Source organism: Streptomyces sp. YGL11-2 (assembly GCF_050054615.1).
Classification (GTDB): domain Bacteria; phylum Actinomycetota; class Actinomycetes; order Streptomycetales; family Streptomycetaceae; genus Streptomyces.
On sequence record NZ_JBNHIN010000022.1, the window covers coordinates 55517 to 112451 of the forward strand.

Sequence of the window (56935 nt, forward strand, 5' to 3'; positions counted from 1 at the left end):
AGTCGCGAGGCCGGCGTCGTTGCCCTCGGTGCAAGCCATCGATAGCTGCCGGGTTGGGGCTTCGGCGCCGCCTTGGCCCGGCCGGCAGCCCCGGGGCGCCCGCACTGGCCGGGCGTACATGCTGACCGCGTTCACGGGCGTCCACCACACCCGTGCTCCGGCTCCCAGACTGCCTGGGACCGCCCCGGCACACCGGTGACACGACTGTCCGTCGAGGTCCGCGTCGCCCTGGACCCGCCCCCTCGCGGGCCTGCCCGCTTACAAGAACCGCTCCGTTATGACCTCCACCCCGGCATCCGTTCCCGTCCGTAAGACGCTGACCGCCCTGGATCACCGCATCGAGGCCGCGGTGGGCCGCACCATCGATCAGCTGTGGCAGCACCGCGACCGTGGTCTGCTGGATGGCCCGCATGGCGCTCTGGTCGATGCTCACTGCGACCTCGTCAAGGCCGAGACCGCAGTGACCTTCTACCGCGTCCTGCTCGCCCGTCTGGTCTCCGGTGAATTCCCGGTCGACCTTGCCCTGCTCGCGTGGATCGACCGCACCGTCGATCAGTTGGCGGAAGCCGTCGGCGAGCGCGACGCCCAGCAGGCCATGGTCCAGGCCGCGCTGGAACCGATCGAGACTGCTGCCCCTCCCCGTCCGCCAAAGCAGGTATCTGCGTCGGACTTCGCGGCGCTGCTCGCCGTCACCCAAGGCGCCAAATTGCATGAGCACCTTGTGACCCAGCGCCTGGCCGTGGCGACGCCGTCGCGCACGCGCATCTCGTACCACCAGCTGCAGCGCCTGGAGAAGGCCGGCCTCGTCCACCGCGACACCTCCCACCCGGTGCACGCCGGTCAACCCATCACCCTCACCGACGCCGGCCGGGCCGTCCTAGCCGCTCCACGCCCCGCCGGCCCACCGGGCACCACGCCCCCGCCCTTCCTCGGGGCGTCCACCCTCCTCGCGCGGACTCGTCGCTGAGTGACCAACGCGCCGTGCACAGATCCCAACGGCGTCGTCGAACCGAAAGCACCGATGCCCCACCACGAACCCGATTTCCGCCTCGACGGCTACGCGGCCGTCAATGACCACGTCGCCGAACAGTTCTCGCACCACATCGCAATCGAGCAGGACATGCTCACCGTGCTCGCCGAGCACCACACCGAGGGCGACGAGCACAGCTACTACGTGATGCACGACAGGGCTGTGACCTGGGGAATCCCCGGAGAACCCCAGATCGTGGCCCTGCATCTCAAGCGCGATGCGCAGGCGCACACCTTCCGCTTCACGCACGAGATGCTCCCGCTGCCGTCCATGGCCCAGTCCTGGCTGATCGCCCGTGGCTGCCCCGAGGAGAAGATCCTCCTGCCCGACGGCATGGGCACAACGCCCGCGGACCAGGCCACTCGCGCCCTGGAGGCGCGTCTGCGCCGCGATGGCGACCACTTCGCTCTGCTCACCAGCTACACCCACGACATCGCGCCGATGCAGACCACCGTGATGCTGCGTGCGCTGGATGAGCGGGCACCGCTGCCGTTCCGGGTGTTGTTGGAAGAGGTCGACACCGAGGCGTGGACGCACACGCTGCGCGAGGGTGCCTTCGCCTCCTTCGAGGCCACCACGCAGTGGTGGGAAGCGCACTGGCGCGGTGAAGGGCTGCCATTGCCCACCGCCGCGCCAGCGGCCCGCCACACCACAGCACCGGCTATCCCTGCGTCTGGCGCACGTCCTGCTCCACCCCGCGGACCGAGTCGCTGACTTCGCGGCTCCCTTCGCTCCGCATTCCCTCGTCCGGAGAAATGCCGTCCACGCCACGCAAGGCGGCGCGGAACGTAGCACGCAATCCCCGGTTACCGAAACCGGGGATTCTCCGGATTCTTGTTCTCGGCCCGCACGGCATCTGCCGGGGTCTCTTTCCGCATTCCCTCACCCTTGGCATGGAGGCCAATTCCCTATGCGCTCTACCCGTTTCGTTGTCTCCGCCGCTGTCCTGGGCGCGCTGGCGCTCCCGCTCGTCTCTGCCTCGACCGCGAGTGCCGCACCGTCCCACGCCCCGGCCACTGCTCTGTCCAGCCAGTGTGACCGGCTCGGCCCGTGGGTGATCGGCACGAAGGCCGTGACGATCCGCTCGAAGGCGAGCACCAAGTCCACCGCTGTCGGCGTGCTCTACAAGGGCCAGAAGTTCACCGTCCACAAGTCGAGCGGCAACTGGCACTACATCACCGACAAGAACACCGGCGTGACGGGCTGGGTTTCCGGCACCTACGTCTACCGCACCGTCTACACGTGCATCGACATCTAGCCCTCTCCCGCCACTGCGCCTTCCGGTGCTGAATTCAGTAGGCCGGCGGCCTTATTGAGCGGCTACTGAGCGGCAATCCCATTACGCATCCGAACGAGAGATCTGCTGTGCCCGACGACACCGACGACGTGATGGGCCTCATCGCCCAGAGAATCGAGGACCGCTTCCAGATGCCGCTCGCCGACCTGCGTCGGGCGGTTGGCGCGGCACCGCGGGCCAACCCCGAGGCAACCAGCGTCGTGCACTGGCACGGCCTGCTCACCGAAGCCCAAGGCGCGCTGGAGAAGGCGGAAGACGCACTCGTGGGCGTCCTGAGCACCACACCTGGCGAACTTGACGACCCGGCCATGAAGTTGGCCCATCAGGTCAACGCTGCCGTCGCCGTGCGCGACGGCCGGGCGATGGTCGTCAACTACCTCCTGGACCCCAACGCTCCCGGCAAACAAGGCCCCGGCGCCTGGCGCGGCGCGGAGCCGGCCCTTCGCCGGAGACCGGCACTGCCCACCACGCCTCCCGTCCTGCCCAGCGCCCAGGGCGTCCGGTGCGGGGGGCGACGCGATGAGCGTGACCAACAAGCCCACCAGCCAAGATGAGGCGCTGGAGAAAGCATTCGGCGCCTGCCTGGACGCGCTGTATGCCGCTGCGGAAGCCGACACCGCTTCACCGGCCCTGCAACGCGCGCTGCAACTGCGCTCCTTCCTGGCCGTGGCCGAGGAACAGGTCTTCGTCGTACGCGAAACCATCCACCGGGCCACTTCTGGCGACCGTGACCCGCTCGAACTCTGCGCGGAGGCCATGTATTTCGACGCCCAGTGGCTGGAGGCGGCGCTCGACGCTCGCGACAGCTAGATCGCGGCGCTGGACGAACTGATGCGCGTCATGCCTGCTCCGGCCCCGGCGACCCACCCCGGAAAGCTCGCCCCGTCGAAGATCACCACCACGGTTCCCTCCGTCCCGGCATCCGCGCGTGCCGGGGCGGTGCGGACCCGAAGTCTGTGAAAGCCCGCCGATTGCCCCAATCTGACGCCACCGCTCACTCCGCCGCCCAGATCATCGCCCAGCGCATCGAGCAGCTGTACGGGCAGCCGCTCGCCGTCCTCGAAGCCCTCGTCGATCACAACCCCGGCGACAGGATGCTCGCCGCCCTGACCGGCAGCCACACCGAGCTGGCGCTCGCCGAACGCAACATTGCCTTCCAGGCGGACCGCCTGCGCGAACTCGTCGCCCCCGAGAGGGAGATCGGCCGTTTCGAAGCCGGTCACATCCTCGACTGCGCCCGCCGTCTGGCCGACTCCGTCGCCGCCCGCGACGCCTACGCCACGAGCGTCGGCGCGGTTCTGGGAGGACTGCGCCGCGTATCCGGCCCGGACACACGCCCCCCGGCTCCGCCCGTACCCGCCGCCCCGGCGCCGGCTGCCTCCCGTACCCGCTGACCTGTCCGCACCGCTTGAGGAGTCCCTCCCCCTTGGCCACCACCGGTCTGCCCCGCACCACCTTGAATGATCTCTCGCGCGTCACCGAGACCGTGGAGATGCTCGCCCCGCGCTGGAGCGCGTGGGCGCTGATGACCATCTCCTCCCAGCCGCTGCGCTATGCGGAGATCAAGTCCCGGCTGCCGTGGCTTCGCGACGGCCAGCTCCACCCCAGGCTGCGAAGCCTCACCGACGCCGGCGTGGTCGAACGCACCGAGTACACCCCGCGTCACGTCACCTACGGCCTCACCGCGCGTGGCGCCGAGTTGACGCCCGTCCTCACAGTGATCGCCACCTGGGGCGACGCTCACCTGGAGAAGGACCTCGTCCGCAACAAGACCACCGGCGAGATGGAGCCCGAGCGCATCCCCGCGGCCCAGAACGTCGAAGACGCCCTGACGCTGATCAGCTCCCGGAATGCCACCCCGATCCTGTGGACGCTGAAGGCCCGTGGCGCCGCGACCGCCAAGACGCTGGCGGACGAGGCCATGCCCGGCTACGGACTGACTGCCGTCTACAAGCCACTGGACCGGCTGGTCGCCGACGGGCTGGTCGCGGCCACCGGCAACGGCGACTTCCGCCTGTCCGTCAATGGCCAAGCCCTCGCCCCCGTCTTCCAGGCGGTCTCGGCCTGGGCGGGCGGACGACCGCTCGCCCAGGCCGGCACTCACCCGCTGTGGGGACAGAGCCCCGCCCCGTCCCAGGCCCGCTCCGCCCCCTGGGCTACCACCCAGTCCCGTCTCCCGGCGCCCGCAGCCCCTGCCGCGCCGGCCACCACTCCGGCACTGGCGACCACGCACCCGGCGAGTGCCGCGTGGAAGTCCAGCGACCTGTTCTCCCACCAGATACCCGCCCGACCCATCTCTCCGGCCGGAGGTCCGCGCCGATGACCACCCCGGAGATCCTCCACCACCCGCACGCGCGCCGAACGATCAGCGCCATGTCATTGCCGGGTCTGATCCGACTCATCAGCGAGATCGACGACAACGGCCCGGTCAGCCGCGGCAGCCTCGGCGTCACCTTCGACGACCTCACCCGCCACCAGCTGCGCCACGCCCTCGATTCCGCCCGCGACTTCGGCGTGGTCTACGCCGACGAAGAAGCCCAGCCGGCCCGCTACCGGCTCACCCGCAGCGGCGAGGACCTCGCCGAGGTCTACGACACGGCCGCCCGCTGGGCCCGCACCCACCAATACCCCAGCCCCAGCAGCGACTTCGTCACCAGAGTCCAGAGCACACTGCAGCTCCTGGCCCGCGTGCCGGACACACACCAGGACCCAAGGGACGACGACGCACGGGACCGACTGGAGGCCCTGAACGCGGTGTTGGGTCCGGACGCGGCGCGTGCGCTCGAAGTCTCCCGGGCCGCACTTGCTACGTGGTTCCAGGAGCACCCGCAAGCCCTACGCACGGCGGAGACCTGCTCCCCCCACGTGGCGGACAAGTCGGAGCACGCTGCGTGAGATCCCGCGTCGGACCCCGGCATGCCCGCCGGCCGGTCCCCACCATGCTGCGCGGCATCTACCTGCCGCGCAGCATGGACGCCGCCGCGTTCGCCATGACGACGTACGGCATCCCGCTGCTGGTGCTGGCTACCACCAACTCTGCAGCCCTGACCGGCGCAGCGTTCGCGCTGGAGTGGATTCCGCGCCTGGGCGCGTTCGCCTTCGCCGGGGCCCTGGTCGACCGCCACGGCACCACCACCGTGCTCCGCCTGGCCTCGGCGGCGCGGGCCGTGGTCGTCCTAGCCGCAGTGCTCCTCCTGCCGGCTCTACCTCAGGGGTTGGCTACGACGGTCATCGTCATGCTGCTCGCTGCGTCCACCGGTGTGCTCACCGAGTTCTCCTACATCGCGGCCGAGACTGCGGGCGGGGTGGCCAGCCGTGAGGCCGGCGATCGCGCGCACCGTGTGCAGTCCGTGCTGCTCGGCATCGACCAGGTCGCCACCCTGGCCGGACCCGCGCTTGCCGCACTGCTGCTCCGGTGGGCCGGGGCTGCCGGGATGCTCACCGCGATCGCTGGTTTCTCGCTGCTGACCACCGCGCTCGCCCCGCGCCAGTTCCACCGCGAGCAGGCGGCGGCGCAGCCCGTGTTCCAAGGACTGCGCACCGGCTGGCAGACCCTGCGATCGCTTCCGACCCTTGGCTGGCTGGTGACCGGATTGACCGTGTCGAACCTCGCGGTGGGCCTGTTGCAAGCCGCGGCCCCGGTGATCGTGGTCAAGCAGCTCGGGCACTCCACCGCCGACGTCGGCCTGGTCTGGTCGGCCGCCGCCGTCACCTCCCTCGGGGCGGTCGCCGTGTGCCGCCGGGCCATCGACCGCTGGGGCTTGTGGCCGGTCGGTGCCCTGTCCGCCACGCTCGCCGCCTCCGCGTGCCTGGCCGTCTCGCTCACCCACACCTACAGCGTCTATCTCGCGCTGATCGCCGTCCTGATGGCCGGCGAGGGCGGCCTGACCGTGGTGCTGCGCACCCTGCGCTCCCACCTCATCCCCGCCCAGGTGTTCGGCGCCACCTTGTCGCTGACGATCCTGCTGCTCCTTCTGCCCTTCCCCGTCGCCGGCGTCCTCGTCGCCGCCGTGCCGCCCGCCCTGCTCGGCCACGTGATCACCGGTTGTGCCGTCCTGCAGGCCCTGGGCCTGAGCACCGCCTTCGCCCGCCTGCGCACTGCTCCTGGCCTGCGCACCTCCTTCGCCTGACTCCCGGCCGCGTTCCCGCGCACCGCCCGCTCGCCCCCCATGGAGACCCCGCGATGTCCACGTCCCACGCCCTTGCCCACCCCAGTGCTCTGCCGGTGGCCCGGCCTTCGCTTCGTGCGGGAGCGCGGCCGACACTCACCGACCGGTTCCTCGCCTTCGACGCCGAACACCCCTACATCTATCGGGCCTTGGAGCGCCTGACGGCCGAGCGGCTGGCGGCCGGGGCAACCCGCGTGGGATTGAAGGCGTTGTTCGAGGACCTGCGCTGGCAGCTGCCCGCGGGCGTGCGCGGCTTGAACAACGACTTCACCGCCCTGTACGCGCGCAAGCTGATCGCCGACCACCCCCACTGGGCCTCCGCCTTCGAGCTGCGCCGACGCCGCACCCCCTGACCCGGCCGCCTCCGCACCCCAACTTCCCTTGCTATCGACCCCCTTATGGAGCGTTCTGTTGCCCTCTCGTCCCGTTGTCCTGGTCGTCGCTGCCGCCGATATGGAGGCCCAGGCGTATCGCGGGTACTGCCTTGAGAATGTCGCTGCCCACTACGACGTCGTCTTGATCAGCGGTGCCGAGCCGACCTGGGAGCGCGAGTTCCTCCTCGACTGGGCGGTTGCCGATCCCACCGACCAGGCGGCGCTGTCCGCGGCCGGACACGCTCTGGCCGAGCGGCACCCGCTGGCCGGGGTCATGACGCCGTGTGGGGCGCACGCCTGCCCGCAGTCCAGCAGACTGCCCAACTCAGCACCGCCGGGCTCTCCGTCGTCCTGCTGGCCTCTGCCCTCGGGATGGTCGCCGGCCTGCAGATCGGTGGCCGACTCGCACGCCCCGAACAGCTTCCCCGCCTGCTCATCTGGGGCGCCGTCGCCCTGGCCTTCTGTCTCGCCCTCCTGGGCCAGTGCCGCACACTCCTCTCACTGCTCGTGGGGGCACTGGCCTTCGGGGTCGCGCACGGCGTCCTTGACGTCGCAGCCAACTCCTCGGCGGTGCGCTGCCAGCATGCCTACGGCCGCCCCATCATGGCCTCCTTCCACGCCGCGTACTCGATCGGCGCCCTCGGCGGAGCCACGCTGACCGCCACCACCGCCCGCGCTCCCCACAGCGTCCTGTTCCTTACGACCGGCGCGGTCCTGGCCGCCGTCGTACTCGCCGCAGCCCCGCGAACGCGAGCCTTGACCGGAGCCGATCAACCGCGGTTGGCCGGTCACGTTCGCTCTTGCCAGAGCCGGTCGATGGTGGCGTCGGGGAAGCTGTGGCTGCTGGGCGGCCTGGCTGCGGCAACGCTGCTGGGGGAGGGGGCGGCAGCCGACTGGGCCGCCGTGCACGTCCACTCCCTCCATGGCACCACCGCCCTCAGCGCTACCGCCTTCGCCCTCTACAGCGCGGCCATGGCGCTCGGTCGGCTGACCGGAGACCGGCTCACCGCAGCTTTCGGCGCTCCCGCTGTGGTCCGGGCCGGCGCGGTGCTCGCCGCGGCCGGGCTGGCCACCGGCGTCCTGGCCGCCAGCGTGCCGCTGGCCCTGATCGGCTGGGCGGTTTTCGGACTCGGCCTGTCCAGCACCGTGCCCTGCCTGATCACAGCCGCCGGTCCCGGCGGCCCCACGGCCGTAGCCAGAGTTTCTGTCACCGGATACCTCGGCCTGATGGCCGGCCCCGCTCTCATCGGCGCCCTCGCCAGCGCCACCACCCTGCCCACGGCCCTGCTCCTGCCTGTCCTCCTCGCAGCCGCGCTCGCAGCCCTCGCTCCCCGTGCCCTGGAGAACACCACCACTTGACCCCCACCACGACCATCGGCCTGGACGCCGTGATCCTCGACTACAACGGCGTCATCGGCCTACAGCCCACCCGCAGCCAGTGGCTCCGCCTCGCCCGCACCGCCTCCTGGTACGAGGACGACCTCACCGGATTCCAACGCGCCTTCTGGAGCGCCCGCGAGCCCTACGACGCCGGTCAGCTCAGCGACTTGGCGTACTGGGCAGAGGTGCTCGGCTACCACCCCGGCCCCCGGCTGCTGCGCGAGCTGCTTGCCGTCGATACCGCGATGTGGACGACCACCGATGACCGCGTCCTTGCTGTCCTTGAGCGCCTCCACCTAAGCGGGCTGCCGTTGTTCTTGCTGTCGAACGCGCCGCTCCATCTCAGCGACCGCCTCGACGCCAGCACGTGGTGCCGCCAGCTCATGACTCGAGCCCTCTACTCAGCCCGGCTCCAACGGTGCAAGCCCGACCCAGCCGTATACCTCGACGCGCTGGAGGCAACCGGAGTCCGTGACCCGAGCAGGGTGCTGTTCGTCGACGACCGAGCCGACAACTGCCAGGCAGCCCGCCGGCTGGGCCTGCGGACCCTGCACTACACCGGCCACAGCGCCGATCTCGAAGCAGCCCTTGTGGCCGCCGCCGGCCGAACCGGGCCGTATCCCGCAGCCGCTTACCCATCATGACCAGGAGCCGCGTGCCACCCCACGACGACACGATCGACGGAGACGTCTACGTCACCCCTCGCTACCTCGCCGGTAGCATCACCATCGGCGACCCGGCCCTTGAACCGCTGCGCGCGCTCGGCTGGGAGCTGCACCACGATGACCTCGCCAACGCCTATCTGACTGCCCCCGACCGCAAGGTCCGCCTCGGGTTCCTGCCCGAAGGAGACGACGACGGGCTCTGGCGGATCAACGCCTACCACGACCGCTTCGGCCCGCCCGTCTGGGGCGTGAGCTTCAACGACGAGTGCCCCACCGAGTTCGTCACCGCATTCACCACGGCCCTGGCCCGGGCGTACAAGGACGGCCCCGACCACTACCTCGCTCCGCCCGACTCCACGGATCCCGAACGTGCCGCCTTCGCCGCCGTGGCGCCGCTGATCAACCGTGGCTGGAAGACGCAGCACCCGCGATGGGACGTCCTGGAACTGCAGACCCCGGACGGGATGGCCGGCCTGGAATACACCACCGGGCGCCTCGATCCGGAAAAGGAACTCACCACGCTTCAGGCCCGCTGGTACATGTGGGGCGGCCCGAAGAACAGCTACTCCCGCTGGTACGCCACCGCCTCCACCAACACCCCGGTCCCCCTGGTGAAAGCCATCACACTGAGCGTGTCCGACCCCGCCCCGCTGCCACGGTGGAAGGACTACATGCCCCGCTCCCTGCGCGAGCACGCCCAGCTCACGCCCGTCACGCCCCCGCCGCCTCCGGTCCCGACGCCACTGGACGTCCATCGCGCCGCTGCCCGACGACCGCCCGCGCTCACCACGCGCAACATCCCCCGGTGGAGCACCACCACGCTCCCCTCAGCCCTCCCCGCCGGGCGTAGCGGCCCACGGCGCTGACTTCCTGCCCCACGAGAAGGCCACATGTCCTTGCAGATAGAGCAGTTCTTCGACGATGTCCTCGCGTTGCCCTTCGATGACCACACCGTCGTCGGTAACTCCTACTACGCCACTCCCCAGCCGGGTTCGCCGCTGCGGCTGCGGATCGATTTCGCCCCCACCATCCGACACGGCGAGTACGACGGGCTGCGCCTGCGCGTCATCCACCCCGACCAAGGCGTCATCGACACCGCGATCCTCCCCTTCGCCGACCACGGCACCTTCGCCCGACGGGACGCCGCCCGCGACCTTACGGCCGGCAGGGACGGCCACGGCGTCCTCCGCGACTGGCACAGCACCCGCAGTGGCGAACCCCCGTGGAAGGGCGCGGAGGGCACCGGACTGCGCAGGGCGATCACGCAGTACGCCCGCATCTGGTTCCCTGACACGCCCGCCCCCGCCCCGGCTCGCCCGGCAACGGCCCGTGCCGCTCTGCCGAAGCCAGCCACCGCCGCCGGCGGCGCCGTGCGCACCCGCTGACCACCCTTCCGTACACGGAGTGCCATGCCCCCGCCCCGCTGGCTGCCCTCACGCCGGCGCCCTCCCCACCCTCACATTCCCGCGGCTGGTGAGCCTGAGCCGCCGCCGGGTCCGAACGGCTTCTGGTTCACCGACCCCGCCTTCCGCGCACGGCTGCACAGCGCCACCCACACGGTGCTCGATCTGGTCGAGAACGTCATGTACGACGGCATGACCTTGACCGAGGCCCTCAGTGGCGTACGGGAAGAGGTCCCTTTCATGCTCGGCGTCCCTGCCCACAGCCTCCTCGTCGAAGTCGAAGCCGCCGCACAGATCGTCCAAGCCGCCGGGCTCACCGCTGGATCCCCCTTCGGGGCCACCATCGGCGAGGGGCTGGCCCGTATCGAGCAGCGGCCAGTCGAAGAACAGCAGCGCCTCGTACGCGCCGCCGCCCGCCGTTACGCGATCACAGCTTCACCTCGACCCCGCACAACACCGGCGGCGCCGCCCCCCCACAGACCGTCGTCCGGCCGCTCCCGCTGACCGGCCTCATTCCCTTTGTACTGATGGGCAGTTGTGCCCATCCCACCCAGGAGAGTCTCTTCTTGCGCATCCGTTCTGTCCGCCGTCTGCCTGCCGCCGTCGCTGTCGCCGCTACGGTGACCGGCACTCTGTCCTGGGCCCCGGCTGCCTGGGCCCAGAGCCCCGGCCCCACGCCCTCCACGTCCACCGCCCCGGCACCGCGTATCGCGGCGGAGACCGGAGGCGTTGCCATCCTGACGAAGGACCCCGCGGGCGACGTTCTGGCCGGAGCCACGTTCACCCTGCTCGACTCCGCAGGAAATCAGGCCGGGAGTGGCAAGACCAACGCCGACGGACAGCTGACCTTCCAGGACCTGACCCCGGGCGTCTTCCGCCTCAAGGAGGTCTCCAGCGGCAGCAAGCTGCTCGACACGGTCGATGACCAGGACGTCATTGTCACGCCCGGCGCCGCCGCACCGCTGACGATCAACGACCCCTTCAAGCCCGCCTCGGTCCGGCTGACGGCCAAGGACGACACGAGCGGAAGGCTGCTGGCCGGCTCCACAGTCGACATCGGCAGCGGCGACAAGACCGTCCTCACTTTGACCACCGGTGTCAACGGGGCAGCCACCGCGCAGTTGCCGGTCAACTCCCTTAGCGGCACCGACTTCTGGGTCAAGCAGGTGAAGGCGCCCGATGGCTACGACCTCTACAAGCCCTCGAAGACCTTCACGGCCAAGCCGGGCGTCCCCGTCACCGTGACCGTCACCAACGCCAAGACCTCCAGCACCACACCGTCCTCCACCCCCACCGCGAATCCGGCCGAAAAGCCGACGGACAAGCCGGTCTCGGACAAGCCGCGCAACGACGAGAGCACCTCGTCCCCGTCCACCTCGCCCTCCGACACCCCGGCCACAGACCAGACCACATCGGCTACCGCAGCTCCCGCACCCCAGGGTGCGCTCGCGCACACCGGCGCCGACGCCACACCGTGGCTGCTCGGCGGCGCCGGGGTGCTCCTGGCCACCGGTGCCGGCGCCGTTATCGCCGCCCGTCGACGCCACACCGACGACGGCCCCACCGAGAACTGACGCAGCCTGCCCCACCGAACGCGGCCCCCGGAATTCGCCCTCGCGATCCGGGGGCTTTTGGCATGCCCGGCAGGTCAGCGGCGGGTGACGGTGAAACCGGCGTCGTTGACGGCGGCCGTCCACACGTCGCGGTCGAACCACTTGGTGATGTTCGGCTGCATCTCGTTGATGGAGCGCATCCGGGCTTCCCAGTCGTGCCCGGCCGGGCCGCGGTCGCCGCACCCGGTGCAGCCGTCCTCGCCGTGGATGTGGCCAGCCATCCATGCGTTGACCTCCACGTTGACAATGACCGCGTACAGGTCGCCTCTGATCTGGGCATACGCGTCCGCGGCATTCGGCAGCCGGCGGCACGCCATTCGGCCGCCCCGGGTTTGCCGCCCCTTCGCTTCGGTCGTGGACTGGTCTCGGGACAACTGGCATCCAGCGGGAAGCGGGCACGAGTGATCATGAACGCCAGTGAGCATGCACCCCATACGGTCGGCGAACTTCGCCGACTGCTGGCCGAAATGGGCGACCCATGGACAGTAGATCCTGCGCTGGCCGACGACGATCCGCTGCCAGATCCGCCGCGCGGCGCCCTCCTGGAGAAGGACGCGCCTGAGGAGCTACGCCTCACGGAGTTGTCGCCTGAGTTGGACCTGCACGACCTGCTCAGCACGCAACCACCCGCCAACCCTGACCTGCGTGCACGCTGGCGCGAGGTGGGCTTGTTGCCGCCGGACGGAGGCGAGGCGTGATGGGTACCGTCGATTGGCGCAACCGCTTCGGCCGGGGATGGATCACCAGCGTCCGCGACCAGGGCGGCTCGGAGAACTGCTGGGCCTTTGCCACGACCGCTCTGTACGAGGCGATGATCCGCATCGAGCACGTGCTGTGGACCCGCCGCTCGGAGGGCGACCTCGCCCGTGGCACAGGAAAGCAGTCGTGGGACTCCGGCAACATCGGCGAGGGAACCATCTTTGCCGAGCGCTACGGGCTCGCCGACCCCGACTGTTTTCCATGGGGCGAAGCCGCCTCGCTGTATACCGCCAAACCGCACGGCGCGAACCTACGGGCCACTCCTCTCTCCCCCACACCTGACCGCGCAGGGCGCACCATGCGGATCGCGCCGGAGGCCACCGTCTCATTCACCGACGGCGCATGGAAGCGTCTGTGGATCGACCTGGTCGGGCCGATGGCTACCGTCGTCATCCCGCCGTTGGACTTCGGCAGCCTGCGAGACGGCGTATACCGCCCAACCACCAACGTCCTCGGCGGCGCGCATGCCCTACTGGTGGTCGGCTTCAACGACGACGAGCGGTACTGGATCGTCAAGAACTCCTGGGGCCCTGGCTGGGGGGTCGGCGGCTTTGGCCGGGTGAGCTATGACGCCGGACTGCTTGAGCCCGCGAGCTTTACCGGCCTTCGCGGCACCAATCCCGACCCATGGGCCAGGCGGAGATTGAGGAACGGTGTCCTCATTCAGGGCAGCAACGGCGTCCTCAGAAACAACTTCGAGCTGTTCGTCAAGGCAGGCGCGAACATCGACCACTGGTATCGCGAAAACGCCGATGCCAAGATGCTTTGGTTCCGCGTCGGTCAAGTCCGGTCCACCGACATCTACCGGGACACCTTCCACGACGACGCGCTCGACTTCCCCGCTGCGCTCCAAAGCACCTTCAACCGCGACTTCGAACTCGTCTACCGATCTGACTATGGCCGCCTCCGGCACGTCTATTATGATCAGTCCGGCGGCCTGTGGAACGACGCCACCCTCTTCGGCCCCGCCGACCCCATCGGCATCCCGGGATTCGTACAGAGCAACCGAGGCGCCCCTGGCGACTTCGAGGTCATCGCGGTCACCGCGGATGGCCAGGCCCACCACTGGACGAAGCACAACAGCTTCCCCTGGACCCGCACGCCCGGCGAGTGGTACGAACGCGAGACCTTCGGCGCCGACATTGCCTTCAGCGGCCCGTCTCTCGTGCAGAGCAAGCTCGGCGTCACCGGATCACCAGAGAACGGCCAGGGCGAACTCCACTACGTAGCCACACTGGCCGACGGCCGCTTGGCCCACTTCCGTAGCCCCTCCACCACCGCCGGCTGGGCCGGGATCGACGCCTTCGGCGCCAATGCGACCGAGGCGCCCTGCCTCATCGAGGGCACCTACGGCGCCGGGAACGAGGCGGGCGTCGGCAATTTTGAGCTGTGCGTGCCGGTCGCCGGCGGCCAGGTGGAACACTGGTGGCGCTCTAACGCCACGCTGGGCGCATGGACTCGCTCGGCGGCCTTCGGAGCCAACGTCCGCCGGGTCCTCGGGCTCCTACAGAGCACCTACGGTTCCAACCTGGAGCTGATCGTGGAAAGCAACGACGGCCGCTGCCAGCACTACTGGCGGGATGGCGGTGGCTGGCACCCGGGACCGGTGATCATCTGACGGCCGATAGTGAAAGCGTGGCCACCCGGCCAGGGGATCTTGACCTCACGCGGTAGCCATTGCGCGTCTTCTCATCAGAGTTCTCGCGGATGGGCGAGGGGCTGGTTTGGTGACAGCGATGACGTACGAGGAACCGCCGATGAGGGTTCCAGTTTGGGTCAGGCGTTGGAGGACGTCGAGGGCATAGCGGTCGCCTGGCCGGGAGGAGGGTGGTGCCTGCACAGTGATGGCCACGGTTATCGTGCCGCCGGCCGGGATCCGGAGACCGGTGACGTACGGTGTCGACGCTGATGCATCGGCAAGGTAGATACGGCTGGTGTCGAGAGCGACGAGTTTGCTGAGCCGGCGTCGGCGATGCGTTTCGTATCGATTGATCTGGGCCAGCGGATCGGCGGATTTCTCGAAGTACTGGCCGAACTCCTCGATGAGGTCCCCGACCTGTGTCAGCAGCTTCCCGAAGAGCCTGCGGGCAAGGCCGTCAGATCGGTTGTGCTCTTCCACTGCAAAGCCCCGGCATGCCGCTTCCGGGCTCACCAAGGAGAGCTTGGGCAACATCAGCGACACGGTACCCGGGAAGTGCGTCTTGTCCACGACGAGATCGACGGTTGTGTCTCGCTGTTGCGCATTGTGCAGGTCGGCCAGGAAGGTCACGGGGTCCTGTTCGTAGTTCTCGCCGCCCAAGAGGGGCTGTGCGCCCGCTGTGACGAGGTGGAGATTGCGCCAACAGATGTGCTTGTCCTGCAGCACCGCAGTGCCCATGTCCGGGGCGGTGGCGGTGATCTGGTCGGTCGAACCTGCTGTGACGAATGCCGCCGTGCAGACGTGGTCATGACCGGTGGGCAGGCCCAGGGTGCTGAGGTCGATGTCAAACTCGGTGACCTGGGGTGTGCGCACGTCGAGGATCCCGGTCGCCGTGTGGTAGGGCGTCGTCGGGTCGGCGAAGTGCCAGGCGGTTCCGGCCAGCCAGTTCGAGGTGTCGCCACTGTTGATGTGGGCGGCGTAGTTCGCAGGCAGGGCAGCCACGCCGAGGGAGGCGTCAGTGAGCAGGAGCAACACCCGTACCTGTGACCCCGGGACCGGGGTGAGTCCGCGGTTGTGCACCTCGACGAAGATGCGGTTGTTTCCGGAACTGTCGGCGGTTTCGATGTCTGTCGTGCTGTCGGCGTAATCCCCGATGTTGATCGCGTAGTCGAGGTAGTCGACAGGGGACCCCAGCTGGGGGAGACCGGGCAGCGACGGGCGGCGTACCTTGATGTCCGCGCTCATCCACATGTACGTCTTGAAGCCTGGTTTCGTGGGGTCGGCGGCTCCGTTCGCGGTCTGGGGTGGGCGGGTGCCGTTGATGATGCGGCCGGTGTCAGCGTAGTTCGCCCGCAAGTACACGTCTGGATCGGTGCCGGTCGTCACGTCGAGTGGCAACTCCCATACGCCGCGGCCGTGAGTCGCAGCCCGAAGGAGCCGGAAGGGCTGGTGGACCGCGAGGTCGACGATCGCTGCCTCAGGCAGCCCCTGGGAGAGGATCGTCCATGTCCAGGTGGCCCCGGACCGCGTGCCGCGCCAGCAGCCGACATCGGTGCCGATGTAAACCGTGTCGGTGTGGTCGGGATCGACGACGACGGCGTGGGCGGGGACATCGATGACGCTGGTCGGCATCGCCGCGTTCCAGCCCGCCCCGTCGAAGTACCAGCAGTGTGCGTTGCCGGCTCCGCCGAGGGTGATGTAGACGGTGCCCTCCGCGGTGTCTGCTACCGCCATGTCGGTGATAGTGCGAAATGCGGGCAAGCCCGTAGTAGGCAGGACGGTACGCGACCATGTGGTGCCGCTGTAGTCGTAGCGCCAGATGGTCTGGAACGTGGCAGCGTACAGACGGGTTGCAGACCCAAATGCAACGGCAGTGACGGGGTTGTTGTCGATGACGTCTTGGGTGGCGTTGGGCGTAGCGGAGGCATACGGGTTGGTCCGGGTAGGAAGTGTGACCCAGTTGTTTCCCCAGTCTTGCGTCAGCCACAGGCGGTTGGTGCCGTATGCGGTGAGCGTCGGTGCAATGCCTGAGGGCGTCGCGGCGATGGGGCTGTAGAACGCGGATGCGGTGGACTCGGCTCGTTGCGCATTGATTTGTGCGGTGGTCCCCGACGTGATCGGCGGGAAGTTGATAGTGGCGTAGGTTGCGCCACCGTCGGTGCTGCGCGACAGGTTGGCATGTACGTACTGCCGCATAACCTGGTAGGGGTTGTTCGGGTCTACGGCGAGACCTCCGCCATCGCCCTGGGGACGCTCGGTCCATGCCTCCTCGCCCAGATAGCGCACGGTGCCGTTGTCCTGCGTACCGGCGAAGACGACGGCGTCGGTGTCTGCACGCTGTGCCACGAACGTAGTCTCGGTGATCGCCAGACCGGTGTTACACGGCTGGAAGGTGCCGATGTCGCCGTTCTGCGAGGAGTGCCACAGACCGCCGTCGCTGCCGACCCAGACGTTGGCGGGGTCGTGTGCCGTACCGGAGCTGTTGAGGCCGAAACAGAAGGCGTGTCCGTCGGGGTGGATGTTGCGGCCGATCCATGTCGAATCAGCCGAAGGATTCCCGGCATTGGCTGCGTTGAAGGGGAACGTCCAACTGCCCGGGCCGCCAGTGATCGCGCCACGCCAGAACGACAGTGCGTAATTGCTGCCGTCGAAGGTGTAGTCACCGACCAAGTAGATCTGGTTGGCGTCGGTGGGGTTGACACCCACGGCCAGGTCGTACCAGCCCTGGCCGCCGGGGAAGAGCACGTTTCCAGGCAATCCGGTCACAGCTTGGAAGGCAGTTCCGGACAGCCGGTAGAGGCTGCCATCCTGGCGTAGGGCATAGACGGCCGTTGGATCACTCTCCCCGGCGGCGAGGGCCACGCGGCCGCCTCCGGTAACGCCGGTCAGCGCGGTCCAGGTTGCCGCGTCGCTGCTGGAGTAGACGCGATCGTTGCTGAATGCCGCGTAGTACGTCTTACTGGCCCCGGTGCCGGCGACGATGAGGGAGCTCACCGGGCCGGCGGCGTTGCTGAACGCGGGGGCGGTCACCTGTGTCCATGATGTGGTGCTCCCTGACGCCGGGCGGCGGTAGATTCCGGCGCCCGTTGCAGCGAGGACCAATGCAGGGTCGTCCGGGTCGACGGTGATGGCGTAGATGGCCATCCCGGCGAGGTTGGCCGCCTCCAGCGTCCATGTGCCAGGCGCTCCGCCCGCGGTGGAGTGCCGGATACCGATACCAAAGTAGGCATCGAATGCACCGCCGCCCTCCCCGGTGCCGACATAAACCTCGTCGGTGGCCGCAGACACGCCGAAACGCACTGCCATGGCGCCCACGCTCAGCGAATCGGCCTCAGCCCCGCTGGACGGCATCGGCGACGTGGCGTAGTCGTCCAGGGGAGCCCACGTCGCGCCTGCGTCCGAGGAGAACCACACACCGCCGTTGGCTCCGCCGATGTAGACGCGGGAACTGTTCGGCCCGGCCGCTATCCCGGTGATGCGCCCTGCGACCGGAGGATTGTCTGTCGCTTGTCCAAATGCGATAACAGATGGCCCGATTGGCGTCCAGTTGACACTGCCCACCCCGCCAGGCGTAGCGGGGAGCTCCTCGGCCTGCCGTCGCTGAAGGAGCTTCCGCTGGCCGGCTGCCGCAGCGAAAGTTTTCCGCAAGACGTTACCTTCTGAGTCACTGCGACTGGCATAAAACCATGCGCGTCGAGCGAGTACGTCGTCACTCTCGACGCGCCCTTCGGACCCACTATCGTCCGGTGAATTACGCCTTGGTCCGTTTGTCTTGCTGCCACCGTCGTTTGCCATAGCTGCCTCTGGTATGGAGGTCGAGGGCTTTCACTAGGAGACAGAACCCAGTCCGCGTTCCCGGACCGGCCCGTGCACAATTGGGCACCCGGGGTGCCCCTGGACTCGATACGGCCGGCACCGAGGCTACTGTAAATAGCAACGCCAAGGATGGTGGGCGCAACAGCTGATTCTCTCGCGGACGCAGGCGCCGCTTCGCATCGAAGTCATACGGCCAGGCTGCGAGGCGGCCCCGCAGCGCAGAATTTCGCTCGCAGAGGACAACGAATGGCCAGCATCGTCTTACGGCCGCCCTTATCCCGGTCGCTGCTATTTTGAGGCAATGCCTCAAACAATCTGCTAACACGCCGCGGCATGCCAGCGATGTCATGCCTCTTTACGCTTACCACAGGTGCCTCTTGATCGCTAATTGAGTAGCGACAGTTAAGAGTTGTACGTCTTACTGCCGCAGCGCGCCGGCGATGGCACGGGGCTGAGCACCTATCGGAGGTTGATCGGAGGACCTTCGCTTGGCTGCACGGCTCAGGCCGCCTGTGCATCCAATGGGACGGCGGGCCGACATCCACGAAGCGTTCCTCAGACTTGCCTGCTGTCTGAGCATCCACCGACAACTCGGCTCATTGTGTTAGCCGTTGTGAGGGCCCGCAGAAGAACAACATGTGGACGAGTGACGCTGTGGCCTGCGAGGTCAAGTCTGAAGCCCACAAGTTAATTCTGTTCGGGCCCTAAGCTGACCTACTTGACCTTGAACGTCAACAATGCACTGCCCCAGGCCGTGGCAGGGTCACCATTGTTGATGTCCGCACCATGATCTACGTCCCAGACTCCCGCTTCCAGGGTGTACTCCTGGCCGAGGGTGAGGTTCGCCGGTAGCGCCGGCGCATCGAAGTCGACCGGGACGTTGGTGTCAAAGCCGCGCCCCACCTTGTCCTGTTGCGCCGTCTTCTTGTGCCCTTGGAACTGGATCTCAATGCTGGTCTGTCCCTGCTTGATGGACGGACCCAGGTTGGTGATCCTGACTTTATTGAGATCTGCCCCCTGACTGAAGAGCCAATTTCCGCTACGGACACCCTCCTGCCGCTTCGGCTTACCGCTACTTTTTTGAGCGGTCAACTGTTCATCTTTCACCTTGGAGGTCATTTCGCATCTCCTTCAACAGGTGTATCTCTTATGCTAGTCCCACCCTGCCAGGCAGAGAGTTAAAACTTCACAAGGACGGTGATGCCTCGCTCATGAGCCTGGTCGCGGTAGACGTCGTGGTCATAGCCTCGATCGGCGAATAGAGAGTCGGGCTTGCGGTGGGGGCGCCGCGGATCGGCGGATTCGCATCGAGCAACCAGTACTCGGTGACGTCGTCGCGGTTCCTGCCAGTCACCAGGACCGCGAGCGGGGCGCCGTGCCTGTCGATGATCAGATGGTCTTTCGAACCGGCCCGGCCCCGGTCGACCGGCTACGGGCCCGTGCGGCTCTCCCTTGTTACAGTAATGAGCCACCTTCAGCGCTAAAGAAGTCGCGGATCCTAGAAGATTGTAGGATCCGCATGATCGTTAGCACTGGGTCCTGCGGGAACGCTGAAATCCGGGCATCGTGCGCATCGCTGGTGTCGGGCAGCGGTGCGCAATCTTGGTCTGGCAGGCGACTTCGAAGGTACCCAGGGTGAGGAATGCTGCCTATCGAACAAGCATCACGTCCGCTTCTTGGCCGGCTCCGGCGGCGGCCAGCGTTCGGCCCGTGCCATGACGTCCTCGAGTGGCTGGAGGTCTTCTGACAGGTCGGCCCATGTCCGGGACCAGAAATCGTCCGAGGGATCGTTGGGATCGCTCACCTCAGCCAGTGCGGCCGCGAGTTGCAACGCTGCGTCGACGGACTGGGACGTGATCGTCATGCCGGCGATCGAGTTTCTCCAGAAGGGCGTGATCCTGGGCTCACGGCCGTGCCGGAATGCGTGGTCGCATGCCTCGGCGATCCATCCGGCACTCAGAAGCAGCCGGACGGTCTCGTAGTGGACGCCGCCTTCGCCGGTTAGGGCGCCGACATTCAAGATTTCCGCTCGGGCGGCGAGGGGATCGCCGTCGCTCAGTTGTTTGACGATGGCCCCGATGGCCGAGGAGTCGTTGACCCGTTGTCCCGCTCGTCTGAGAAAGCGCGTCGCCTCCGCTTCCATGCCTAAGGTGTCGGCCAGCAAGGCCGCCTGCCACCATGCGCCGTCTGACTGGTCCATGTCTGCGGGGAGTGCGGCGACCAGCGCCTGGGCGATGTTACGGTCCTCGACAGAACAGGCGGCAACGGCCCGTGCCGCCCGCAACCGCATGTCGGCCGCGGTCGTGTGGGCATCGCGGACAAGCCTGAGGCGGTAAGCGGCCGCTTCTCGGTCGGGTCCCCTCCTCACCATCCCCTCGGCGACCCACACAACATGGACGGTCTCCTGGGCTGCATCGTCGATCGTGTCTCGCAGGAACCTGCGGCCTTCTTCTGTCAAATCATCAGAAATGGTGCGCGCCGAATCGCAGGACTCGACGAGGAACCGCGCTGCGAAGACCCGGGCGTCGAGCCGTGCGTTGGAATTTCTCACCAGACGCTGTGCCACTTGGCGGGCGAAGAGTGGCCCACCGGACTCTGCAAGATCCTCGGCAAGATCGGCGATCAGGTTGTGCGTGGAGAGATCCGATGGCGTCCGGCCGCTGAGCCACCGCTTCCAGAGCCTGACCGTGTCCTCCACATGACCGGCCTTCCTCAGGCGAAGTCCTGCCTGGTGGATCCATCCGGCCGGCAGGTCGGCATGGCGCAGCACTGTCTTGAGTAATGTCAGCCCGCGGTCTGTTGCGCCTGCGTCGATAAGGGCGTCGGCGGCGCATAGGGCTGCGAACGCGCTGCTTCGGCGACCGAGGGCTTCGATCCGGTCCACCGCGGTGTTGTCGTCGCAGTGCCGCGCCAGCAGAGCGAGCGCTGCGGTGCGTCGGGCGGGGTGCACGACGGGCTCTTCAGTAAGTGCTCTCACCTCGGATGCCACCTCGGGGTGATGCATGAGCTGGCCGAGCACGCCGATCGTGTCGTCCCAGGTGGGCCCGTATTGGCGTTCCGTCAGCGTGGTCAGCCCGAGTTGTCTGATCAGACGGCTTGCCACGTCTGGTACGTAATGCCCCGTCTCGACCGTTACACGCCCCGCAAGCAGGGCCTGCCAGGCATTATCGTCGCTCAACCGGCGCCAGAGCAGTTCAGGCTGATGTCCTGGCGCGGAAGCCCACGAGGCGAGAGTGAGAACCAGGCGTTCGTAATCGGCGTGATCGCTCTGGAGGAAGCGTGCAGCGTCGTCCAACCGTACGAGATCAGGCCCCAGTTTTCCCGCTAGTGTCGGGGCGGCAAGGAATTCGGCCAGCGACCGGTGAGTGAATCGTGGCGGTCCATGAGTGGCGGTCGTGATCAAACCGGTCGAGGTGAGCAGTGTGGGCAGGAGATGCTCACTCAACGGTATGCCGTCGGGAACGGCCGGAGCGTGGGTCCGGGTCCAGGAGTCGGCTGTGGCAGTCAGGTCCATGTCGTTGTGAGAGAGGTGCTCGGCAGCGATGTGCGCCAAGAGCGGGCGCCGGTTGCTGTAGAGCCAGTCCGCCAGGGCTTCCGCCTCCTTGCCGTAGGCAGCCAGGGCGGTGACGAGCCGGTGCCGAGACTGGACAGCCGCAGGTCGAACGTGCAGGAGGTACCGGATGAACTGCTCGAACAGGCCAGTTCGAGTCATGGGAAGCCGCGCCTTGGATCGGTTCTCGTGGACCACGGCGGCGATGGTGGCGATCAGGGGCACACGCGTCAGGTCCTCGCGGAAGGGGGAGCTCCTGATCTCGGCCAGGAAGTCCGGTGTCAGCTCAGGTCGGTTCCGGGCGATGAACCACCGCTTGGCGAAGGCAGCCAGCTGAGCGCTGTCGAACGGCAGGAGGTCACAGTCGGCGGCGCCGCTTTCGTACAGCGGGCGCACATCGGACAGGAAGAGCGGCCGGGAGGTGATCAGGAACCGATGGGCTCCCCGGTTCACCAGCCGCCAGCGCAAGGTACGAACCACTCTGCGGCGGAGGCCGACGTCAAGGATCTCATCCAGTCCGTCCACGCACACCAGCCACTCAGCACCTGGTGCGGGCCTTTCGGCGAATGTCGCAGGATCGAGGACGAAGTCGACGCTCCCGCCCAGTTGGCGTGCGAGCGCTGCCGCAAGAAGGGCAGGGAAGGTCCCCTCTCCGGTGAGGTCCGCAGCAGTAATACGCAAGGGCACCAGCCACGGCGCGCTCGGATGCCGCGGGAACTGGCTGTCCGGTGACAGCCACGCACCCGACCACTGGTGCACGAGCCTCTGCACCATGCTCGTCTTCCCCGAGCCAGGGGCACCCAGAATGACCGCGAGCGGCCGTCTCATGACGAGATCGCTTGCAGGCACGACCACCGACGGGCCGCGCCCGCTGGATCCGGTCTGCGAACCCGAGTCAACCGCTCGTACCCGCTCTCGGACATAGACGTGGCCCAATGGCGGGGCATCGGTACCGAAGAGCTGATACGGCAGATCGGAGCACATGTCCTGTTGCGCGGCGAGGAATTGTGCTACGTGAGCCGGCAGCACAGGTGCCCGGTCGGCCCCCGGACCGGCGGAACGTGCCTGATCAGCCTGTATCTGCTGATGTTGCCTGCGCAACCGGTCGGACCGCGACCACCTTCGGTGTGCCTCGTGCTCATCCAGTCCCAAGGCCGCGCCAAGGCGTTGTGCCAGAGGCCATGAGGGGAATCTGGCTCCGCTGAAGAACTCGGACACCCGAGCGGGAGACACACCGGCACGAACCGCCAGAGCTTGGCGGCTCTCAAACCCTGACTCCTCCAACGCCTGTGCATACCAAGCGATCAGGGCACGAGAGGGTTCGTCGCCTCGCGCTCCTGCTGACTGTGGCGGACGCCCTGCCATCACACCCCCGGTTCGGCTTCTTCCACCATTGTTCACACGCGTTCCCGAACAATCGACTGTCGCGAGACCGTCCTTGACGAGCCACCCGCATCGTGGGGTGGGCAGCGCCAGAAGGACGGTTCATCATGTGGACGAACCCCGCAACAGCCATCGCAGCGGCAGCGCTGATGCCCCTCATCCCCGTCGCTGTGCGGACCCTGGGGTGGCTTCTCGGCCTGCGCATGGTCCTCAGGGCCAGTCGCCCCGAAGAGCGTCCTGCTCTCCTCGCTGCCTTCACTCCGATCACCACTGCCCTTCACGCCAGTGGGCGAACGCGCCCCGAAGACCGCTCCGGTGCATCAAGTCTGGTGCTCCTTCCCCGGGATGCGGGTGCCAGTGAGCCTTCCCCGTCTGCCGGCGACGCAGTGTGAAGCCGCGCCCCGGGCCGGCTCTCTGCACAGTGTTGGAAGCCGGAAAGAGCCTTGAAGGAGATCGCTACTGAACGTAGCCACTGTCAACGAGATCGCGGATTTGCTAATCCACTGCTAACGAACCACCTTCATTGCTAACGAAGTCGCGGATCCTGATATGTAGGACGTTTTGTCAAGAGGCGAGGGGCTTCCAGCCCCCCTGTGCAGCGGGGTTGGGGGTGGTGATGTGGGACCGGCGGGAGGCCGGGTACGTGTCGTGCGACGACGCGCGGTCAGCCTGATATCCGCGGGTTGGTTACCGCATGACCGGGTGTTCGTCGGGGGCGGAGCCACCGGTCTACAGCCGAGCGTGGCCCACCGGGCGGGCTGCTCATAGGGTCCGCGGGCATTGCCCCTCGCGCTGCACGTCCCGGCCTCCCGTCGGCCGTTCTGTGCCCCTGTCGGGGTCAGTCCTCCATCGTCGCCAGGCTCCAGCACCAGCCGGCCAGTTCGCGAGCGACGGCCACGACGGCGACGTTCTTGTTCTTCTTCCGGGCGAGGAAGTGCTCCCATCGTTGGTGGAGCCGGCGGTTGCCGAGATCGGCCCGCCGCCGCACCGGGCCGGGGGCCAGTTCCATGCGCCGCCGCAGTGTCACCCCCGGTCCGCGGTAGGGCTTGTAGTGGTGCCAGGCGGTCTCGACCAGCAGGCGTCTGGCATGGGTGTTGCCGGTCTTGGTGATTGGGCCCAGGGTGCGGTTGGGGCCCGAGGAGTGCTCGCTGGGGACCAGTCCGAGGTAGGCGCCGATGGTCGCTCCGGTGAACCGGTGCCAGTCGCCGACCTCGACGGCCAGCCCGAAGGCGGTCAGCGTGTTGATGCCCCGCAGGCAGGCCAACCGGTGTACCACCGGGCCCCATTCTGGGCAGGCTGCCGCGGAGGCGATGCGCTGGTCGAAGCGGTCGCGCATCGCTTCCAGGGAAGGGACCTGGTCCAGTCCCTGGTCGTAGGCGAACTGGGTGTCTGGGGTGGCCAACCGCCGGCCGGCCAGCCAGTGGTGGTGCACCATCGTCCATCCCGATCCGCCGCAGTAGACCTGTCCCTGCCGCAGCAGCAGTTTGGACAGCCGGTTACGGGCCCGGGCCAGGTCCCGGCGGACGTCGTCCCGGCCGCGCACCAGATCGCGAGCGGCCTCCTCGGACGGTGTCGGCACCCGCACTACCGGGAGCTCGTCCATCCGCAGCAGCTTGGTCAGCCGCTGGGCGTCCCGCTTGTCCGTCTTGATCCGGTCGCCCGCGGGCCGCTCCATCTTCGACGGGGCCGCCACCACGCAGCGGATGCCGGCCTCACTCAAGGCCCGGGCCAGCACGAACCCGGTCGGCCCGGCCTCATAGGCGACCGCGGCCGGCTGCGGCAGCCCGGCCACCCACACCACCACGTTGTGCGTGTCGGAGACGAGACGCTTGCTGAATACCTCGCCCGTCTCGCAGTCCAGCGCCCACGCCACGGTGGAACGGGCATGGACATCCAGGCCGGCCGACGTACGTTCACAAAACATCCGGCGCCTCCTGGAACGTGCGGCATTACCTGCCACGGTGCCCACCGCCGAGGCACCGGCGTCAACCTGCAGCCAGGGCCTCACACGTTGGCGTCGACGCCACACCCCAGGGGCCGCCCGATAGCCAGCCAGCACCAGGGCCAGGGCGAACTGTCCAGGGTGAGCGAAGCTCATCGCGCAAGCGACGCCGCAGGCGCCCTTGACCGGGCGCAACGGCCCGCACACTCAACAGACGGGCGGCCCCGGAACCACCCCTACATACGGTCTACAGGCGTTCATCTTTCGCCAGTTCGCCTGGGGCAGACAGGAAAGATCCCGCAACGGCTGGTGGAAGCTGCAGGGGCATGCCAACCTAGACGACCTTCCCCGAGAACCCCAGGTCAGAGAGGTGATGCCCGTGACTGTGGATGTAGCTTCACCCGGATTTGCCACGACCGTGGAGGCCCTGCGGCTGCGCTCTTGGAAACTGGGCGCCGGCCAGCCGGGGCAGGTGATCGACCAGTTCACGGACGCTGACTTCAAGCTCGTCGTGGACGACCGGGCGGATGTCCACGTCAACTCCCGCGACGGGCGGTTCTATCTCGGCTGGTTCCCGATGGGCCGGCCCGGCGGCGACGGCGAGGGCTGGGTGATCGCTGTCACCGGCACCGCGAAGGTTCCCGGGTACCGGATGTCCTTCGACACGGAGACCCCAGCGGAGATCATCGCTGCGGCCCTCGCCCAGGTCCTGGCCACCTCTCGCCTCCTGTGACCTCCTTACCGTGCCCTGCTGTCCAAACGTGACGCATACCCTTCCCCTGCCGTTGGGCCTCCTGCCCACCCGCTACCGCTTGGAGAACGCGTTGGAATCGCACCCGCGTGAGATGACCGTCGGAGAACTTGTCGACCGCCTGTCGGCCTGCGACCGCGACGCACCCGCCCGCCTGGCCATCAACCCGCTGTTCCCCATGGCCCACCGCCTGGGCGACGTGATCGCCACGGTGGACGAGCACGGAGATCCGGTGGTCTTCATCGCCGAGGCCAAGGACGCCGAGCAACTTGGCTATCTGCCGCCCGATGTCGCCGTTGCCCTGACCTGGCAGGAGCCGACCGAGGCGCCCCCGCGCCGCCGACGCGGTGCGGCCGGGCCGAGCGACGGTCAGTGAACTACCCCCGAACCCCAGGGAGGCGCCCCTGAACTCGCACCATCCCATCGATCCCTCCCGCCCCGGCACGCCGGACCCGGTGTACTGGGTCACTCCGCGCCACCTGGCCGGTGACGACGACGCTCTCGCCGAGCGGATCGGCGACACCCTGCGCGGGCTCGGCTGGCGGATGTGGCCGACCTCCCGCAACACCCTGCTGTACGTGAGCCCGGACGAACTGCGCGGCGCCGAGTGGATCCTGGCCAGCCACCCGTTCGAACTCGGCGGACTCCCGGTTGCCTGGCAGCTGTCCGCCCGTCCCCACGCCGACGCCGCCATGACCGAGTGGAACGCCTACTTCACCGCCGGCATCCCACACGAGGCGCTCGCCGACCTCCTTGTCGCCCTCGATGCCCAGGAGGCGCCCGACACGGGATTCGCCGGGGCCGAGTCGGTGCTCACAGCGCTCAGTGCGCGGGGCTGGATCCGCGACATGGACCGCCCCCGCACGACCGCCACGGACCCCGGCTTCTCCGGGCACGTCTCCCTGGAGACGCTGCCGCCGCTCATCCACGACGCCGACCCGCGCGATGACCTGCTCGGGTGGCAGGCGTGGGCGGAACCCACCCTGGGTGCTCCCTACCTGTGGTGTGCCAGCTTCAGCGCGAGCGTTCCGCACGACCTGGTCGCCGCCTTCGCCTCCTCACTGGCCTCACCGGTCCCGGTACCACGACACACGCTGCCGGAGAGTGCGCAGGGCCGGCTGACCGTTGTCCGCCGCGGCTGACGGCCGCCCGCCAGGACGCACACGTCCCGGTACCTCAACGTGCCGCCTCCTGCCTGCGAGCGGGAGGCGGTAGAACCCTGTGCCCACCAGCTCCACGGGCTTCCACCACTCGTCCACCTTCAGGAGGTCTGCTTGCCCCTGCCCTTGATTCGCCTCGCCATCGGCCCGACGAACGGCACTGCCCACCACGGCGTCCTGCTCGACGCCCAGCCGTTGACCGCGTGCTCCAGTCACTCACCCGACCTCGCGCCCATCGCCGAGAACACGGCGCACTCCCGATGCCAGAGCTGCGCGCGAGCCCGGCTCATCCTCACCACGCTGCCGCACCCCGGCGGCGAGCCGGACGCCCGACCCGCCGTCGGAACAGGCCCGAGCGCCACGGCTCACCGGCCGATCCCCGGCCACCTGCTGGCATATTGCGGCAAGCCCCTTGAAGCCCGCCGCTCCTCGGCGCGTCGTGTATGCGCCAACTGCACCCGCCTCAGCGAGGCCCTCGACCGATTCCGGCGGCGGGCAGGCGACCTCGTCCTGCCCGAAGTCGAGCCGTGCCACGGCGACGACACCCTGCTGTGGGCCCCCAAGGGCCGGGCGAACCTGGTGACCGGGCACCGCCGTAACTCCGTGACCGGCAACGCCTACTGCGAGCGGCAACTGGCCGGCCCCAACCCGGGAGCCCCCAACCAGTGCGCGCCGTGCCGCCACCACTGGGAGGAGGCCGAGGTCGTCCGCCAGACCTACACCCTGCCCCACATGCGGACGCAGGCCGCGGACTGGGAGAACCGCACGCTCGATGTCTTCGACGACCGCGCCAGCTCGCTCCGGTCCGGCGACGCGTACACCCTCTCGGGCTGTGCCGAGGTGCACTTCGTCGTGGCCGTAGCCGACCGCGGAGGCGAGAGCCACACCGACCTCCTCGTCTACCTCCCTGGCGAGGAACGTATCGCCGATGTCCGGATACGACGCGACCGCCTGGTGACGATCCAGCGTCCCGGAGCCGCCCCCGTGCCGAACCGGGCTATCTCGTAGACGAGTTCCGCGTAGTAAGGCGTAATAGCTGTGCCCGGCAGGCCGTTGTGGCCTGCCGGGCTCTGTGCGTAAGGGCTTCGCCCGGTCATGGCGACCCCAGGCACCTGGCTGTTGTCCGGTTCTCGACTCTTGCCCATCGGCAGGCGATCACTGTGCGGTAGAACGAATGCTTTGCCGTGCGGCCAACCGGGGGCGATATTGAGCGGCTTTGAATTCAACGCTGGCCAGATGATCAAGGCATCGATGGCGATGATGGACGTCATGCGGGGCGTCCGGGACACCGCCATCGCCCTGGCGAGCGAACTCGACCAGCAGCACGGGATGGCCGGTGACGATGACGCCGGCCGCGCGTTCGCTGCGGTCTACAAACCTGCCGCAGCGGCCACGCTCGATCAGACCGGCTTCGGCTCCTACCTCATGGGAGCGACGGGCAGGGGCATCATGCAGACCGCCCGGGAGTACATGGCTACCGAGAGTCAGGTGAGCGCCGAGCTACTGGGGAAACAGGAGGACCTGTCAGCCAATCTCGGCGATCCAGCCGCGGACTGTTCGTCCAGGTTCATCGGGTTGGGCCGGGAGTTGCCCGAGGTCGTCGGCGACACCGCCTGGTACGACCAGTACGTGCCGGGCGGCGGGGACCGCTACCGCGGATCGGCTCAGAGGACACGTGCCGTTGCCGGATCCTGGCGGCATGCCGGAACGCTCTTGGAACGGCTCTACGAGGAGGCACAGGTATGCGCCTCGACCGCTAGGCAGCATCACACGGGAGCAGCCGCCGACGCGTTCCAGGACTACTTCAAGCGGAACATCGGAACGGGCCATGCTCCAGCGCAGGCACAGGCTGATGAGCCGTTGATGGCCAACCTCGTGGCCGCGTGTCGGCAGCTGGCCAACGCCTGCGAAAACTACGCGGATCACATCGAAACCGCCCTGGCTGCCATTGACGTTCACAAGGCCGACGTCTTCCGGCTTGACCTGCCCTGGGAGCAGCCCATGTTCGGCGGCAACGGCTTTGACGGCGGCCTCAACGACGCGGTCCTCGGCGACCCTCGAATTCGCCAGCTCGGTGACATCTCGCACAGTCTGGACTCCTCGCAAGCACGGATACGGCTGCCGGGTGGAGACGACGCGCCTCGACCACCCCTGCTGCCGGGCGGGGGTGTCAGGGTGCCGGTGCCGATCATGCTCGCTTCTGCGACCCCGGCGATGGCGCTGATGGGGCAGGGGGTGGATCCGGGCCTCGCGCACCGAGACCCGCTACCGCCCAACCACCCCAACCTTCTCTCCCCAGCCGAACAGGCCGCATTTCGAACCTGGATGAAATCGCTTCCCGCCCATGGCTTCGCCGGCGGCGGGAACGCCAGCAAGCCGGAGAACGCCTATCAGCTGCGGGTCGCGGGCTACCCCGAACGGGAAGTGCCTCTCCCCGCCGGAGCCCCTGGAACATCGGGGCGGGGGCTGAGCGTGGATGGGATGAGACCCGCGGACGGCTACATGGTGGAAGCTAAATACGTCAAGGAACCCGAGTGCCGCAACACCTTCCGGCGACTGGACGAGGTCGACAAGACGCTAGGATCTCCAGTCAAGTTCGAATCGAATGGGACGACCGTCAAGTTTAATCCTCGCCGGGATGCCATGTACCCGAAGGACGAGCGCGAGCTCGTTCGCTACCAGGCGGCCATGTCAGACCCGCGTAACTCCCGGGTCAAGGGGTTCGAGATCATCACCAACGATAAAGAAGGCTCCGCGTACTGGCAGAGCATGATGGCCATGATCGGCATGCAGGGAACCACACGCTACGAACCCTGAGGTTACGGATAATGGCTACCGACGAAAACCGCGCGACTTTCCTTTTCTATCCCCCGGTGGATGATGCGAACTCATGGCATCTGACCTTTGAAGGCTTCGAGGCTTCTCTCAAGCAGCGTTTTCCTGACGCCTTCACGAGCATGCAGTCCACCATGTTCCGGGGTGGCGCCTACCTGGACTTCGGAGTGCTCGTCGCCGAAGGCGTTGAGGTTCGAGGCATGTTGACAATCCCTGTCGAGGAATGCGGTTGCGTCACTCTCATCCTGGTTTCACCAGGGGAGGCCGCCGTCATCGCGAAGTGGCTGCGTGATGACTTCATCCCTTCCCCGGACCTCATTCGGTTCAGCAGCGAAGGGGCCATGGAGATTGGCGACGAAACCCACTGGGAGCTGCCGCCCTCTGGCGATCAGGAAGAGATCGAGGAGGATCTCCGCGCACACATCGCCTACGTTGAGGACGCCTGAATGACGGAAGCCCTGCCAGTCGTGGCAGGGCTTCCGTCCATGGATTGGGTCAGCGATCAGCGCGGGCCTTGTCGAGCGCTTTCTCTACGTGGGCATCGACCAGTGCCGGGGAGCCGGATACCAGCACGACGATCGTCCCGGTGCGGACGGCCGTCTGCTTGACGACGCTGCTGCGCCCGCCGACGGTGAAGGTGAGGAGCTGGCTCCACCTCTCGTCGCCGAGTTGGACGGTAGGAACCTTCTGCGTTGTGACCTCGACGGGGGCACTGCCAGAGACGACCTGGTACTTCGGGCAGGAGGTCATCGCGTCGTAGATCTTGGCGATGCCCTGGGACAGCTTCTGTGCGGTGTCGCTGTACAGCTCCTCGGACACCTCGGAGTCGCTGCCGCCTGCATAGGCGAAGGACGCCTTTGCCTGGCGGGGGAAGTTGAGGCTGCCGCCAGCCGCGGCGTCGCCGCCGAGCTTTTCCAGCGCGGGGCAACCGAGCACGGTGACGTCATCGTGCTGCGCGGAATCTGCAGTTTTGGGGGTGTAGCCCTCGCCCAGGTCACTCTCGTTCAGGAGCCGCTTGCTCAGCGCGGCCGAAGTCAGCGGCGCCGACGACGTGGCGTTCTTGCCCTCCTGGTGCGGCGCGGGCGCCGAGGTGGAAGACGCCGGGGCGTTGGCGGGGGTGCTGCTGTTGGAGCACCCTGCCAGGGTCAGGGCAGCGAGGACGCTCAGGCTGAGGACGGTCATGGTGGGAAGGCGCATGCGAAACCCCTAGGTGTCTGCGGAGCGGACGGTCTGACCCGGCCGGCCCTCCGGGTGCCGGCGATACGTGGAGTAGGGGAGAGGGGTTTCGGGGGTTCAGTGGCCGAGGTGGCGCAGGCCCTCGTCGAGGGTGGCGTGGAAGTGGTCGACTGGGCCGGAGTTGCGGTTGTACCAGGCCGTGTCCAGGCCGGTCTCCTTCGTCTCGTGGCCGGCCCGGCAGCGCAGCCAGATGCTGTCGTCGCGCATGTTGAAGACGATCCAGTTCCGGTACGCGCCGCACTCGGGGCACTCGCGGATCTCCCCGTCGATGACGAGAGGCCGGTCCCAGCGCATCATGAACCCGGAGACGTCCTGACGGGACGGTGCTCGGAAGTCCGGCGGCAGGAAGTCGGGCACCACCGCCGTCTCCGGCGCGGCCGGGGTCACCTCGGCCAGCGGCCCGGGCGTTTCGGGCAGCGGCCACTCGGTAGGCGTCGCCAGCATCGCCTGGCCGGCACGCTGGGCCTCACGGAACGCGCGATCACGAGTGCGTCGGAACATGCCGTCTCCTTCTCGGTCGTCTTGCGGGCACCAGGAGAGTGCCCTAAGCCGCTGACCTGCTGCAACTCTAGAATTGTTGAAATCATCGGGCTTTGCCCGGACGGTCGTTGCGGTTCCTCGAAGGCCGTGCGGCGCTTGGGGTTGCCGTGGGCGTGGTGGCGTCGGGCTCGGGCATCGCGGAGGCGTCGGCGGGCAGATCGGCCATGCGACGCAGCCGCCACACCAGCACGTCGCTGACCGACTCCGCGGTGTCCAGCTCCCGGCCGCCGGCTGCTTCGGCCAGGAGCGCGGCCGGGTCGTGACCGGCGCTCTCGGCGTCGGCGAGCGTCGCCGCCAGGGCGTACCAGCCCGGCTCGGCCAGGATCTGCTCGGCCAGCTCGGGCACTGACTGGCGCAGGTAGGCGACTTGCTTCTGCCGCAGGGGCTGCGACAGGCGCCGACCGCGCTGGTACAGCACGCCCAGGGGCACGGGTGCGGCTGCCTGGTAGGCGGCGCGCAGGTGCTCGGCGGCCTGGCGGGCGGCAGTGGCCTGCTGGGCGTGCTCCTTCTTGGCGTGCCAGTGGGCGGCGGCGGTGACGAGGAAGAACGCCATGTCGATCAGCATTGCCGTGGTGGCCCCGTCCTCCCCGCGGCCGAGCGCCGGCCCGCTGTAGACGAGGTCGCGGGCGGCCTGCCGCAGGGCACGGTCGTGCCCGCGCTCGGCACGGACGTGGGAGCGTGAGGCCCGCTCGAACGCCCAGGCCGCTTCTCGCAGTTCACGCCGGGTGTGCGCGGCGGAGGACTTGGCGAGCGCGTCGAGGACTTCGCCGGCCGCCGCGATGTGCGCCGCGACCACCGCGTCGTCGCCGTGGTCGATGACCAGCACCGCTTGCCAGACGGCCGAGGCCGCCCTGCGCCGCGCCGTACCTGGGCTGCTCGGCGACGGGCGGGAGGAGCTGTCTGCGGGCACATCGTTGCTGTGGCTCGGATCAGCGGTTTCGGACCACCGTTCGCGGATGCGGGGCAGCGAGAGGTCGGGGGCGAGGGTGGAGCCCGAATAGTAGATCGGCTCCTGGTCCTCGTTGCGATCGTCGGGCAGCGCGACTTTGTAGCCGAGCAGGTCGCCCGATGGTGCGGCGCGCTGCCGGATCAGCAGGCCGGCTGCGGCCAGGCGATCGAAGAATTCCTCCTCGCTGGTGGCGCCGGCGACCGCGCGCCGCACGGTCTCGCGCAGCTCCTCGCGCGGGGTGCGTTCCTTGCCCTGACGTTCGGCTTTGTGGCGCTCGGCGCTGGTGGGGCGTTTCGCGGCGGTGCCGTCGCCGACGTTGAGGCGCCGCAGCCCATAGTCGATCTCGATCTTCCGTGCTTCCTCCTGGGAGCGTTTGCCGTCCTGGCGGATGCGGGCCTGGCGGCCGTCCTCGCGTACGACGGTGGCGATGATGTGGATGTGGTCGTCGGCGTGGCGGACTGCCGCCCAGCGGCAGGCGGCGTCGTCGCCTTCGGGGGCGATGCCGGTGGCGGCGACCATGCGGCGGGCGATGTCGGCCCACTGCTCGTCGGTGAGGATCGGGTCCTCGGGTGCGGCGCGTACGGAGAGGTGCCATACGTGGTCGGCTGGCCTGGCGTTCCTGGGCAGCGCCATGACGGGCTGGTCGAGCAAGCGCTGCAGGTCGCCGTACGTTGCCTTCGGGTCGCGGCCGGGGTCGGGGGCCTGGCTGTCCCACGCGGCGACGAGGTGAGGATCGATGTGCTCCTCGGCCTTGCCGGGACCGTACAGGTAGGCGACCAGGCCGCGGGTGTCCGTGCCCATGTCGTGGACTTTTGGGATCATGCAGCCGGGCGCTCGCTGTCCAGGTAGTGCTGGGTGAAGGTGTCCACGCGTCGAGCGGCACGGTGTACGGCGGAGAGGACCGCTTCGGCCTGTGGGGCGTTGCCGCCTGAATTCAGGGTCCTGGCAACCTGGTTGAGGTTGTTGCCGATCTGGCCGAGGTGGCGGCGCAGACTGAACAGCTCGGAGATCACTTCGCGTTCGCCGGCGACCTCGGCCGCCGTGCGGGTCAGATCGCGGGCAGCGCTGAGGGCGGCGTGGGCGAGGAAGCCGGACGGCGTCATGGCGCAGGCTGCTGCGGCGTCGAGGACGGACTGCTTCTCGTCGTCGTTGAATCGGCTGGTGATCAGGTGCTTGCGCTTGTTGCTCTTGGTCTTGGGCGTGCGGTTACGCGCGGGTGGCTGGCTCGGCGGCGCGCTTGCGCTGTGCGTGCAGTGCGGGTTGTGGCATGGGTGAGTCGTCTTCTCCTGGGGATGCGAGCCGCCCTCGGTCGCATCCCCTCGGTCCAGTGCCCCCCGGCGCTGGACCGCTTCCGCCACCCCGGGGGCGGGAGACGCGAGAGTAGTACTCCCAACGGGAGTACTACTCTCGCACCAACTTGCTCGCGACGAGATCGAGTTGGATTCCGGCTCACCCGGCGCGGGGGTGGGGGTTGTCGTCGGGTTCGTCATCGGGTGCGGTTCCTCGTGGAGCGGATGCGGTGCTGGATCTGGGCGGCGAGGCCGACCATGGCGGCCGGGCCGGCAAGGACGCGGACCGGCGATTCGGCGCGGTCCTGGACCAGCCACTGGCCGGTCGGTGCCAGGACTGCTGCGTGCAGGAGTTGCTGTCGCACCAGCACGTCCGCCCAAGCGCCGGCTTCGGCAGTCGTTGGTGCGTACTTACGCGGGTGTCGGGGGTGGATGGCGTGCCCTCCGTCGCGGGGGCGGTGGCCCGGGCGCAAGGCCGGGCCACCGATTCGGAAGTGCCGAAAGCAGGCGTGTGACCTGCGTCTTTGCGGACTTCAGCCGCACTCACGGCAGCGATCGAAGTGCCAGTTCAATGCCCTGGCCATCTTCCGCTTCACCGCGAGGGCGTTCTTTGCGCTGACCTTGCCCGACACGGTGCCCTGGTGGCGTTCGGAGTGGTTGATCAGGAAGCGGATGTCCTGCTCGTAGCCGCTTCGGATGCGCGTGAAGCGCTGGCAGGTCTTCATCGGGTCGTACTCCTCGTCGTCGTGGTGGTGCTGGTTTCGTCGCGCAGTTGCTGCAGGACCGGCGTGAGGCGCTCGTTCCGACCGCCCTGGAGGCCCTGGGCGCGGAGGATCTCCCTCAGCTGGACCCGGGTGAGGGACTCGTTGCCGTCGCGTTCCAACAGCGCGGGCACGTGGGGCCGGACCCGCTCGACCATCTCGTCCACGGTCAGCTGCTGCGTCCGAGTGCGCTTGGTCTGCCCGCCTCGGGGGCGGTTCCGTGGCCCCTTCGACTTCGGCGCCTTCCGCACGGGGACCACGCGGGGACGGTCCCCGCGTGGCTCGGTCCCCGTTTCGGTGTCGGGGTGGTCCTGGTCCCCGTCGTCGTTGGGGATGGTGTGGGGACGGTCCCCGCGTGGCTCGGTCCCCATTGCGGTCTCGGGGCGGTCCCGGTCTTCATCCTTGTTGGGGACCGGAGTTGGGGACGGACTCGTGGCGCCTTGAGCGGCGGCTTCGCGGGCATCGCTGGCGCTTGCGCCCGCGTGGTCACCGGTCTCGTCGGTCCCGGGGACCGCGTCTTCACGGTCCCCGATCGTGGCGGTGTCGGTTGTGCTGGGCAGGCTCCAGCCCTCTACACCCGCACGCTCCCCAGCCGGTTCACGGTCCCCGTCGCTGCTGGGGACCGAGTGGGGACGGTCCCGGTGGAGGTCGGTCCCCGCAAACGGTCCCGCGTGGCCTGCGTCGGGACGGTCCCCGATTGTCGGGTGTCCTTCTTCGGGACCGGCGTCGGGGACCGAGCGCAGCCACCGGACCAGCTGGTCCCAGAACGCCTCCAGGTCATCGGGGTGCAGACGGGCCGGGCGCTGCTCCCCGTGGTCCTCGCTCCGGTTCCGTGAGGGGTGGGACCACGGCGAGGACAGGTCGACCGTTGCCAGCGCCGCAGCATGGCGACGGGCGGCCAGCTGATCCAACAGCGCACACCGCTGTTCCGGGTCGGTGCCCACACCGGATCGCGCAAGTGCCGACTCCAGTCGACGCGTGATCCATTGCCCCCGTCGTTTCTTGCGCTTGTCGGGGGACAGGCTGGCCAGACGCGAGGCGAGGGTCACCGCGCGCGCAGTGGCGCGGTCGCGGGTGATCTGTGCTGCGTTCCGGTTGCGCGTGGCGAGGCCGAGGCGTGAGAACAGTCGCTCACGCATCTCCCGTCCGAGCGTGGCCAGGGCCCCCTGCGAGGTGGCGTCGGGCTTGCGCAGCCGCAGTTCGATGCCCATGGCCATATGCCAGAGCATGGCGGCCAGGACTGGGCCGACGAAGGCGCGTACGGCGCCGCCCACCGGCCCCGACTCGGCGTACGCCGGGATGACCTGCACCCCGGTGATCACCCAGACCAAGCCTCCAGGCAGCCCCGGGGTTCCTTGGGTGGCAAGGTTCTGCCGGGCCATCAGCGCGGTGGCGAACAAGGCCAGTTCTGCCGCGCCGAACATCATGGCCCGTTCGGTGGTGCCGGCGATGTCGAGGTAGTCGGAGGCGAAGCGCCAGCTGGTGTCGCCGGAGTAGATGGTGCAGCCGAGTGCGGCGAGGGAGGCGACACAGACCGCGAGGGTGCCCGAGCGCGCTCCTTCCGTTCGGGTCCGTACGTGCCTCTTGCGCCATGCGACCAGCACCAGTGCGAGCGCGGCGCCGACTGCGACCACGTATGCCGGGTCGATCGGGACGCTCCCGAGGGATATGAGGGGGGTCATGCTGCCTTTCGGAGAGCGGCGATCAGAGCCTGGGTGTGCACCTGGCGGGGCACCTGCACGGGCGAGGCGTCGGTCTCGTCCTCGGTGTGCTCGTCGTCGGTGGTCTCGTCCTCGTCGTACAGCCCCCAGTAGCGGTCGCGGTCGGCGACGGCGTGAGCGGCGTTGCGCATCAGGTCGCGGGCCCAGTCGAGGTCGAGCTGCAGGGCGTGGGCGAGGCGTTCGGGGCTCCAGCCGCGGGCGTAGGCGTGGCGGGTGACGGCCTCGCGTTCGGCGTCGCTGAGGTGGACGTGGCGGCCTTCGAACGTGGCCTTGACGCGGCTGTAGTCCAGGCGCTTGTTGACCCTGGCGTGCCAGGGGCGGCGCTCGGTCTCGGTGAGCCCGCCCCAGATGCCGTGGCGGAGTTCGTTGTCGAGGGCGTAGTCGAAGCACGCCTTCTTGACCGGGCACCGGCCGCAGATCGTCTTCGCCTCGTCGATGGCCGCGCGGTCGCGCGCCGCGTGGAAGAACAGCTCGTCGATGTCCTTGGCCGGCAGGTTCTGGCACCGGCCCCGGGCCTGCCAGCTGTGGTCGGCGATCCCTCGAAGGGGCGTGGTGGGGGTGTCGTTGGTGGTGATGTTGCGCAAGTCAGTCTCCGGAAGTCGCCTCGGAGGGTGGGCGGGTACGCGGCACTGGTGGGTGGGTGCGGCGGACGCGGCGTCGAGGCGGGCAGGGGTGCGGTAGCAGGGCCGCACCGGAGCGGAAGGAGGGGGGAGGGGGCCGAGCGCGCGGTCAGTGGGCGATCACGCCGCTGCGTGCTGGGCCCGTGCCGCCGTGGCGAGGTCGACGCGGCTGGGGTGCGGCGTGGCGCGCGGGGCGTTCCCCCGGGCCCGTCCGTCCAGACCGATGCGCCGGCTGCGGCAGGGCTCGCCCTCGCCCGCGTGGCACCACTCGCATCGCACGCTGAGCGCGTCGGGGCTTCCTGCGGCGATGGCGGCTTCGCGGGCCGCGCGGGCGGGCCGGTAGGGGGCGAGTTCGGCGCGCACGGCCGGCGGGATGCACGAGCCGATCTTCCGCAGCCGCTCCTCCAGATCAGGACGCACCCGCCCGCTGGCGATCTGCCGGCACGCCGTGGGCACGACGGCCCCCGAGGCAACCGCACGCCGACTGTGCGCCAGTTCAGCCTGCCAGGCAGCCTGGTCGTCGGGGTCGGCAGCCGGCGTGGGGTCGGTGTGCCGCTGCAGCCGGTCGCGTCGGTAGGCGCGCCACTTGCGGGCGATGTCCACCGGCAGGATCGGGTACGGCGACTCCAGGATGTGCTCGCGGGCGACGAGGCGGGTGTCCCAGCCGTGGCCGGTGGCCAGGGGCACGTCGCCGAGCAACTCGTGCCACCGGGCGATCTGGTCGCGGGCCTCACCGGTGTCGGTCCGGATCAGGCGGGGGTCGAGGCGGCCGAGGTAGGCCAGCAGAGCGCCGACTTCGTGGGGGGTCACTGGGCTATTGCTCCTTCTCCGGTCGGCTCGCCCAGGGCGGCGAGGAGGGCTGCGGTGTGGGCCTCGGCGAGGGTCATGCCGCCCTTCGGGGCGGAGCCGCTGCCGGGCAGGGCGTAGAGCTTCGGGCGGCTTGGGGCGTGCTCCCGGGCGACCCAGGAGCGCCAGTCGGCAGCCCAGGAAGCCGCCGTCCGGGGCTTGAAGTCGGCGCGGTGGGCGCGCCACTTGGCGTCGGCCGCCTGCAGGCCCTCCTCGCCGAGGCGGTCGAGGTGCCCGTGCTGGCGGGCCCAGTCGTGGGTCGCTGGGTCGATCTGCCACTCGCCGGCCGAGGTGACGGCAGCACCACTACTGCTGCCTTTACGGTTCACCTTCGGTTCACTACGGTTCTGGGGTGCGGAATCCGTACCTTCGACGGTGCGGATTCCGGCACGTCGAGGGGTCGGATTCCGTCGGGAGGGGTCAGATTCCGCACCGGTCGGATTCCGCTGCGAGGGGTCGGATTCCCTACCCTTCTTGGGCCAGATGCCGTACCGCCGCAGCTTCTTCTCGGCCTCCTCGTCCAGCTCGGGTACCGGGTCCGAGTCCGTGGGTGGCTCGACGTACGCGTTCGGGTCGTCCTTTGTGGCCTCGGCGACCTTGGCCAGCCAGGCGGCGGCACGCGGAAGGCGGTAGACCGAGGTGCGCTGCGGACCGTCCAGATGGTCGAGCAGCTCCAGCTCGCCGCTCTCGGCGAGCGCTGCGAGTGCGGTCCGCACGGCAGTTCGCGAGGCGTTGGTGCGCGTGACCAGGCTGGCCAGGGAGGCCCAGGCGACGCACTGCTCGTCCGGCACGCGGTCGGCGATCGACAGCAGGACCAGGCGCGCCACTCCCTTGCTGGAGCTGTGCTCCCACCCCCACTCGCGGGCATCGACACTCATCGGCCGCTCCCGCCCACGATGCGGGACTGGAGGTCCCCCGAGGCGCAGAGGGTTGCCGCGCAGGCCGCTACGTCGAGCCTTTTGCGCAGGGCAGAGGGCATGCGACACTCTCCTGTGAAGTGGAGCCGCTCCGGTTTGCCTGTGGAAAGGGGCCGGCGCGGTGTTGGTGGGTGATCTCGCGCCCCTGTGCGGGCGGGAGTGTCATTGGCCGTCCGGCGTCTGGAAGGTTGCAACTTTCAGACGCCGGTGCCATGTCCGGAGCCGGGTGGTGCGCGTCTCATGGGTCCCCCCTTTCACTTTCGGCGGTCCGCCGGGCGGGACCCCGGCGGGGGACCAGCAACATACGCAGACCGCTGCCGGAAGACCAGACATAGCTCTCGAAGTCCTGAAAGGACGTCTGTGCTCTAGCAGGGCACGGGGCTTGAAACCCGCCGTTTCGTGTTCCGATCGCCGTTGGCAATCAGAACTTTCGGCGTGTTGGACACGGGCTTGGTGAAATCTCCCCGCGGGTGGCCTTCAATCCATAGGGGCTGATGCTCGTCAATGCTGGGGTAGTAATGCTGCCGCCAATGACCTCGTACCCAATGCCCGGCTCGTGTGGTGCCATTGGCTTTGTCCCGGGCTGCCTGGAGTTCGAGCGCTGCGCGTTCCGGCTGCCGGAGCCGAATCCGGCGGAACCGCTGCACGTCAATGCCCGCCCGGCGTGCGCGCCCGGCGACTTGTTGGGGCACTTTGGGTACGTCGACGCTCGCAAGTGCCTGTCGCGACAGTGCTGTCAGTGACAACAGCACTGCCAGAGGGTTCTGCCGGTGCCAGTTAAGAGCCCAGTCGTTGGTTCCCAAGCGGGCTCGCGAGAACGCGGAGGGGCCCAGCCCTTGGTAGAAGACCTTTCCTATGCTCTCGAACGCCCTGGGGCCGAAGCCTCGTTCCCACTCGGTAACTATGACGTCTGACTCCGAGACCTCCCATATGTAGGCGCATGGGCGAACGGAACGTCTTCCCTGGATGTGCAGGACTTCTGGCAGCGGCTTGGCGAAGACCACCATGCCGAAGGGGGAAAGGAAGTGGTGGGGGCGGAGTTCCATTGCGGGCATGTTCTGCGCTGCGGCAGCAACCATGTCGCCCATGGCGGGATCGGCGTAGACGATTTCACAGTCACGGACAGCCGTAGAACTCAGTTGGAGGTCCACTGAATTCGCCGGCTGCGGACCGGGCGCTGGAGTGGTTTGACCGGACAGATGTTCCTGAAGCCAGCGCTGGCGTTCCTTGACCGGCATGCCGGCCCATTCGAGGATGATGGAATCTTCCTCGTCTGTGAGGAGGTGGCACAGGATGCGAGCGGCGGATTCGGTACGCAACCATCCGACAAGGGATGTCTTCGCATGCAAGGCGTCACCAGCTGTCCAGGTCGCGCTGTCGCTATATCTCTTTGCTCCGAGCATCACGCTCTCCCGCGCAGTTCGCGACCAGTCGATACGGAGTTCACCGTTCGCCGCCTCGGGCGGAGGCGAGCCTCGCCTCGACGACCACCCGCTTGCTGTGCCCGTCGGCAGGCCAGCAGGTCACCAGCGTCAGCATCGCCTTGGTGGGTGTCGCGCTGGGCTGGCCTGGGACCTGGGCCGTGACAGCGACGTCCGTGGGGTCGACGGTGGAGATGCGGGTGACGGTGTATGTGTAGGTGATCCGCTGTGGCGTCGACACGATGATCGAGGCTCCCGGCTTGATGCTGTCGACGTCCCGCAGCGGAGGCGAGGGAATGCCGGAGCGGTGGCCGGCGAGGACGAAGTTGCCGATCCCTCCCGCCTCCTCCGTGCCATCGAAGTGCCCGAGCCCGGATTGCAGTTGCTGAGAGTTGGTGCCCTGGTAGACGGGTTGTGCCCAGTTCCGTCCGAGGGCGGGGATGCGCACGACGTCGATGATGGGCCCTCCCGCCCCTGACACGGTGCTCTCGCCCGAGGGGGAGGGGTGAACGGCCCAGTCGGCGAGCGCATGAGTGGCCTCGTGGGTCGCAGACGTGGGGCTGGACGTCTCGCCGGTGCCGCGCGGAGAGGGGTTTGTGTGGGATGGCGCGGCTGGTGTCGGGGTGTCCGACGTCGCGTGTGTCTTGGGAGCCTGGCTGGATTGCGCCAAGACCACCCCGGTCGCGGAGAGCGCGACGGCGGCGGTGACGCCGACGGCGATGACACCTCGACGGCGCTTGCCCCAACGGGCAGCGCGCTGTGACAGGTTGCTGGGCGGCGTCCGGAGGGGAGTCTGATCTGCCGGATTCGCTTTGTTGCTGGGAAGGTTGGAGGACTCAGTCATGGGTGTTTCCAGGGAGCGAGATGTCAGGACGGGGGTACGCGTCGGGGCGGGGACCAGCTCAGGGCCCCCGCCCCGCTGCGGAGTGTCACGTCGGTGCGCGGTGGGAGACCGCGTACCGACGGGGGGTCAGGCCCCGGTCTTCGGCAGCACCTTGATCGTCACCGGCCGCGGCTTGGGTGCCTTGGACTTGGGGATCCTGGTGTCCTGCACGGCGACCGCAGTGGCCTTGCCGTCCTTGACCGTCGCCTGCTGGTCGGCCGCCAGCTGGTAGCCGTCGACCGCCTCGACCTCGTGGACGCTGTACTCGCCCGCCGGCAGCTCGGCGGTCTGCCACACGCCGCTGGCGTCGGTCGTGCCGGTCGCGACCGTCTTGCCGTCCTTGTTGCGCACCGCGAACTTGACGCCGGCCAGCACCTTGCCGGTGTCGCCTGCGGTCTTGGTGACCTTGATCCGGCCGCCTTCCCCGGTGGCCGTCATCGTCAGCTGCGCGGTGGCGCTGGTGGTGCCGCCGGCGATGACCATGCGCTGCGCGTCCTTGTTGTGGGGCAGGACGGCGCGCAGTGTGGTGCCGGGCAGGCCCATGGCCTCAGTGGTGAGCGTGACGCTTTGGCTCTTGGCGGCCGTGACGTGTGCGTAGGCGATGCCCTGGGCGTTGGTGGACTCGGTGTCCTCCGCCACCTTCGTCCCGTTGAGGGCGGCCTTGAGGTTGAGCCGGATGCCCGGCACTGCGTTTCCGGCGGCGGAGGTAACGGTGATCTTGATGCCGGTCGTCACGCCGGGCCGCAGCGCGGCCAGGGGCGTGATGTGGACCTTGTACGGGCCGGCGAACCGTGCGGCCTCGTTCAGGTAGGCGGTGGCCAGCGTCTTCGCCTGCGGGGCCACCTGCGGGTACGACAGCCGCTGCACGGCCCGCGTCCCGTCGGGCAGCGCGTAGGTGGATCCGGCGTTCAGGAGGCTGTAGACGTCCGCGTCGACAGCGGCGGCCTGCGCATCCGAGCCGGCCTCGCCGTACTTCGACACGATGTACGCGGCCTGAGAGACCTGCGCGGCGGTCGCGGCCTTGCCGGTGGCCTGCGACGTCCACGAGGTGTAGTCCCGAGCCGCCCCGTAACCGCCGGCGGCCTGAGGCCCGGCAAGGCCCGGGTCGGCGCAGTACGCGATCACGCCAGGTACCGCGGATCGGTAGTCGCCGATGTGCGAGGCGTCCGCGTGTCCGGCGGAGTCCGAGATCAAGAAACCCCGGCCCCACTGATCAGCCGCCGACGCGCTCGGCGCCAGCAGCGCACCCGCGCCCACCGCCACCGCTGACGCAGCCACCAGCGAACGCCGAAACCGACGTGCGGCGTGCGAAGGGGCAGGTGATGATGCAAAACTCATGATGTCTCCGAATGGGGATGATGCCGGGCCCGCCAGCGGGTTTCTCAGGCCAGCAGCTGGCTGGGCCCGGTGCCGCTTCCCGCCCCAAGGGCAAGGAAGTTCTGTACGTGGGCGAAGAAGAGACCAGGCGGAACGGGTCTTCTCCCCGGTCGATCTCGCCATGGTCAGGCTATCTGTCTCCATGCACACGTACAAGTTGCTAGGGTTGATTCACCAAACCTTGCATGCATTGGAGTGCATTACATGTCCCAGCGTCTCGTCGAAGGACGCCGCATCAAGGTGGCGCGCATCGAGGCGGGACTCCTGCAGAGCCAGGTGGGGCAGGGCGTGGGTGTCTCCGACTCCGCCGAGGCGAACTGGGAGAACGACAAGAAGCGTCCTGACGCCGAGGTCTTGCCGGCTCTCGCCAAGATCCTCGGCAAGCCCCTGGACGTCCTCTTTCCCCGCGTGGGTCTACCTGACCTATCGGACCTGCGGGCCGATGCCGGGATCTACCAGAAGGACACCGGCCGGCTCATCGGCACCAAGAGCCACGCGCCCGTCAGCCGCGCGGAGCGTGCAATCCGCCGACTGGACCCGAAGTACGTCCCACCGCTCGCGGAGGCGTACGGGGTCAGTGTCGACACGCTGCTGGCCGCGCAGGAGCGGTCCTTTGGGCGGGACGTGCCGGAGCCGGGCCAGGTACCCACGGCGCTCGCGGACAAGATCGCGTTTTTGATGGAGCACCTGTACCCCGGCGATCAGGTCGCGCCGACGGCCGGAGAGATTGCCGAGGGGGTCAACGCGTATGCGGGTGCCGTGGTCATCTCCGAAGCGGAGGTGAAGGACCTGTTGTCCGGCGTCCAGGCCACGGCCAAGCCGATCGTCTACCACGGTCTGGCCGACATCTTCGGCGTCGAGCCGATGTACTTCGAGCCCCAACACGCGGTGGCCCGGCACATCTACGAGGGGCTGCGACTGCTGGCCCTTGCCCGGGAGGGCAAGGTCACCCGGGCTGTGGCACACGGCGCGAAGCGAAGCGGGCTTCCCGCAGACGTGCTCGCCTTCGTCAACGAGGTCGTCGTCGAACTCCAGGACCGAGGACTGCCCGCCGCCGACGACGAGGGACAGTGACCTCCGCCCTGCCGGTGTGACGGTCGCGCACCCTACGCGCCCAAGGTGCCGCTCGGCTGGTACTGCTGGCCGGCGGCGAACACGGTGTTGACCGAGCGCAGCGCGTCCAGGTCCGTCAGCGGGTCACCGTCGACGATGAGTAGGTCCGCGCTGTACCCCGGGGCGATCTTGCCCGTCACCTCACCAAGACCCAGCGCGCGCGCCGCGTGGACGGTCGCCATCTCGATGATCCGGCTGTTCGGCAGCCCGAGGTGCCTGTAGAAGCCGAGACTTGAAACCAGCCCGCCGAACCCGGCACGCCCCACTCCGGCGTCAGTACCGGCGATCTGGTTCACCCCCGATTCCCCGACTTGTCGGGCCATGGCGACCAGGGCCTCGGCGCGCTCGGGGCCGAAGATCTGGGGCAGCTTAGGCCACTGGGGGCTGACGGTTCGGCAGACGAAGATGCCCTTGTCGATGATCTGGGCCAGCACCTCCTCGCGCACCTCGAAGCCGTCGCGGGTCATCCACGTGCAGTGCTCGATGGTGTCCACCCCGGCGGCCACCGCGGCTGCGATGCCGTCAGCCCCGTGGGCATGTGCCGCGACGGGAAGCCCGGCCTGACGAGCCTCCTGGACGACGATCGCGAGTTCATCCGGGGTGAATTGTGATTCCCAGCTGGCCGGCCCGCCCTTGGTGAGGCCGCCACCAGTCGCCATCACCTTGATGACCTTCGCGCCGGCTGCGATGTTGCGCTGGATGAGGCCGCGGATCTCGTCCTCCCCGTCGACTTCACCGCCGAGGAACCAGCAGTGCCCGCCCTTGGTGGTCAGCGGACGCCCCGCGCAGATCAGCCGCGGACCCACGGCGGAACCGAGCGCGATGGCGTCGGCCAGCCGCAGCGCGAGGCCGCTTCCGTCGCCCAGATCGCGTGCGGTGGTCACACCAGTGCTCAACAGCTGCTCGGCCCGGTTCGTCATGTCGCCAAGGAGAGCGTCCTCATCCCGATCGCGCAGCGTGGCGACCGGGTCGGTCCCGCCGTCGAAGCAGAGGTGGACATGTGCGTCGATCAGGCCGGGCAACACCGTGGAGCGTGGAAAGGACATCCGCGCCTCGCCGGGCTGGGCCTGGGATTCGACCTCAGCCCGCCCACCCGCAGCGACGATCGTGCCACCCCGGATGAGGACAGCGCCCTCGGCAACGCCCCCGCCCGCGGTATCGGCGAGGACTCGTCCAGCGGTGATCAGCACCTTGCTTCCCTTCCGCTTCTGGCTCCGCTGCGCAACGCTTGCGACAGTGCGACCAGTTGCTGTACATCAGTGTCCCGATCGCCGTTCTCCGGCACGGCCAGCGGGACCGCCCGGTCCGAGACCGGTGCGCCGTTCGCGATGGTGTCAACGGCGGCCCGCAATTGCTGGGCCAGGACCTCGGGGCGGGCCAAGTCCACGATGGTGCCCTCGTGCCCGCAGCCTTGCAGGCGCGTACTGATCTGCACCAGACCGTCACGACATTCCACCACGCGGCGGTGGTAGCGGCGATGGACGCCGTTGGCCCGCCTGCGGTCACGCCATGTGCCACCCGGGAGTGTCAGGACGCTATGGGGATATGCCTGGCACAGCAGCCGCCACAGAGGCTCCAGCTGGCGGTGGTTGCGGCGGTGCTCACGCCATACCCGCACGGCGGCCAGCCGCGCCCGCACACCCGGATAGGTGAAGCCGAAGGCGACCAGCGTGAGGGCAGCCATCAGCACCAGCGCCACACCGACAGTCAGAGCCTTGGGTATGGCACCGCCCTGCCAGCGGACGATCACGAAGACCGCGTTCACCGCGCACACGACGGCGCCACCGAGCAGCCCCACAGCCGCTACCCACAGGCCCGTGGACACCGGACGCTGGGACATCCGCGCATACCGCCGGGTCCAGTAGGAGGCTGCAGCCAACGCGTAGAGCAAGTACAGGCCGGCCGTGAGGTAGAACACGGAGACCTGGACAACGGTCATGTCTGCCGTCCGCACGCTGCCGGTCAGAGCAGACCGGGGAGCGGCGAGGGCCGCGACGGTGATCACGCCGGCGACCAGAGCCAGAGCCAAGCCCTCAAGCCGCGCCCGACGCCTGCCCGTGCGCTCGTCCGACGCCGCGTACAGGTAGACACACATCACGAAGTACGCCGCTGCGAGAAGCAGCACATTCTGCAGCAGCTTGCCCCACCCCGGGTCCGCGACGGTGTCAAAGGCGGGCCCGACCGGCGCGGCGACCAGGTAGGACGCAAAAGCACACGCCAGGCACAAGCTCACGCTGCGCTGCGAAGGGTTGCGCGGGTCCTTCAGCAGCTGGAACAGCCTCCAGGCGACGGCGCCGGCCAGGGCGGCAAAGACCAAGACGACTGCCATCACAACCACCCCTCAGGGGCACCGAATGTGTGGTGGAGGCGGCGCACCGACGGGTCCACCGAAGTGCAGGGCGTGACACGGTCCAGCGCCGAGGCCCAGCCCAAAATGATCGTCGCGACGAGCTCTGCCTCCTGTTCCTGTGCGTCGTCGTAGGTGCAGCGCCCCAGCGCCCGGCGTATGGCGCTGGGCGAAAGTCCGGCGATCACCGCATGCCACTCGTCCACGCGGTTGTCGCTCTGGTGGTCCGCGAGAATATGGCCGATCTCGTGCAAGATGATGTGATCTTGGTGGAGCTTGGTCGTTTCCTGCTGGTAAATGATCAGGTCGGCCGTTGGGGTCTCGAACCACAGCCCCGACGGCCCTGGCTTCGGCAGGGGGTACGCCCGAAGCTCGATGGGGCGCCCGCGCTTCTCGCCGAGCGCCTTGCACAGGGCCTTCACGCTCAGCGGAGGCTGAAGGTCAAGATCACGCAGTTGCTGCCGGATGCGACGTTGCAGCTCACTGTCGGCCGGACGCTTACGCCAGGTACGTCCCCGCTGCCGCATCGCGGCCCCGGGCTGTCTTGCGTCGGCACCCGTGCCCACGCCGTGACCATCGGCCTCCGCCGCTCCCTGGACAAGCACATTCCGGGCGTCCGGGGTGCCGTTCCACCACCACATAACGGTTCCTCATACTCATGGTTTTCCCCCGCAGCCGATCTTGCGATGCGCCGGGGCGAGGGGCTTCAGTGCCCCATGACTACGTCCCTATCGACGAGCAAAAGAGCCCCGGTGATGTCGGAGATGATCTTCACTCGACCCCGTGTGTCTCATGCCGCAACTGTTTGCCGAACCAGCCGGTAAGAAGATTTAAGTCAGACGCCAAGAGGGCGTCAACGGCGACCATATGACCGATTTGCATAGATAGATCGCTCGGGTCTCGCGCGCCCGCTGAGGTACTCGCGAGTCTCCAATTGCCTTGCTTTACAAGCGGAATGAGGTAGTCCGGCGAATTGGGGAGTGGCTCCGCAATCGCGGTCTAGACCAGCCGCGATGGGGGGAGGTGAAAACCGGCAAACATTTGCCGGTCCCGCGATCTTCGACGGGATGGACAGGGGAGATGTCCCTTTCGGGGGCAATCACCCCGCCGCTCCGGTCGAAATGTTCAAGCCTGAACCGTGACATTCTCCCAGGTATGTGGCCAGTACCACAAGTGCACAAGATCGCAAAATCTTGCGTATTGTCTACCGCGAGACGCAGGGGGGCCAGCGGTCGCGCTGACCCCTCTTTTTTCATGCCCGAAAGCAGGCGTCTCCCCGGAGCGAGGACACGACAGGAGGGCTGATGGTCGCGCAGCGGCGGGTCGGCAGCGGCAAGGGCTCTGCCGGAAAGAGGACTTCGTCCGAACGGCCCACCGGAGTCGCCGGGCAATACATGGGGTTCGGCGCGATGCTCAAGCAATGGCGCGAAGCCGCCGGCCTCACGCAGCGACCTGTATGGCGGGCCCTGGGCATCAGCGAGCGCACGTACCGAACCATCGAACACGGCGCGACGCCGCGGTTCTCACAGACCCAGTGCGATGCTCTGGCAGAGGTGCTGAAGCTCGACCAAGAGAAGCGCCACGCCCTGCTGCTCCACAACGTGGGCACCTACCTGCGCTCCGTGCCTGCCGAGGGTCATCATGATGTGAAGCCGGCGCTGAGGCTGCTCATCGACCGGCAGATGCCCAGCCCCACCTATCTGTCCGACCGCAACTGGAACATCCTCGCGTACAACGAGGCCATGGCCGAGATATGGCCGTGGGTCATGGAGCCCCGGGCCAATTTGATCCGCTGGGCCCTCACAACCGCCGAGGGGCGCGCCACCTATCACGACTGGCACAAGCACGCCACGGTCTTCATCCGGATGCTCCGCTTTGCGCTCACCACCCACCGTGATGACGCAGACCTGCAGGAACTGATCGAGGACGTCAAGAAGAACCCCGAGGTCCGGCAGCTCTGGGATGCGGACACCGACATGGTCCAGCATCGCGACGGCCACGTCTTCTTGGCCAGCGTGCCGACCCTGGGCTGGAAAACCATCGAAATCGTCAGCCACGTGGCGTACCCCGCGATCATGCCCGACTGTCGTTTCGTCGTCATGACCTGGGTCGAAGCAGAACCAGACAGCCAGCGAGACGCACTGGGCGGTATCCGAAACGGCTGGCTGGACGAAACCCACAACACGCCGCGCGAAATTGACCGAGCCCAGGAGCGGATTGCAGAGGCAGAGCGACTCCGCGCCGAAGATGTCCATACCGCTCGCCTCGTAGTGGACGACGCAGGCAAGGCCGCGACCCATGCCGGCAAGGGAGGCGTCCTTCTGCCCGCCCTCAGCCGCCTTGTCGGGTCCGACTGCCAGCTGACCCTCTCGCCCGCCAAGCGCACCGTGGTCTGGGCCGTCGAAGAGGCCCCCGGGCAGTGGGGCGTCAGCGAAGTGTCACCCTCCACCGTGATCGGCCGCATACCGCGGGGGGTCTTGCCAGCGCAGGCCCGAGCCGAGCTGAAGCAATTGACACGCTTCGCACTGCCAGCTCCCCGCGACGCCGCCGCCTCTCGTATCGAGCAGCTCCTCGGTGAACTCGATGAGGAACAGCGCCTGCTCCGCGAAATCCAGGAAGACCTGTCTGGACCCGACCATCTGCGCCCCGACAGTCAAGACGTGGCCAGCCTGGTCACCGAGCTGCGGCCCGGCCCGGCGCTGCGCACTGCCAGGCCAGGACATAGCGAACGACGCGGCGGCGAGCTTCACGCTGCTGCGGTCCTTGCGGACCTTCCCCCGACCGCCTCGTAGAAAGCCCGTTTCGTGCACAGCTACATCTACCCTTGCCCGCTGCGCTGGGCCGACGCCGACGCGTACGGGCACGTCAACAACGCCCTATTCCTCCGGTTCATGGAGGAGGCGCGCACGCGCATGTTCCGGGAAGTGCTGGCCGACGACGAGGCTGGCCGCCGCCAGAACGCGTTCGTCGTGAGCCGCGCCAGCGTCGAGTACCGAGCCCCTCTGTATTACCGCGAAGACCCGGTCGACGTGCACGTCTGGGTTGCACAGCACCGGGCCGTCTCGTTCGAGCTAGCCTACGAGATCCGCGACGTCGATCAACTGTATGTGGAGGGCACGACCACGATCGCTGCCTACAACCTCGACATTGGTCGGCCCCGCCGCCTTACCCAAGACGAGCTGGCCTTCCTGGCCCGCCACACCGTGTCTTGATGCCGCAAGTGGCGGAGCTGCGCCGAGGGTTCAGCGTGCCGCGGTCCTCGCCGCGGTCACAGACGACGATCAGTGAGGTCGCCGCCGGGCGGTGACGTGGGCACCACGGCCCGGGTGATGACGCACAGGGGGCACAGCCGTAGGGTGCGGCACCCATGTTGGCCAGGAGGTCGGCCATCCCATAGATCTTCACGTCCTCCGGAAGCGCCGTCTCATCGGTGGCACTGCGTCGGGCTTTGAGGTCGCCGAACTCTCTTCCGGCAGCTCCAGGCACACCACTCTGCGTTGGGTAGGTGGCAAGGAGGTTCGACTCCGGGCGGGGCCCCAAACCGCGCAGCCGGTCCTTGTCGACCGTTGTCAGACCGTGAAGCCGAGTTCGGAGGCCAGTGTCAGAACGGTTTGCTCGCGGTCGTTCCCATGACGATAGAAGCTGTGAGGTCCAGGCCGACGCTGGGGAGGCGCACGGGGAACCGCGTAGTGACGTTGATGGACGGCTTGGTTCTGAGGCTGTTGGGGATGCAGAGGACGACAACTTCGCTGTCGGTCCACACCTGGCGACGCACGCAGATGACGACGCTCAGCAGTTTGTGTGGCCGACCACGAGTTCGGGTGACCCGCTGGTCGAGGTCACGGATGTGTGCGTTCATCGCCCGCCAGGACGCGTACTCGGGGTGGTTGGGGCTGGTGGGGCGCCCACTCGACCGAGGCGGCATCGAGGGTCCGGCCGGCGCAACGAAGGGGCCCGGTTCGACGACGTAGCCCCCGCGAGGGCGCCCGAGGTGATCTCCACCCGGTCGTGGTGGTGATGCCAGTCCTGGCAGTAACGTGCGGTCGAATGTCAATTCGCGTTGCTGGCTGTGTGCTCGGACACGCTACGCCCCGACGCGTACGGGGCGTAGCCTGTCCGCCATCTACGCCTGTGTATGCAGAGCAGGCGTATCGACGAGGAGCCAGAGCGTGGTCTCCGAAAGCAGCCCCGGCTCCGGGGGCCATGCTGCAGGCAGTTTGCGCCCCGTCAATGCCCCGGCGTCCTGCAACTCGGCACCAGGGGCACAGATAGCGGACAGAAGACCAGCGAACAGGCCAACCGCATAGGCGTGTTCGGCATACGCGGCTGCATCGGCATGCGGCGGCTGCTCGCCGTTCTGCACGGCGGCGGCGTCGTAGTACGCCTGAGTGATCTTTACGGCGTCGAGGAGGGTTTCGCCGGTGAGGAACAAGGTGATCTTGGTGAGGTCGTCGATCATTCGAGCTGGCTCACCGTAGTTGGAGACCAGCAACAACTCGGCATCCACAGGGCTTTCGCCACCAGAGCTGTCATCGAGACAGGCTAGCTGCAGGTGCACGGTGCCGGAGTCGTCGATGACCAGGCCCAGGCCCGGGGCAGGCATGGTTTCGGGCAGGTCAGCGGGAACGTGGTCGATGGCGGTTGCCTGTAGGGGAAGGGTGGTCAGGACACTGTGGCGGCCGCCGCTGCGCCAGGCTCCAAGGGCCGCGATGCGGGCCCCGTCCCACGCGGCCCTGTCTGCCGGCGCGTCGTACATCTCCATAAGCCAGGCCGCGACGCGGATGCTCGGCACCCAGCACCACGGCTGCCACCGCCCGTGCTCACGCACACGCAGCGCCTCCAGGTCCTCGAAGACCCCCGGATACCTCTGAATCGCCTGCATCTCCAGTCGATGCCAGTGGTCTACGGCTTCCCGATAGATATGGGCGATGCGGCGTTGCCCAGCGTCAAGCTGGTGGTCGAGCGAAGCGTCGTAGACGCCATGGGAGACCTTCACCGGGGTGGCGGCGACCTCCGGCTGGGGATCGAACATGTCGTACTGCTGGCTCATCTCCAGCATCTTCTGCGCGGCGCGCTCGGTGATGTCCCGGCGTGCAGCATCGGCTCCGCTGGTGGTGGCGACCTGGACGCCGCGCCTCTTCGCCTTCTGCTCCTTCAGCGCCTGGGTCGTGGTGGCTTGCGGCCGCTGCTCGGACAGCGTCGTGCTGCCCGCGGTAAGTGCGTACCACGCACCCACCACGGTGCGCAGCGGAACCGTCGAGTAGATCAGCCCGGACGGAAGCTCCCCGGTATGCAGGCGCGCGTCGAAGAGCGGGAGGAAGGGAAGGTGCAGGTCGAAGTCCGGATTCATCGGAACCAGCCGGCCCCGCGCAGCCGCGTCAGGCTCCTGAGCCTCCTCTGGCATAGCTGTCCACCAGGTCAGATGCACACCGGCGGCGAATCCGTCCATGGCGGGCCCCCAAGTGACCGCGATGACCGGGTGCGAGTTGATGTGCATCAGCGGCTCTTCAGTCACGAGCATGCCAGCGGGTGCGGGCACAACATCCGGGGTGAACGGCAGGGAGATTGAACGGTCCTCGCCGACCGCGCGAGCTGCCTGTGCCAGTGGCTCGGCCATCGCGAACGTTGTACCGTCGGCGACTCGCTTGCCCTCGGCGGCGACCATCGACTCCACTCGCTGGGCTCCGGGTAGCGCCGACCAGACAGCGGGCATAGTGAAACTGTGGCCCTCGTTCATGAGGTAGGCCCAGAACTCGCGGCTCACCGGTGCACGCAGGAAGGTCAGGGTCTTGGACCGAAGCGTGGCGGCTCGGTCAGCAAGCGGATGCACAGCCATAGACGAACCCTAGACCTCGCCGCAGCCCGACCCGAAGTGGCCGAGGCCAAAACCAGCGCCCACCCACACCGATGACAGCAACTGAGACCCAGGGGCCTACGGTCAGTATCCAGGAGCCTTGTTGCGGTAGCGAGACCGTGGCGGACGTAACCCCTGGGATAAGCACCGTACTTCCCCTGTCCACGGCGGCGAGACGCTTGTCCTCTGTGCCCAATACCCGAAGCGCCAGGCCGGTGTACCGCAGCAGCTGCGACTTCTCATCGACACTCGGGTGAGAAACCGTAGCCCCCTGACCACCGCCGCCACCGCACTGCTCGGCACCTCCAAGGTGGGCGGCTGACGTCGGAAGATCAGCCCGCCAGCGGTATCTCGGCGATCGGCTCCCACAAAAGCCGCCATCCGCCGGTCTCCTCGGCGATCTCGAAGCGGACGTTCAGCAGGTGCAGGGCGCCAACGTGCAAGGGCGCCCGGCGCGGAGTGAGAGCGCGCAGCGCACTGTTAAGCCGGTCGGAGTTGGCCGCGGCGTAGCTGTAGCCGAGCGAGCAATGGAGCCGACCGCCGTCATGCTGCAGCGCGGCGTCCCCGCGGGTTGCCCGGATTGCGGTCCGCACCCGCTCCTGCAGCGCCACGGCCTTCTCCTCGGGCCACACGTCGAGTACGGCGCCGGCGACATTCCCGATGGGCGGGCCCAGCTCGGTCACAAACGGGGACACGTGGGCCAGCTCCTTGCGCAGCGCGTTGATAAGGCCCGTGCGTTCACTGGCGGATACGCATCCCGCCGGGGCGTCCGCAACCATCTCGATCGTCACGTGAAGCGTTCCGGGATCACCCGCCTCGGGCGGGCACGCCAAGTCGATCGGGTACTCCAGCAGCGCGGGGCGGCACGCGTGCGCGAGGGCCAGCAGCTCGTCGTCGACGCCGACCCGTGGCAACAGGTAAGCGTGAATGACCTCCATCCCATCGACCCACGGCCGGCCCTGGAAGCGCGGTATGAACCTGTCCATCTCGAAAACCTCTCTTCCTCTGTGCCACCACCGTGTTGGTGATGCCACCCATCTCTGATTCGTCCCGGTGGCCCCGGGGGGGCACACCAGACCCGAGTACGGGCTGCCCTTCAACTTCCTGTCAGGGAAGGGAAAGCAGGGTCCTCGCGGTTGTGGCACCAGGAAGTGCTCGACCCCCTCGCCGCGGTCGAGGCGGACCGTCCTCGCGTACGGCCCCAGGCGAGTCGGCGCTGGCGCTCAGAGGTGATGGTGAAGACGCACGTATTGGGGAGCGCCGGGTCGCCGACGAGCCGCATGGGGTGGGCACTGGTCATTGCCTGTCCCACCTACCCGGCCTGATCGCTGTCAGCGTGGCCTCGATGTCGTCAAGCTCAGCGAGGAGTCGGCGGATGGTGACCTGCCGTTCGGCCCAGTGACGCCGCAGGTCGCTCTCTGCCGGTTCGGGCAGCGCGTACTCGGCTGTGGTGGCCCCGTACAGGCTGAACAGCAGATACAACACCGTGACGCGAGCACAGGCTCGTACGTCGGTATAGGGCAGTCGCGGGTTCTCCACGAGGTAGGCCCCGACCAGACGGATGGCTCGCTGCCTCCAGTACGGGCTGTTCGCCACAGTGCGCGGATCGAACGCGATGCGACCCAATTCCCAGGCGGCCAGGCAGGTCTCTCCCCGAAAGTCGAGGATCGCAGTGATCACGTCGCCGTCGGCGAGGAGGTTGGTGCGGGTGAAGTCGGCATGCCCGGCCTGGGACACAAGCCGGTCAGGCAAGCGGCTGCGGAGACGAGGCACATGAGTGCGCAGGTCGTCTCGGCGCTGCTCCAACTCCTCACGCCGCAGCAAGAGCCGAGGGTCGTGTTGTTTGGCTGCGCGGACCAGGACCGCTTCGGTCGCCGCGATAGCTCTGTCCACGGACGCAGTCCGCCATTTGGTTTGCCGGATGCACGCCGGCGGTGGATACGACGCCAGGGCAAAGTGCATGCGTCCAAGCAGCAGACCAATGTGCTGGGCGCGCGGTACGGTCATGGGTTCGGAGACGACACGTCCGGACATTTCATCGGTGACCACCCAGGCGGCGCCATCGACAAGGGTGAGGAGCTCTCCGTCCTGGTTGGGCCAGACCCTCGGGGTCGGTACGTGGGCGGTGCGGCGGCAGAACTCCGACATGACCCAAGCCGTCTTGGCCTGTCGCAGGTCGGCCGACCGGCGGTACTGCTTGACGAAAACACGGCGAGAGTCGGACAAGGTGACGCGCCGGTTGATGGTCTCGGTGCCCATCGGCACGAGTTCAGCGGAAGCCACATCAACGCCGTACCGGTCGGAGAGCACCTTGGAGAGGAAGTCGTCGCCGCGCACGCTCTCTTCGTCCTGCACCGGGTCACCACCCGGTGCCGTGGCGAAGGTGCACGAGTCCCGTCACCGTGGACAACCGGCTGCGGCACGTGGTGAGCGGGATCTTCACAGGAACCTTCCTTCGTAAGAAATCTTCGGGGCGGTGGTCGGGACCCACGTGACTCTGACAGCCGACCGCCACACGGAGACGTAGCGGGAGTGCCTGCGAGGGGAGGGCCGAGGCACCAGAGGCTGATCCTGCGCCCGTCGAGTCCTAGCTGCTGTACTGCCGGGTTGCCTAGGGCCAGCCGATACCCTGCGCCACGATCCACATGAGGCCGAGCCAACCACCGCCGAACGCCACGAGGACCAGGAGCAGGAGTAGGACTGTGGCGGTGCGCATGGGTGGGTCAGGTTCAGGCGGCTCCGGTGGAAGATGGCCGTGAACATGCTCCGCGCGTATGCAATCGGGGCAGTGAGGATCACGTGCCATCGCAGAGCCACCTCCTCGCTCCGTGGGTGGTCAACTGGATCCTCCGAGGGGACTGTTCGATGCTGTCGTGGCTGAGGGAAGTCGGTTCCGTCGACGGCCAGGTCAGGCGCGTGCATCTGGCGGAGCTACACGGCGGGGCCGGGCTACCGCAGCGCGGCCGGCTTGCCGCGCAGGCCCAAGGCTCCGTCCTCGGGCTATGACGCGGTGAGGACACCGAACTCCCAGGCGCACGTGATCAGATGGGGATCGTTCTTCGCCTGCCACTTCTCTCGGAGGGCTTTGACACGAACCTTGACGCCGTGCTGTGACAGCTCTTGAGTGTTCCGCAGCGCGATTTCGGGATAGGTGGCTCCCTCAGCGACGAGGCGGATGATTTCGACCTCGGCGTCGTCGAGCTTCTCCGGCAAGGCGATGCGCGCGGGGCGGGGCAGCTGCATTCGTATGTAGCAGCGGTGGATAAGGCAGGCCCGGCTGGTGACGCCCATCTTGTGCTGCGCGTGCCGGAGTTGACCGTCGACCGTGCCTTTGGCGAGGCGCAGCTTCAGGGCGATCTCGCCGCTGGTCAAGCCGAGCGCCGCGAGCCCGGCGACTCGGATCTCGCAGGGCGAGAGGCAGTCGATCGGGGTGATATTCCTGGGCATTTGGAATCTTTCGGATGGTGTGTGGGTTTGCTGAGCAGCGCGGACGGGCCGGTGTCCGCGCGCCGGGTCGGATTACGCGTCAGGCGTGGAGGAGCCAGCGAGCTCGTTCGGTATCGGGGACGAGGGCGCGCTGGTGGTCGAGTTCGACCTGGGCGAGCCGGGTGTAGTGCTGTACCACCTCGCGGCCGAACCGTGCCTCGGCGATGGTGCTTTCGGAGAACCAGGTCAAGGCTTCCTCCAGCGTGTGGGCCAGCGGCGGCGCCGTCATGTCCCGGTAGGCGTTGCCGGACTGTTCGGAGGGAAGTGGTGGGGTGCGGTCAAGGCCGTAGGCGATCGCTGCGACGACGGCGGCTGTGGCGAGGTAGGGGTTGGCGTCAGCTCCGGGCACTCTCACTTCGAGGTGCAGGTTTTCACCGTGGCCGACGACTCGGATCGCGCAGGTTCGGTTGTCGTAGCCCCAGGTGAAGGCGGTGGGCGCGAACGAGCTAGGCACGTAACGCTTGTAGGAGTTGATGTTCGGCGCGTACAGCGGACCGAGCTGGGGGAGAGCGTCGAGGAGGCCGGCGACGGCGTGCTCGGCGAGTGTGGACAGGGCGCCGTCCGGGTCCGTGAGCACGCTGGTGTTGTTCTTCCACAGCGAGAGGTGCAGGTGCAATCCGCTGCCGATCCCGGTCTGTGGCGCCGCCATGAACGTGGGGGTGAGTCCCATCCGTGTTGCCAGGGTACGTGCGGCGTGCTTGAAGACCAGGTGCCCGTCGCAGGCTGCGAGAGGTTCGCCGTAGGGGAAGGTGACCTCGACCTGGCCGCCGGCGCCCTCCGTTTTGACCGCTTCTACCGGTAGCCCGGCCCCAGCGAGCCCGGCCTCCAGACGGCGGAAGAACGGGAGTGCCACCGGGGTGTGGTCCAGGGCGAAATCGAGGTTCTCGGCGGTCAACGGCGTCATGTTCTGGTCGCCGGTGCCCTGGTAGAGCACGAACTCGGTCTCCAAACCGGTCTTGACGTGCAGGCCGTGGGCGGCGAGGTGGGTCAGTTGCCGGCGCAGCATCTGCCGCGGCGCTACCTCGATGGGTTCCCCGTGGCGGTCGGCGACGTCACCAAGGACCAGGGCGGTGCCCGGCATCCACGGCACGAGCCGGAGGGTCGAGATGGCCGGGGTGACCACAATGTCCTGGTAGCCGGTTTCCCACGAGGCCAGCGTGAAACCATCCAGCGGCCTCATGTCGACGTCGGTGGCCAGCACGTAGGCGCACATCTCGGCGCCCTGGTGGGCAACGCGTTCGCAGAAATGCCGCGCGTTGTACCGCTTGCCCTTCAGCCGGCCCTGCAGGTCGGGGACGGCCAGCAGCACCGTGTCGATCCGCCCTGAGCCGACCAGGGCCCGCAGACGGTCGAGAGTCAGGTGGGCATCGGCACCGTTGTCGGAGTTGGCTGCCGGCATCACACGATCTCCTGATCGAAGCGGTCGGTGGAGCGGTCGAAGCTGCGGGCGGGCACGTCATAGGCACGCTTGCCCGCGGCACGCCACCAGGCCCAGGCCAGCACCAGCACGGCGATCAGTGCGACCGGCGCATAGTTGAAGGTGCCGACGGAGACCGGGCTGGTCTGGGGCAGGCAGAACAGCACGGTGACGAACACGACCCAGGCCACGGCGACGACGCCGACCGTCACACCCCACCTGCCCAGGTTCCAGGGGCCGGCCTGGAAGCGGGCGCGGTGCTTGACGCGCAGGTAGATCGGGATGGCATAGGCGGGGGTGATCCCGATGACGTTGATGCTGGTGATCGCTGCGTACGCGCTCGGGCTATACAGACTCGGCGCGGCGAGCAGGGCCGCGGCGACGACGGCCAG

At 68.1% G+C, this 56935-nt stretch carries 55 protein-coding genes and 3 pseudogenes (1 of these 58 only partly in view); 28 read left to right on the top strand and 30 right to left on the bottom strand.

Going from position 1 to position 56935, the window contains the following annotated elements; genetic code table 11:
- Positions 1-277 precede the first annotated feature (277 nt).
- The 16 genes from ACO1BR_RS24190 to ACO1BR_RS24265 all read left to right on the top strand — a co-directional run bounded on the left by ACO1BR_RS24190 (position 278) and on the right by ACO1BR_RS24265 (position 11892).
- Positions 278-967, top strand: a complete 690-nt coding sequence (locus tag ACO1BR_RS24190) for a hypothetical protein (RefSeq protein WP_426797185.1) — start codon at positions 278-280, stop codon at positions 965-967.
- Positions 968-1021: 54 nt separating this feature from the next.
- On the top strand, positions 1022-1744 hold the full coding sequence (locus ACO1BR_RS24195) for a hypothetical protein (protein WP_426797186.1): 723 nt from the start codon (positions 1022-1024) through the stop codon (positions 1742-1744).
- Positions 1745-1940: 196 nt separating this feature from the next.
- Positions 1941-2288, top strand: coding sequence for an SH3 domain-containing protein (locus ACO1BR_RS24200; protein ID WP_426797187.1), 348 nt, complete (start codon positions 1941-1943; stop codon positions 2286-2288).
- A gap of 107 nt (positions 2289-2395) precedes the next feature.
- Entirely contained in the window at positions 2396-2881 is a 486-nt protein-coding gene (locus tag ACO1BR_RS24205; RefSeq protein WP_426797188.1) for a hypothetical protein, read from the top strand.
- Positions 2853-3137 carry a hypothetical protein gene (locus ACO1BR_RS24210; protein WP_426797189.1) on the top strand — a complete coding sequence of 95 codons (285 nt, stop codon included), beginning with the start codon at positions 2853-2855 and terminating at the stop codon, positions 3135-3137. Before ACO1BR_RS24205 ends, ACO1BR_RS24210 begins: the two co-directional genes overlap by 29 nt.
- A gap of 161 nt (positions 3138-3298) precedes the next feature.
- Positions 3299-3721 (top strand): hypothetical protein, encoded by a 423-nt coding sequence (locus ACO1BR_RS24215; protein WP_426797190.1) that lies wholly within the window; start codon positions 3299-3301, stop codon positions 3719-3721.
- A gap of 32 nt (positions 3722-3753) precedes the next feature.
- Positions 3754-4650, top strand: a complete 897-nt coding sequence (locus ACO1BR_RS24220) for a winged helix-turn-helix transcriptional regulator (protein ID WP_426797191.1) — start codon at positions 3754-3756, stop codon at positions 4648-4650.
- 50 nt (positions 4651-4700) lie between these two features.
- Positions 4701-5222 carry a hypothetical protein gene (locus ACO1BR_RS24225; protein ID WP_426797192.1) on the top strand — a complete coding sequence of 174 codons (522 nt, stop codon included), beginning with the start codon at positions 4701-4703 and terminating at the stop codon, positions 5220-5222.
- A complete protein-coding gene (locus ACO1BR_RS24230; RefSeq protein ID WP_426797193.1) occupies positions 5219-6457 on the top strand; it encodes an MFS transporter in 1239 nt (412 codons plus the stop codon). The genes ACO1BR_RS24225 and ACO1BR_RS24230 overlap by 4 nt, the downstream gene beginning before the upstream one ends.
- A 53-nt stretch (positions 6458-6510) precedes the next feature.
- Positions 6511-6849 (top strand): hypothetical protein, encoded by a 339-nt coding sequence (locus ACO1BR_RS24235; RefSeq protein ID WP_426797194.1) that lies wholly within the window; start codon positions 6511-6513, stop codon positions 6847-6849.
- A 303-nt stretch (positions 6850-7152) separates the two neighbouring features.
- Positions 7153-8229: an MFS transporter gene (locus ACO1BR_RS24240; protein ID WP_426797195.1), complete on the top strand. Its 1077-nt coding sequence runs from the start codon at positions 7153-7155 to the stop codon at positions 8227-8229.
- Entirely contained in the window at positions 8226-8894 is a 669-nt protein-coding gene (locus tag ACO1BR_RS24245; RefSeq protein WP_426797196.1) for an HAD family hydrolase, read from the top strand. Before ACO1BR_RS24240 ends, ACO1BR_RS24245 begins: the two co-directional genes overlap by 4 nt.
- The gene (locus ACO1BR_RS24250) at positions 8891-9781 is read left to right on the top strand and encodes a DUF317 domain-containing protein (RefSeq protein ID WP_426797197.1); all 891 of its coding nucleotides are present in this window, start codon (positions 8891-8893) and stop codon (positions 9779-9781) included. Before ACO1BR_RS24245 ends, ACO1BR_RS24250 begins: the two co-directional genes overlap by 4 nt.
- Before the next feature lie 24 nt (positions 9782-9805).
- The gene (locus ACO1BR_RS24255) at positions 9806-10300 is read left to right on the top strand and encodes a hypothetical protein (RefSeq protein WP_426797198.1); all 495 of its coding nucleotides are present in this window, start codon (positions 9806-9808) and stop codon (positions 10298-10300) included.
- A gap of 24 nt (positions 10301-10324) precedes the next feature.
- Entirely contained in the window at positions 10325-10822 is a 498-nt protein-coding gene (locus tag ACO1BR_RS24260) for a hypothetical protein (protein ID WP_426797199.1), read from the top strand.
- Positions 10823-10884: 62 nt separating this feature from the next.
- A complete protein-coding gene (locus ACO1BR_RS24265; protein ID WP_426797200.1) occupies positions 10885-11892 on the top strand; it encodes a SpaA isopeptide-forming pilin-related protein in 1008 nt (335 codons plus the stop codon).
- A gap of 74 nt (positions 11893-11966) precedes the next feature.
- Here the strand turns inward: ACO1BR_RS24265 and ACO1BR_RS24270 are convergent, their stop codons facing one another.
- Positions 11967-12248: a hypothetical protein gene (locus ACO1BR_RS24270; RefSeq protein ID WP_426797201.1), complete on the bottom strand. Its 282-nt coding sequence runs from the start codon at positions 12246-12248 to the stop codon at positions 11967-11969.
- 90 nt (positions 12249-12338) lie between these two features.
- Between ACO1BR_RS24270 and ACO1BR_RS24275 the strand changes: the two genes are divergently transcribed.
- Positions 12339-12629 carry a hypothetical protein gene (locus ACO1BR_RS24275; RefSeq protein ID WP_426797202.1) on the top strand — a complete coding sequence of 97 codons (291 nt, stop codon included), beginning with the start codon at positions 12339-12341 and terminating at the stop codon, positions 12627-12629.
- Entirely contained in the window at positions 12629-14308 is a 1680-nt protein-coding gene (locus ACO1BR_RS24280; protein WP_426797203.1) for a C1 family peptidase, read from the top strand. Before ACO1BR_RS24275 ends, ACO1BR_RS24280 begins: the two co-directional genes overlap by 1 nt.
- 45 nt (positions 14309-14353) lie before the next feature.
- On the opposite strand, the gene ACO1BR_RS24285 is transcribed toward ACO1BR_RS24280, so the two are convergent.
- On the bottom strand, positions 14354-17890 hold the full coding sequence (locus tag ACO1BR_RS24285; RefSeq protein WP_426797204.1) for a hypothetical protein: 3537 nt from the start codon (positions 17888-17890) through the stop codon (positions 14354-14356).
- Between the two features lie 697 nt (positions 17891-18587).
- Between ACO1BR_RS24285 and ACO1BR_RS24290 the strand changes: the two are divergent.
- Positions 18588-18753 (top strand): annotated as a pseudogene (locus ACO1BR_RS24290) (IS5/IS1182 family transposase); the annotation flags it as partial.
- 106 nt (positions 18754-18859) lie between these two features.
- Here the strand turns inward: ACO1BR_RS24290 and ACO1BR_RS24295 are convergent.
- From ACO1BR_RS24295 to ACO1BR_RS24315, 5 genes and pseudogenes are all read right to left on the bottom strand, one after another.
- Positions 18860-19264 carry a hypothetical protein gene (locus ACO1BR_RS24295; RefSeq protein ID WP_426797205.1) on the bottom strand — a complete coding sequence of 135 codons (405 nt, stop codon included), beginning with the start codon at positions 19262-19264 and terminating at the stop codon, positions 18860-18862.
- A gap of 77 nt (positions 19265-19341) precedes the next feature.
- Positions 19342-19574: pseudogene (locus tag ACO1BR_RS24300) on the bottom strand (transposase); the annotation flags it as partial.
- Between the two features lie 234 nt (positions 19575-19808).
- Positions 19809-22469: an NACHT domain-containing protein gene (locus tag ACO1BR_RS24305; RefSeq protein WP_426797262.1), complete on the bottom strand. Its 2661-nt coding sequence runs from the start codon at positions 22467-22469 to the stop codon at positions 19809-19811.
- Positions 22470-22835: 366 nt separating this feature from the next.
- Positions 22836-23060: pseudogene (locus tag ACO1BR_RS24310) on the bottom strand (helix-turn-helix domain-containing protein); the annotation flags it as partial.
- A gap of 856 nt (positions 23061-23916) precedes the next feature.
- The gene (locus ACO1BR_RS24315; RefSeq protein ID WP_426797206.1) at positions 23917-25002 is read right to left on the bottom strand and encodes an IS110 family transposase; all 1086 of its coding nucleotides are present in this window, start codon (positions 25000-25002) and stop codon (positions 23917-23919) included.
- Positions 25003-25399: 397 nt separating this feature from the next.
- Between ACO1BR_RS24315 and ACO1BR_RS24320 the strand changes: the two genes are divergently transcribed.
- The 6 genes from ACO1BR_RS24320 (at position 25400) to ACO1BR_RS24345 (ending at position 30212) form a co-directional block, all read left to right on the top strand.
- The gene (locus ACO1BR_RS24320) at positions 25400-25753 is read left to right on the top strand and encodes a DUF317 domain-containing protein (RefSeq protein ID WP_426797207.1); all 354 of its coding nucleotides are present in this window, start codon (positions 25400-25402) and stop codon (positions 25751-25753) included.
- Between the two features lie 28 nt (positions 25754-25781).
- Entirely contained in the window at positions 25782-26147 is a 366-nt protein-coding gene (locus ACO1BR_RS24325) for a hypothetical protein (protein ID WP_426797208.1), read from the top strand.
- Between the two features lie 79 nt (positions 26148-26226).
- Positions 26227-26913, top strand: a complete 687-nt coding sequence (locus ACO1BR_RS24330; RefSeq protein ID WP_426797209.1) for a DUF317 domain-containing protein — start codon at positions 26227-26229, stop codon at positions 26911-26913.
- Between the two features lie 132 nt (positions 26914-27045).
- On the top strand, positions 27046-27939 hold the full coding sequence (locus ACO1BR_RS24335; protein ID WP_426797210.1) for a hypothetical protein: 894 nt from the start codon (positions 27046-27048) through the stop codon (positions 27937-27939).
- Between the two features lie 228 nt (positions 27940-28167).
- The gene (locus tag ACO1BR_RS24340; protein ID WP_426797211.1) at positions 28168-29748 is read left to right on the top strand and encodes a restriction endonuclease fold toxin-2 domain-containing protein; all 1581 of its coding nucleotides are present in this window, start codon (positions 28168-28170) and stop codon (positions 29746-29748) included.
- 11 nt (positions 29749-29759) lie between these two features.
- Positions 29760-30212, top strand: coding sequence for a hypothetical protein (locus ACO1BR_RS24345; RefSeq protein ID WP_426797212.1), 453 nt, complete (start codon positions 29760-29762; stop codon positions 30210-30212).
- A gap of 49 nt (positions 30213-30261) precedes the next feature.
- Here ACO1BR_RS24345 and ACO1BR_RS24350 read toward each other — a convergent pair whose 3' ends face one another.
- The 13 genes from ACO1BR_RS24350 to ACO1BR_RS24410 all read right to left on the bottom strand — a co-directional run bounded on the left by ACO1BR_RS24350 (position 30262) and on the right by ACO1BR_RS24410 (position 42227).
- A complete protein-coding gene (locus ACO1BR_RS24350; RefSeq protein ID WP_426797213.1) occupies positions 30262-30963 on the bottom strand; it encodes a hypothetical protein in 702 nt (233 codons plus the stop codon).
- A gap of 96 nt (positions 30964-31059) precedes the next feature.
- Positions 31060-31503, bottom strand: coding sequence for a hypothetical protein (locus ACO1BR_RS24355; protein WP_426797214.1), 444 nt, complete (start codon positions 31501-31503; stop codon positions 31060-31062).
- Positions 31504-31585: 82 nt separating this feature from the next.
- Positions 31586-33313: a relaxase/mobilization nuclease domain-containing protein gene (locus ACO1BR_RS24360; protein WP_426797215.1), complete on the bottom strand. Its 1728-nt coding sequence runs from the start codon at positions 33311-33313 to the stop codon at positions 31586-31588.
- Positions 33310-33849, bottom strand: coding sequence for a plasmid mobilization protein (locus tag ACO1BR_RS24365; RefSeq protein WP_426797216.1), 540 nt, complete (start codon positions 33847-33849; stop codon positions 33310-33312). The genes ACO1BR_RS24360 and ACO1BR_RS24365 overlap by 4 nt, the downstream gene beginning before the upstream one ends.
- A gap of 128 nt (positions 33850-33977) precedes the next feature.
- Positions 33978-34145, bottom strand: a complete 168-nt coding sequence (locus ACO1BR_RS24370) for a hypothetical protein (RefSeq protein ID WP_426797217.1) — start codon at positions 34143-34145, stop codon at positions 33978-33980.
- 168 nt (positions 34146-34313) lie between these two features.
- Entirely contained in the window at positions 34314-34505 is a 192-nt protein-coding gene (locus ACO1BR_RS24375; RefSeq protein WP_384978890.1) for a hypothetical protein, read from the bottom strand.
- Positions 34502-36223 carry a hypothetical protein gene (locus ACO1BR_RS24380; RefSeq protein WP_426797218.1) on the bottom strand — a complete coding sequence of 574 codons (1722 nt, stop codon included), beginning with the start codon at positions 36221-36223 and terminating at the stop codon, positions 34502-34504. Before ACO1BR_RS24380 ends, ACO1BR_RS24375 begins: the two co-directional genes overlap by 4 nt.
- Complete coding sequence (locus tag ACO1BR_RS24385; RefSeq protein ID WP_426797219.1) at positions 36220-36846, bottom strand: WhiB family transcriptional regulator; 627 nt, start codon at positions 36844-36846, stop codon at positions 36220-36222. Before ACO1BR_RS24385 ends, ACO1BR_RS24380 begins: the two co-directional genes overlap by 4 nt.
- Positions 36847-37002: 156 nt before the next feature.
- Positions 37003-37692, bottom strand: coding sequence for a zinc finger domain-containing protein (locus tag ACO1BR_RS24390; protein WP_426797220.1), 690 nt, complete (start codon positions 37690-37692; stop codon positions 37003-37005).
- Entirely contained in the window at positions 37689-38606 is a 918-nt protein-coding gene (locus tag ACO1BR_RS24395) for a helix-turn-helix domain-containing protein (RefSeq protein WP_426797221.1), read from the bottom strand. Before ACO1BR_RS24395 ends, ACO1BR_RS24390 begins: the two co-directional genes overlap by 4 nt.
- A 404-nt stretch (positions 38607-39010) precedes the next feature.
- Complete coding sequence (locus tag ACO1BR_RS24400; protein ID WP_426797222.1) at positions 39011-40048, bottom strand: hypothetical protein; 1038 nt, start codon at positions 40046-40048, stop codon at positions 39011-39013.
- Positions 40049-40088: 40 nt separating this feature from the next.
- Entirely contained in the window at positions 40089-40514 is a 426-nt protein-coding gene (locus ACO1BR_RS24405; protein ID WP_426797223.1) for a sortase, read from the bottom strand.
- A 522-nt stretch (positions 40515-41036) separates the two neighbouring features.
- A complete protein-coding gene (locus ACO1BR_RS24410) occupies positions 41037-42227 on the bottom strand; it encodes an MSCRAMM family protein (RefSeq protein ID WP_426797224.1) in 1191 nt (396 codons plus the stop codon).
- Between the two features lie 303 nt (positions 42228-42530).
- Between ACO1BR_RS24410 and ACO1BR_RS24415 the strand changes: the two genes are divergently transcribed.
- Complete coding sequence (locus tag ACO1BR_RS24415) at positions 42531-43400, top strand: helix-turn-helix domain-containing protein (protein ID WP_426797225.1); 870 nt, start codon at positions 42531-42533, stop codon at positions 43398-43400.
- A 32-nt stretch (positions 43401-43432) separates the two neighbouring features.
- Here the strand turns inward: ACO1BR_RS24415 and ACO1BR_RS24420 are convergent, their stop codons facing one another.
- The 3 genes from ACO1BR_RS24420 to ACO1BR_RS24430 are packed head-to-tail and all read right to left on the bottom strand — an operon-like array spanning position 43433 to position 46427.
- Complete coding sequence (locus ACO1BR_RS24420) at positions 43433-44629, bottom strand: amidohydrolase family protein (protein ID WP_426797226.1); 1197 nt, start codon at positions 44627-44629, stop codon at positions 43433-43435.
- On the bottom strand, positions 44623-45768 hold the full coding sequence (locus ACO1BR_RS24425; RefSeq protein WP_426797227.1) for an MAB_1171c family putative transporter: 1146 nt from the start codon (positions 45766-45768) through the stop codon (positions 44623-44625). The genes ACO1BR_RS24420 and ACO1BR_RS24425 overlap by 7 nt, the downstream gene beginning before the upstream one ends.
- Positions 45768-46427 (bottom strand): hypothetical protein, encoded by a 660-nt coding sequence (locus ACO1BR_RS24430; RefSeq protein WP_426797228.1) that lies wholly within the window; start codon positions 46425-46427, stop codon positions 45768-45770. The genes ACO1BR_RS24425 and ACO1BR_RS24430 overlap by 1 nt, the downstream gene beginning before the upstream one ends.
- Before the next feature lie 663 nt (positions 46428-47090).
- Here ACO1BR_RS24430 and ACO1BR_RS24435 point away from each other — a divergent pair.
- Both ACO1BR_RS24435 and ACO1BR_RS24440 read left to right on the top strand, forming a co-directional pair.
- Positions 47091-48578 carry a helix-turn-helix transcriptional regulator gene (locus ACO1BR_RS24435; RefSeq protein WP_426797229.1) on the top strand — a complete coding sequence of 496 codons (1488 nt, stop codon included), beginning with the start codon at positions 47091-47093 and terminating at the stop codon, positions 48576-48578.
- A gap of 12 nt (positions 48579-48590) precedes the next feature.
- Positions 48591-48998 carry an acyl-CoA thioesterase gene (locus ACO1BR_RS24440; RefSeq protein WP_384978928.1) on the top strand — a complete coding sequence of 136 codons (408 nt, stop codon included), beginning with the start codon at positions 48591-48593 and terminating at the stop codon, positions 48996-48998.
- Between the two features lie 389 nt (positions 48999-49387).
- Here ACO1BR_RS24440 and ACO1BR_RS24445 read toward each other — a convergent pair whose 3' ends face one another.
- From ACO1BR_RS24445 to ACO1BR_RS24475, 7 genes are all read right to left on the bottom strand, one after another.
- Positions 49388-49645 carry a hypothetical protein gene (locus tag ACO1BR_RS24445; protein WP_426797230.1) on the bottom strand — a complete coding sequence of 86 codons (258 nt, stop codon included), beginning with the start codon at positions 49643-49645 and terminating at the stop codon, positions 49388-49390.
- Between the two features lie 264 nt (positions 49646-49909).
- Positions 49910-51622, bottom strand: a complete 1713-nt coding sequence (locus tag ACO1BR_RS24450) for a hypothetical protein (RefSeq protein ID WP_426797231.1) — start codon at positions 51620-51622, stop codon at positions 49910-49912.
- 350 nt (positions 51623-51972) lie between these two features.
- Positions 51973-52626 (bottom strand): hypothetical protein, encoded by a 654-nt coding sequence (locus ACO1BR_RS24455; protein WP_426797232.1) that lies wholly within the window; start codon positions 52624-52626, stop codon positions 51973-51975.
- Between the two features lie 310 nt (positions 52627-52936).
- Complete coding sequence (locus ACO1BR_RS24460) at positions 52937-53995, bottom strand: phosphotransferase enzyme family protein (RefSeq protein ID WP_426797233.1); 1059 nt, start codon at positions 53993-53995, stop codon at positions 52937-52939.
- Positions 53996-54640: 645 nt separating this feature from the next.
- Entirely contained in the window at positions 54641-55087 is a 447-nt protein-coding gene (locus tag ACO1BR_RS24465) for a LuxR C-terminal-related transcriptional regulator (protein WP_426797234.1), read from the bottom strand.
- A 79-nt stretch (positions 55088-55166) separates the two neighbouring features.
- Complete coding sequence (locus ACO1BR_RS24470) at positions 55167-56525, bottom strand: glutamine synthetase family protein (RefSeq protein ID WP_426797235.1); 1359 nt, start codon at positions 56523-56525, stop codon at positions 55167-55169.
- A protein-coding gene (locus ACO1BR_RS24475) for an amino acid permease (protein WP_426797258.1) crosses the window boundary here: on the bottom strand, positions 56525-56935 show its 3' end. It continues 1014 nt past the right edge of the window; 411 of the gene's 1425 nt are visible here — the last part of the coding sequence; the start codon falls outside the window, past its right edge; its stop codon occupies positions 56525-56527. The genes ACO1BR_RS24470 and ACO1BR_RS24475 overlap by 1 nt, the downstream gene beginning before the upstream one ends.

Excerpts from the sequence above, each read along its gene's own strand:
- ACO1BR_RS24190 (WP_426797185.1), top strand. The coding sequence starts at position 278 with ATGACCTCCACCCCGGCATCCGTTCCCGTCCGTAAGACGCTGACCGCC.
- ACO1BR_RS24195 (WP_426797186.1), top strand. The coding sequence starts at position 1,022 with ATGCCCCACCACGAACCCGATTTCCGCCTCGACGGCTACGCGGCCGTC.
- ACO1BR_RS24200 (WP_426797187.1), top strand. The coding sequence starts at position 1,941 with ATGCGCTCTACCCGTTTCGTTGTCTCCGCCGCTGTCCTGGGCGCGCTG.
- ACO1BR_RS24225 (WP_426797192.1), top strand. The coding sequence starts at position 4,701 with ATGTCATTGCCGGGTCTGATCCGACTCATCAGCGAGATCGACGACAAC.
- ACO1BR_RS24235 (WP_426797194.1), top strand. The coding sequence starts at position 6,511 with ATGTCCACGTCCCACGCCCTTGCCCACCCCAGTGCTCTGCCGGTGGCC.
- ACO1BR_RS24250 (WP_426797197.1), top strand. The coding sequence starts at position 8,891 with ATGACCAGGAGCCGCGTGCCACCCCACGACGACACGATCGACGGAGAC.
- ACO1BR_RS24255 (WP_426797198.1), top strand. The coding sequence starts at position 9,806 with ATGTCCTTGCAGATAGAGCAGTTCTTCGACGATGTCCTCGCGTTGCCC.
- ACO1BR_RS24260 (WP_426797199.1), top strand. The coding sequence starts at position 10,325 with ATGCCCCCGCCCCGCTGGCTGCCCTCACGCCGGCGCCCTCCCCACCCT.
- ACO1BR_RS24270 (WP_426797201.1), bottom strand. The coding sequence starts at position 12,248 with ATGGCGTGCCGCCGGCTGCCGAATGCCGCGGACGCGTATGCCCAGATC.
- ACO1BR_RS24275 (WP_426797202.1), top strand. The coding sequence starts at position 12,339 with ATGAACGCCAGTGAGCATGCACCCCATACGGTCGGCGAACTTCGCCGA.
- ACO1BR_RS24280 (WP_426797203.1), top strand. The coding sequence starts at position 12,629 with ATGGGTACCGTCGATTGGCGCAACCGCTTCGGCCGGGGATGGATCACC.
- ACO1BR_RS24295 (WP_426797205.1), bottom strand. The coding sequence starts at position 19,264 with ATGACCTCCAAGGTGAAAGATGAACAGTTGACCGCTCAAAAAAGTAGC.
- ACO1BR_RS24305 (WP_426797262.1), bottom strand. The coding sequence starts at position 22,469 with ATGGTGCAGAGGCTCGTGCACCAGTGGTCGGGTGCGTGGCTGTCACCG.
- ACO1BR_RS24315 (WP_426797206.1), bottom strand. The coding sequence starts at position 25,002 with ATGTTTTGTGAACGTACGTCGGCCGGCCTGGATGTCCATGCCCGTTCC.
- ACO1BR_RS24340 (WP_426797211.1), top strand. The coding sequence starts at position 28,168 with ATGATCAAGGCATCGATGGCGATGATGGACGTCATGCGGGGCGTCCGG.
- ACO1BR_RS24345 (WP_426797212.1), top strand. The coding sequence starts at position 29,760 with ATGGCTACCGACGAAAACCGCGCGACTTTCCTTTTCTATCCCCCGGTG.
- ACO1BR_RS24350 (WP_426797213.1), bottom strand. The coding sequence starts at position 30,963 with ATGCGCCTTCCCACCATGACCGTCCTCAGCCTGAGCGTCCTCGCTGCC.
- ACO1BR_RS24355 (WP_426797214.1), bottom strand. The coding sequence starts at position 31,503 with ATGTTCCGACGCACTCGTGATCGCGCGTTCCGTGAGGCCCAGCGTGCC.
- ACO1BR_RS24360 (WP_426797215.1), bottom strand. The coding sequence starts at position 33,313 with ATGATCCCAAAAGTCCACGACATGGGCACGGACACCCGCGGCCTGGTC.
- ACO1BR_RS24375 (WP_384978890.1), bottom strand. The coding sequence starts at position 34,505 with ATGAAGACCTGCCAGCGCTTCACGCGCATCCGAAGCGGCTACGAGCAG.
- ACO1BR_RS24380 (WP_426797218.1), bottom strand. The coding sequence starts at position 36,223 with ATGACCCCCCTCATATCCCTCGGGAGCGTCCCGATCGACCCGGCATAC.
- ACO1BR_RS24395 (WP_426797221.1), bottom strand. The coding sequence starts at position 38,606 with ATGAGTGTCGATGCCCGCGAGTGGGGGTGGGAGCACAGCTCCAGCAAG.
- ACO1BR_RS24400 (WP_426797222.1), bottom strand. The coding sequence starts at position 40,048 with ATGCTCGGAGCAAAGAGATATAGCGACAGCGCGACCTGGACAGCTGGT.
- ACO1BR_RS24415 (WP_426797225.1), top strand. The coding sequence starts at position 42,531 with ATGTCCCAGCGTCTCGTCGAAGGACGCCGCATCAAGGTGGCGCGCATC.
- ACO1BR_RS24425 (WP_426797227.1), bottom strand. The coding sequence starts at position 45,768 with ATGGCAGTCGTCTTGGTCTTTGCCGCCCTGGCCGGCGCCGTCGCCTGG.
- ACO1BR_RS24430 (WP_426797228.1), bottom strand. The coding sequence starts at position 46,427 with ATGTGGTGGTGGAACGGCACCCCGGACGCCCGGAATGTGCTTGTCCAG.
- ACO1BR_RS24435 (WP_426797229.1), top strand. The coding sequence starts at position 47,091 with ATGGTCGCGCAGCGGCGGGTCGGCAGCGGCAAGGGCTCTGCCGGAAAG.
- ACO1BR_RS24445 (WP_426797230.1), bottom strand. The coding sequence starts at position 49,645 with ATGAACGCACACATCCGTGACCTCGACCAGCGGGTCACCCGAACTCGT.
- ACO1BR_RS24450 (WP_426797231.1), bottom strand. The coding sequence starts at position 51,622 with ATGGCTGTGCATCCGCTTGCTGACCGAGCCGCCACGCTTCGGTCCAAG.
- ACO1BR_RS24455 (WP_426797232.1), bottom strand. The coding sequence starts at position 52,626 with ATGGACAGGTTCATACCGCGCTTCCAGGGCCGGCCGTGGGTCGATGGG.
- ACO1BR_RS24465 (WP_426797234.1), bottom strand. The coding sequence starts at position 55,087 with ATGCCCAGGAATATCACCCCGATCGACTGCCTCTCGCCCTGCGAGATC.
- ACO1BR_RS24470 (WP_426797235.1), bottom strand. The coding sequence starts at position 56,525 with ATGCCGGCAGCCAACTCCGACAACGGTGCCGATGCCCACCTGACTCTC.